Source organism: Pseudomonas sp. FW305-96 (assembly GCF_058783825.1).
This window is the reverse complement of record NZ_JBYSYW010000001.1, coordinates 1-55,959: the sequence shown is the minus strand read 5'-3', so window position 1 is coordinate 55,959 and position 55,959 is coordinate 1. Positions and strand designations below refer to the sequence as shown.

52 protein-coding genes and 3 tRNA genes (1 of these 55 only partly in view) are annotated in these 55,959 nt (G+C 63.7%); 26 read left to right on the top strand and 29 right to left on the bottom strand.

From position 1 onward, the window contains the following. From AC3WL2_RS00275 to AC3WL2_RS00240, 8 genes are all read left to right on the top strand, one after another. On the top strand, positions 1-10,403 hold the 3' portion of the coding sequence (locus AC3WL2_RS00275; RefSeq protein ID WP_102683346.1) for a peroxidase family protein. It extends 424 nt beyond the left edge of the window; 10,403 of the gene's 10,827 nt are visible here — the last part of the coding sequence; its start codon lies off the left edge, out of view; the stop codon is at positions 10,401-10,403. 465 nt (positions 10,404-10,868) lie between these two features. Continuing rightward, positions 10,869-11,030, top strand: a complete 162-nt coding sequence (locus AC3WL2_RS00270; protein ID WP_173862437.1) for a hypothetical protein — start codon at positions 10,869-10,871, stop codon at positions 11,028-11,030. Between the two features lie 153 nt (positions 11,031-11,183). Beyond that, positions 11,184-12,374, top strand: a complete 1,191-nt coding sequence (locus AC3WL2_RS00265; protein ID WP_256582502.1) for a cupin domain-containing protein — start codon at positions 11,184-11,186, stop codon at positions 12,372-12,374. 22 nt (positions 12,375-12,396) lie between these two features. Next, entirely contained in the window at positions 12,397-13,260 is an 864-nt protein-coding gene (locus tag AC3WL2_RS00260) for a DUF3865 domain-containing protein (protein WP_102683343.1), read from the top strand. Continuing rightward, positions 13,257-13,643 carry a GFA family protein gene (locus tag AC3WL2_RS00255; protein WP_102683342.1) on the top strand — a complete coding sequence of 129 codons (387 nt, stop codon included), beginning with the start codon at positions 13,257-13,259 and terminating at the stop codon, positions 13,641-13,643. Before AC3WL2_RS00260 ends, AC3WL2_RS00255 begins: the two co-directional genes overlap by 4 nt. A gap of 41 nt (positions 13,644-13,684) precedes the next feature. Next, complete coding sequence (locus AC3WL2_RS00250; protein WP_102683341.1) at positions 13,685-14,578, top strand: amino acid--tRNA ligase-related protein; 894 nt, start codon at positions 13,685-13,687, stop codon at positions 14,576-14,578. 22 nt (positions 14,579-14,600) lie between these two features. After that, positions 14,601-15,257, top strand: a complete 657-nt coding sequence (locus AC3WL2_RS00245; RefSeq protein WP_102683340.1) for a LysE family translocator — start codon at positions 14,601-14,603, stop codon at positions 15,255-15,257. A 28-nt stretch (positions 15,258-15,285) separates the two neighbouring features. Next, positions 15,286-16,347: an extracellular solute-binding protein gene (locus AC3WL2_RS00240; RefSeq protein ID WP_102683339.1), complete on the top strand. Its 1,062-nt coding sequence runs from the start codon at positions 15,286-15,288 to the stop codon at positions 16,345-16,347. Between the two features lie 48 nt (positions 16,348-16,395). Here AC3WL2_RS00240 and AC3WL2_RS00235 read toward each other — a convergent pair whose 3' ends face one another. From AC3WL2_RS00235 to AC3WL2_RS00225, 3 genes are all read right to left on the bottom strand, one after another. After that, on the bottom strand, positions 16,396-17,154 hold the full coding sequence (locus AC3WL2_RS00235) for an ATPase (protein ID WP_102683338.1): 759 nt from the start codon (positions 17,152-17,154) through the stop codon (positions 16,396-16,398). Continuing rightward, positions 17,126-17,404 (bottom strand): hypothetical protein, encoded by a 279-nt coding sequence (locus AC3WL2_RS00230; protein WP_102683337.1) that lies wholly within the window; start codon positions 17,402-17,404, stop codon positions 17,126-17,128. Before AC3WL2_RS00230 ends, AC3WL2_RS00235 begins: the two co-directional genes overlap by 29 nt. A gap of 222 nt (positions 17,405-17,626) precedes the next feature. Further along, on the bottom strand, positions 17,627-18,091 hold the full coding sequence (locus AC3WL2_RS00225) for a nuclear transport factor 2 family protein (RefSeq protein WP_046856235.1): 465 nt from the start codon (positions 18,089-18,091) through the stop codon (positions 17,627-17,629). A gap of 167 nt (positions 18,092-18,258) precedes the next feature. Here AC3WL2_RS00225 and AC3WL2_RS00220 point away from each other — a divergent pair, with 167 nt between their 5' ends. Then, a complete protein-coding gene (locus AC3WL2_RS00220) occupies positions 18,259-18,450 on the top strand; it encodes a hypothetical protein (RefSeq protein WP_023631521.1) in 192 nt (63 codons plus the stop codon). A gap of 1 nt (position 18,451) precedes the next feature. Here AC3WL2_RS00220 and AC3WL2_RS00215 read toward each other — a convergent pair whose 3' ends face one another. From AC3WL2_RS00215 to nhaR, 3 genes are all read right to left on the bottom strand, one after another. After that, entirely contained in the window at positions 18,452-19,090 is a 639-nt protein-coding gene (locus AC3WL2_RS00215) for a YceH family protein (protein ID WP_102683336.1), read from the bottom strand. A gap of 124 nt (positions 19,091-19,214) precedes the next feature. Next, positions 19,215-20,426 carry a serine/threonine transporter SstT gene (sstT, locus tag AC3WL2_RS00210; protein ID WP_102683335.1) on the bottom strand — a complete coding sequence of 404 codons (1,212 nt, stop codon included), beginning with the start codon at positions 20,424-20,426 and terminating at the stop codon, positions 19,215-19,217. Between the two features lie 72 nt (positions 20,427-20,498). Next, positions 20,499-21,392, bottom strand: a complete 894-nt coding sequence (gene nhaR, locus AC3WL2_RS00205) for a transcriptional activator NhaR (protein ID WP_102683334.1) — start codon at positions 21,390-21,392, stop codon at positions 20,499-20,501. Positions 21,393-21,523: 131 nt separating this feature from the next. Between nhaR and AC3WL2_RS00200 the strand changes: the two genes are divergently transcribed. Both AC3WL2_RS00200 and AC3WL2_RS00195 read left to right on the top strand, forming a co-directional pair. Further along, positions 21,524-21,763, top strand: coding sequence for a hypothetical protein (locus AC3WL2_RS00200; protein WP_102683333.1), 240 nt, complete (start codon positions 21,524-21,526; stop codon positions 21,761-21,763). A 15-nt stretch (positions 21,764-21,778) separates the two neighbouring features. Then, the gene (locus tag AC3WL2_RS00195; protein WP_102683332.1) at positions 21,779-22,531 is read left to right on the top strand and encodes a TerC family protein; all 753 of its coding nucleotides are present in this window, start codon (positions 21,779-21,781) and stop codon (positions 22,529-22,531) included. 96 nt (positions 22,532-22,627) lie between these two features. Here AC3WL2_RS00195 and AC3WL2_RS00190 read toward each other — a convergent pair whose 3' ends face one another. Continuing rightward, entirely contained in the window at positions 22,628-22,807 is a 180-nt protein-coding gene (locus AC3WL2_RS00190; RefSeq protein ID WP_081941225.1) for a hypothetical protein, read from the bottom strand. A gap of 204 nt (positions 22,808-23,011) precedes the next feature. Between AC3WL2_RS00190 and AC3WL2_RS00185 the strand changes: the two genes are divergently transcribed. Continuing rightward, on the top strand, positions 23,012-23,704 hold the full coding sequence (locus tag AC3WL2_RS00185; RefSeq protein ID WP_173862439.1) for a peptidase C39 family protein: 693 nt from the start codon (positions 23,012-23,014) through the stop codon (positions 23,702-23,704). On the opposite strand, the gene AC3WL2_RS00180 is transcribed toward AC3WL2_RS00185, so the two are convergent. Then, a complete protein-coding gene (locus AC3WL2_RS00180) occupies positions 23,688-24,983 on the bottom strand; it encodes an NAD(P)/FAD-dependent oxidoreductase (protein WP_102683330.1) in 1,296 nt (431 codons plus the stop codon). The two genes, AC3WL2_RS00185 and AC3WL2_RS00180, sit on opposite strands and share 17 nt — an antisense overlap. Before the next feature lie 202 nt (positions 24,984-25,185). Between AC3WL2_RS00180 and AC3WL2_RS00175 the strand changes: the two genes are divergently transcribed. Continuing rightward, a tRNA-Val gene (locus AC3WL2_RS00175) sits at positions 25,186-25,262 on the top strand. A gap of 92 nt (positions 25,263-25,354) precedes the next feature. Here AC3WL2_RS00175 and AC3WL2_RS00170 read toward each other — a convergent pair. Continuing rightward, the gene (locus AC3WL2_RS00170) at positions 25,355-27,376 is read right to left on the bottom strand and encodes a hypothetical protein (protein WP_102683329.1); all 2,022 of its coding nucleotides are present in this window, start codon (positions 27,374-27,376) and stop codon (positions 25,355-25,357) included. A gap of 193 nt (positions 27,377-27,569) precedes the next feature. On the opposite strand from AC3WL2_RS00170, the gene AC3WL2_RS00165 reads away from it, so the two are divergent. Then, entirely contained in the window at positions 27,570-28,139 is a 570-nt protein-coding gene (locus tag AC3WL2_RS00165) for an SPOR domain-containing protein (RefSeq protein WP_102683328.1), read from the top strand. 40 nt (positions 28,140-28,179) lie between these two features. Here the strand turns inward: AC3WL2_RS00165 and AC3WL2_RS00160 are convergent, their stop codons facing one another. Continuing rightward, positions 28,180-29,220: a helix-turn-helix domain-containing protein gene (locus AC3WL2_RS00160; RefSeq protein ID WP_102683327.1), complete on the bottom strand. Its 1,041-nt coding sequence runs from the start codon at positions 29,218-29,220 to the stop codon at positions 28,180-28,182. Positions 29,221-29,355: 135 nt separating this feature from the next. Here AC3WL2_RS00160 and AC3WL2_RS00155 point away from each other — a divergent pair, with 135 nt between their 5' ends. Beyond that, positions 29,356-30,177: a class I SAM-dependent methyltransferase gene (locus AC3WL2_RS00155; protein WP_102683365.1), complete on the top strand. Its 822-nt coding sequence runs from the start codon at positions 29,356-29,358 to the stop codon at positions 30,175-30,177. Positions 30,178-30,234: 57 nt separating this feature from the next. Here AC3WL2_RS00155 and AC3WL2_RS00150 read toward each other — a convergent pair whose 3' ends face one another. The 4 genes from AC3WL2_RS00150 to AC3WL2_RS00135 form a co-directional block, all read right to left on the bottom strand. Then, positions 30,235-31,002: an SDR family oxidoreductase gene (locus AC3WL2_RS00150; protein WP_046856224.1), complete on the bottom strand. Its 768-nt coding sequence runs from the start codon at positions 31,000-31,002 to the stop codon at positions 30,235-30,237. A gap of 26 nt (positions 31,003-31,028) precedes the next feature. Next, positions 31,029-32,096, bottom strand: a complete 1,068-nt coding sequence (locus AC3WL2_RS00145) for a phosphotransferase family protein (protein ID WP_102683326.1) — start codon at positions 32,094-32,096, stop codon at positions 31,029-31,031. 197 nt (positions 32,097-32,293) lie between these two features. After that, a complete protein-coding gene (locus AC3WL2_RS00140) occupies positions 32,294-32,611 on the bottom strand; it encodes an SCP2 sterol-binding domain-containing protein (RefSeq protein ID WP_023630010.1) in 318 nt (105 codons plus the stop codon). Between the two features lie 54 nt (positions 32,612-32,665). Further along, positions 32,666-33,379, bottom strand: a complete 714-nt coding sequence (locus tag AC3WL2_RS00135; protein WP_102683325.1) for a histidine phosphatase family protein — start codon at positions 33,377-33,379, stop codon at positions 32,666-32,668. Positions 33,380-33,578: 199 nt separating this feature from the next. Between AC3WL2_RS00135 and sohB the strand changes: the two genes are divergently transcribed. From sohB to AC3WL2_RS00120, 3 genes are all read left to right on the top strand, one after another. Next, positions 33,579-34,595: a protease SohB gene (sohB, locus tag AC3WL2_RS00130; protein ID WP_102683324.1), complete on the top strand. Its 1,017-nt coding sequence runs from the start codon at positions 33,579-33,581 to the stop codon at positions 34,593-34,595. A 144-nt stretch (positions 34,596-34,739) separates the two neighbouring features. Then, a tRNA-Cys gene (locus AC3WL2_RS00125) sits at positions 34,740-34,813 on the top strand. Between the two features lie 361 nt (positions 34,814-35,174). Beyond that, the gene (locus AC3WL2_RS00120) at positions 35,175-36,137 is read left to right on the top strand and encodes a DUF6242 domain-containing protein (protein WP_102683323.1); all 963 of its coding nucleotides are present in this window, start codon (positions 35,175-35,177) and stop codon (positions 36,135-36,137) included. A 297-nt stretch (positions 36,138-36,434) separates the two neighbouring features. Here the strand turns inward: AC3WL2_RS00120 and AC3WL2_RS00115 are convergent, their stop codons facing one another. Continuing rightward, complete coding sequence (locus AC3WL2_RS00115; protein WP_207238316.1) at positions 36,435-37,328, bottom strand: LysR family transcriptional regulator; 894 nt, start codon at positions 37,326-37,328, stop codon at positions 36,435-36,437. Between the two features lie 111 nt (positions 37,329-37,439). Between AC3WL2_RS00115 and AC3WL2_RS00110 the strand changes: the two genes are divergently transcribed. Both AC3WL2_RS00110 and AC3WL2_RS00105 read left to right on the top strand, forming a co-directional pair. Continuing rightward, positions 37,440-38,090, top strand: coding sequence for a DsbA family protein (locus AC3WL2_RS00110; protein WP_102683321.1), 651 nt, complete (start codon positions 37,440-37,442; stop codon positions 38,088-38,090). After that, positions 38,087-38,479, top strand: a complete 393-nt coding sequence (locus tag AC3WL2_RS00105; protein ID WP_102683320.1) for a nuclear transport factor 2 family protein — start codon at positions 38,087-38,089, stop codon at positions 38,477-38,479. The genes AC3WL2_RS00110 and AC3WL2_RS00105 overlap by 4 nt, the downstream gene beginning before the upstream one ends. A 66-nt stretch (positions 38,480-38,545) precedes the next feature. On the opposite strand, the gene AC3WL2_RS00100 is transcribed toward AC3WL2_RS00105, so the two are convergent. The 4 genes from AC3WL2_RS00100 to AC3WL2_RS00085 form a co-directional block, all read right to left on the bottom strand. Beyond that, on the bottom strand, positions 38,546-39,355 hold the full coding sequence (locus AC3WL2_RS00100) for an META and DUF4377 domain-containing protein (RefSeq protein ID WP_102683319.1): 810 nt from the start codon (positions 39,353-39,355) through the stop codon (positions 38,546-38,548). Between the two features lie 266 nt (positions 39,356-39,621). Further along, positions 39,622-40,287, bottom strand: a complete 666-nt coding sequence (locus AC3WL2_RS00095) for an SOS response-associated peptidase (protein WP_102683318.1) — start codon at positions 40,285-40,287, stop codon at positions 39,622-39,624. A 284-nt stretch (positions 40,288-40,571) separates the two neighbouring features. Then, on the bottom strand, positions 40,572-41,000 hold the full coding sequence (locus tag AC3WL2_RS00090) for a hypothetical protein (RefSeq protein WP_102683317.1): 429 nt from the start codon (positions 40,998-41,000) through the stop codon (positions 40,572-40,574). A 141-nt stretch (positions 41,001-41,141) separates the two neighbouring features. Next, positions 41,142-41,816, bottom strand: a complete 675-nt coding sequence (locus AC3WL2_RS00085; RefSeq protein WP_102683316.1) for a polysaccharide lyase family 7 protein — start codon at positions 41,814-41,816, stop codon at positions 41,142-41,144. Between the two features lie 241 nt (positions 41,817-42,057). Between AC3WL2_RS00085 and AC3WL2_RS00080 the strand changes: the two genes are divergently transcribed. Further along, entirely contained in the window at positions 42,058-42,246 is a 189-nt protein-coding gene (locus tag AC3WL2_RS00080) for a hypothetical protein (RefSeq protein ID WP_046857840.1), read from the top strand. Between the two features lie 15 nt (positions 42,247-42,261). On the opposite strand, the gene AC3WL2_RS00075 is transcribed toward AC3WL2_RS00080, so the two are convergent. From AC3WL2_RS00075 to AC3WL2_RS00065, 3 genes are all read right to left on the bottom strand, one after another. After that, on the bottom strand, positions 42,262-42,675 hold the full coding sequence (locus AC3WL2_RS00075) for a DoxX family protein (RefSeq protein WP_102683315.1): 414 nt from the start codon (positions 42,673-42,675) through the stop codon (positions 42,262-42,264). A 105-nt stretch (positions 42,676-42,780) separates the two neighbouring features. Then, a tRNA-Leu gene (locus AC3WL2_RS00070) sits at positions 42,781-42,865 on the bottom strand. A gap of 93 nt (positions 42,866-42,958) precedes the next feature. Continuing rightward, complete coding sequence (locus AC3WL2_RS00065) at positions 42,959-43,171, bottom strand: hypothetical protein (RefSeq protein WP_102683314.1); 213 nt, start codon at positions 43,169-43,171, stop codon at positions 42,959-42,961. A gap of 101 nt (positions 43,172-43,272) precedes the next feature. On the opposite strand from AC3WL2_RS00065, the gene AC3WL2_RS00060 reads away from it, so the two are divergent. From AC3WL2_RS00060 to AC3WL2_RS00045, 4 genes are all read left to right on the top strand, one after another. Beyond that, positions 43,273-43,557: a hypothetical protein gene (locus tag AC3WL2_RS00060; RefSeq protein ID WP_173862438.1), complete on the top strand. Its 285-nt coding sequence runs from the start codon at positions 43,273-43,275 to the stop codon at positions 43,555-43,557. 80 nt (positions 43,558-43,637) lie between these two features. Further along, entirely contained in the window at positions 43,638-44,798 is a 1,161-nt protein-coding gene (locus AC3WL2_RS00055; RefSeq protein ID WP_102683313.1) for a two-component system sensor histidine kinase NtrB, read from the top strand. Positions 44,799-44,804: 6 nt separating this feature from the next. Next, positions 44,805-46,250: an ATPase domain-containing protein gene (locus AC3WL2_RS00050; protein WP_102683312.1), complete on the top strand. Its 1,446-nt coding sequence runs from the start codon at positions 44,805-44,807 to the stop codon at positions 46,248-46,250. A 4-nt stretch (positions 46,251-46,254) separates the two neighbouring features. Beyond that, positions 46,255-46,614 (top strand): response regulator, encoded by a 360-nt coding sequence (locus tag AC3WL2_RS00045; RefSeq protein ID WP_102683311.1) that lies wholly within the window; start codon positions 46,255-46,257, stop codon positions 46,612-46,614. A 77-nt stretch (positions 46,615-46,691) separates the two neighbouring features. Here the strand turns inward: AC3WL2_RS00045 and csrA are convergent, their stop codons facing one another. The 7 genes from csrA to AC3WL2_RS00010 form a co-directional block, all read right to left on the bottom strand. Further along, positions 46,692-46,886 carry a carbon storage regulator CsrA gene (csrA, locus tag AC3WL2_RS00040; RefSeq protein WP_023628788.1) on the bottom strand — a complete coding sequence of 65 codons (195 nt, stop codon included), beginning with the start codon at positions 46,884-46,886 and terminating at the stop codon, positions 46,692-46,694. A gap of 251 nt (positions 46,887-47,137) precedes the next feature. Continuing rightward, entirely contained in the window at positions 47,138-48,160 is a 1,023-nt protein-coding gene (locus tag AC3WL2_RS00035; protein ID WP_102683310.1) for a DNA topoisomerase IB, read from the bottom strand. Positions 48,161-48,218: 58 nt separating this feature from the next. Beyond that, complete coding sequence (gene modC / locus AC3WL2_RS00030) at positions 48,219-49,310, bottom strand: molybdenum ABC transporter ATP-binding protein (protein WP_102683309.1); 1,092 nt, start codon at positions 49,308-49,310, stop codon at positions 48,219-48,221. 1 nt (position 49,311) lies between these two features. Then, entirely contained in the window at positions 49,312-49,992 is a 681-nt protein-coding gene (gene modB, locus AC3WL2_RS00025) for a molybdate ABC transporter permease subunit (RefSeq protein WP_102683308.1), read from the bottom strand. Next, positions 49,992-50,750 (bottom strand): molybdate ABC transporter substrate-binding protein, encoded by a 759-nt coding sequence (gene modA, locus AC3WL2_RS00020; protein WP_046856203.1) that lies wholly within the window; start codon positions 50,748-50,750, stop codon positions 49,992-49,994. The genes modB and modA overlap by 1 nt, the downstream gene beginning before the upstream one ends. 214 nt (positions 50,751-50,964) lie before the next feature. After that, positions 50,965-52,251 carry a Zn-dependent hydrolase gene (locus AC3WL2_RS00015; protein ID WP_102683307.1) on the bottom strand — a complete coding sequence of 429 codons (1,287 nt, stop codon included), beginning with the start codon at positions 52,249-52,251 and terminating at the stop codon, positions 50,965-50,967. A gap of 67 nt (positions 52,252-52,318) precedes the next feature. Next, positions 52,319-53,809 (bottom strand): NCS1 family nucleobase:cation symporter-1, encoded by a 1,491-nt coding sequence (locus tag AC3WL2_RS00010; protein WP_102683363.1) that lies wholly within the window; start codon positions 53,807-53,809, stop codon positions 52,319-52,321. 614 nt (positions 53,810-54,423) lie between these two features. On the opposite strand from AC3WL2_RS00010, the gene hydA reads away from it, so the two are divergent. Next, positions 54,424-55,863 carry a dihydropyrimidinase gene (gene hydA / locus AC3WL2_RS00005; RefSeq protein WP_102683306.1) on the top strand — a complete coding sequence of 480 codons (1,440 nt, stop codon included), beginning with the start codon at positions 54,424-54,426 and terminating at the stop codon, positions 55,861-55,863. Positions 55,864-55,959: the final 96 nt, after the last annotated feature.

Below are 55,959 nucleotides of genomic sequence, written 5' to 3'. Positions count from 1 at the left end.
CTGGCCTGACCGCCGGCTTCAACGCCTGGATGACCTTCTTCGGCCAGTTCTTCGACCACGGCCTGGACCTGGTCACCAAGAGCAGCAGCCAGATGGTGTTCATCCCGCTGCAACCGGACGACCCGCTGTACGTGGCCAACAGCCCGACCAACTTCATGGTGCTGCCGCGCGCCGTGCGCACGGTCGGTGCCGATGGCGTGCTGGGTACCGCCGACGATGGCCAGCCCAATACCACCTCGCCCTTTGTCGACCAGAGTCAAACCTATAGTTCGCACCCCTCGCACCAGGTGTTCCTGCGCGAGTACGCCCTCGACGCGAGCGGCCATCCGGTGGCGACCGGGCGTTTGATCACCAATCGCGACCTGGGCGCCGATGGCAAGTTCGGCACCAGCGACGATGGCAATGCCGAGAACGGCGGCATGGCTACCTGGGCCGTGGTCAAGGCCCAGGCCCGCGACATCCTCGGCATCAACCTGACCGACGCCGACGTGCATCGGGTGCCGCTGCTGGCCACCGACGCCTACGGCAACTTCCTGCGCGGGCCCAACGGCATGCCGCAGGTGGTGATCCGCGTGGGCAATGGTGCCGACGGCATTGCCGGGACCGCCGACGACATCACCCAGCTGGTCGAAGGCAACCGCGCCGCGCCCATCAGCCTGGCCAATGCCGTGAGCACCGGTCACGGCTTCCTCGACGACATCGCCCACAACGCCGAGCCGGTGCTGGTCGGCGGGGTATTGCAGGCCGATGCCGATACTACCGTGGGCAATGCCCAGCCCATGGGCCCGGGTGGCAACAACCTGAGCTACGACAACGAGCTGCTTGACGCCCACTACATCGCCGGTGACGGCCGGGTCAACGAGAACATCGGCCTGACCGCCGTGCACCACGTGTTCCACTCCGAGCACAACCGCCTGGTCCAGCAGACCAAGGACACTGTGCTTGCCTCTGGCGACCTGGCGTTTCTCAACGAGTGGCTGGCCATCGACGTGGTCGCACTGCCCGCTACGCCCGCCGAGGTGGCCGCGTTGGTGTGGAACGGCGAGCGCCTGTTCCAGGCCGCCAAGTTCGGTACCGAGATGCAGTACCAGCATCTGGTGTTCGAGGAGTTCGCCCGTACCATCCAGCCGCAGATCGACGAGTTCCTCGCGCCCAACGGCTACGACACCTCGATCAACCCGGCGATTCTCGCCGAGTTCGCCCATGTGGTGTACCGCTTCGGCCACTCGATGCTGACCGAGACCGTCGACCGCTTCGATCCGGCGTTCAACCCGATTCTCAGCGACCCGGACAACCCGGACCAGCAACTGGGCCTGATCGCCGCCTTCCTCAACCCGCTGGCGTTCGCCGGCAGTGGTGCCACCGCTGATGAAGCGGCCGGGGCGATCATCCGCGGCGTGACCCGCCAGCTCGGCAACGAGATCGACGAGTTCGTCACCGAGGCACTGCGCAACAACCTGCTCGGCCTTCCCCTGGACCTACCGGCACTGAACCTGGCGCGTGGTCGTGATACCGGTATCCCCTCGCTCAACGAGGCGCGGCGCGAGTTCTACGCGATGACCGGCGACAGCCAGCTCAAGCCCTATATCAGTTGGGTCGACTTTGCCGACCACCTCAAGCACCCGGCGTCGCTGGTCAACTTCATCGCCGCCTATGGCACTCACGCCTCGATCACCTCGGCGACCACCCTGGTCGACAAGCGCGCCGCAGCGCTGGCCCTGGTGCTGGGCGGCAGCGGCGCGCCTTCCGACCGGCTGGACTTCCTCAACGGTACCGGTGCCTGGGCCAACGTGACCAAGGCAGGCAAGGACGGCGTGCTGGGCACCGCGGACGACCTGACCGGGGTGACGGTGACCGGGGTCGACGCCATCGACTTCTGGGTCGGCGGCCTGGCCGAACAGAAGATGCCTTTCGGCGGCATGCTCGGCTCGTCCTTCAACTTCGTCTTCGAGACCCAGCTGGAGGCCCTGCAGAACGGCGACCGCTTCTACTACCTGGCGCGCACCGCCGGGCTGAACTTCGGCGCGGAGCTGGAAAACAACTCGTTCGCCAAGCTGATCATGGCCAACTCGGATGTCACCCACCTGTCCAACACCGTGTTCCTGACGCCGACCTTCACCCTCGAGGTCAACCAGGCCAACCAGTTCACCGGGCTGGGCGGCAACGGTCGCGCCGACCCCACCGGAGGAATCGAGATCAACGGCGTGGAGGTCGTGCCGCTGGTCATTCGCGACAACCCCGACACCGTGGGGCCGGATGGCAACTACCTGCACTACACCGGCGAGGACCATGTGGTGCTCGGCGGCACTGCGGGCGACGACATCATCATCTCCGGCGAAGGTGATGACACGCTGTATGGCGACGGCGGCAACGACTACCTCGAAGGTGGCGCCGGCAACGATGCCGTGCTCGGTGGCGCAGGCGACGACATCATCACCGATGCGTTCGGCGACAACCGCCTGGAGGGCAACGCTGGCAACGACGTGATCGTGGCCGGCAGCATGCTCGCCGCCGGCAACCTGATCCTGGGGGGCGATGGCCAGGACTTCATCATCACCACCGAAGACATCAGCACCACCTTCGGCGGCCAGGGAGACGACTTCATCCTTGGCGCCAAGACCAACCTGCCGCCCACCGGCAACGAGGGCGACGACTGGATCGAGAAGGGCACCCAAGACGGCGCGCCGGGCGATAACTTTGCGCCGCTGCTCACCGATGAAGTGGTGGGCAACGACATCTTTGTCGGTGGCGGCGGCTTCGATGAAATGATCGGTGAGGGCGGCGACGATATCTTCGTCGGCAGCGATGCCCAGGACAAGATGGACGGCATGTCCGGCTTCGACTGGGTCACCTACAAGAACGACCAGGTCGGCGTCACCGCCGACCTGAGCCTGGCCGCGCTGGCGCAGCCCCATGGCAACGCGCCGAACCAGAACACCGGGGTGTTCAACCCGGTCGGCGCCTCGCCGGCGTCGATTCTCGACCGCTTCGCCGAGGTCGAGGGCCTGTCCGGTTCGCGCTTCGCCGACGTGCTCAAGGGCGATGACGTCGATGCGGTGACCATCCTCAACCATGGCGGCACGACGGGCAGTGCTCTGAGCAATGTTGCGCTGATCCGCGGGTTGGCGCAGTTCCTCGCCGACGCCGGGCTGCCGACTACCGGCTTTGCCACCGGCAACATTCTGCTGGGCGGCAATGGCAGCGACTTGATCGAAGGCCGTGGCGGTGACGACCTGATCGACGGCGACAAATGGCTCAACGTGCGCATCGCGGTGTATGCCCCGGACGACGTCAACCACACCGGCCCCGAGATCGCCAGCTTCGACAGCATGGTCGAGATGATCCCGTTCATGCTCGATCGCACCTACAACCCGGGCCAGCTCAAGGCCATCCGCGAGATTCTGCCCGGCACCTCGACCGGCGGCGCCGCCTTCGACACCGCGGTCTTCTCCGGGGTGCAGACCGAGTATGTGGTGACCCAGGATACCCGTGGCACCGCCGACCTGGCAGATGATGTGTGGACCGTGGCCGACACCGTGGCCGGGCGAGACGGCACCGATACCCTGCTGCATATCGAGCGCCTGCAGTTCGCCGATGCCCAGCGCGTGCTGGTGCCGGGGCTGAACGCGCAGCCGACCGGCAGCCCGAGCCTCAGCGACGGCAACGGTGGTGCGATCACCGTCGGCGATATCCTCAGCGTGAGCATGGCTGGCGTGCGTGACGGCGACAATGTCACGGCGGGCAACCCGCTGGGCACCCTGGCCAATGCCTCGGTGTCCTACTACTGGCAGTTCGAGGCCGATCCCGGCAGCGGCGTGTTCCAGGACATCATCCTGCTGCCGGCCGGCGACCTGGCGTTCCAGAGCGCCGATGGCACCGCGTTCAAGGTGTCGCCGGACCTGGCCGGGCTGTCGCTGCGGGTCAAGGCGATCTACCAGGACGGACATGGCACCACCGAGGTGCTGTTCAGCGCGCCCACCAGCGTGGTCGAGGCCGGCGCTCCCGTTGTGCCGACCACGCCGACGCCGGTGGTCGATGCCAGCGCGGGGGGCGATGGCCTGCACATGGTCCGCTCCGACCTCAACTTCATCCTGGCCCAGATCAAGATCGCCGAGGCGGACGCCGCCGGGCAGGACATCCTCTCGTTGATCCCCAACATCCGCGCGCCCCTGGGCCTGCGTGCGGTCGATGGCTCGAACAACAACCTGATGAACCTCAATGGCCACGACCACACTGGCTATGGCGCCGCCGACCATGTCTTCCCGCGCCTGACCGACCCCGTGTTCAACGCTGCCGAGGGCGCGCCCGCCGGGTTCTTCGGTCCGGGTTCGCCGGCCATTCCCGGCTCGTCCTACCAGCAGACCAGCGGCTACGTGTTCGACTCGCAGCCACGCACCATCAGCAACCTGATCGTCGACCAGACCTCGAACAACCCGGCGGCCTACGCCAGCGCCTACGACCCCGGCGCCAACGGCGTGCTGGACTTCGGCACCCCCGGCAACGACGACCAGCTCAAGGACGGTGTGCGGGTGGTCGCCAGCCCGGGCATGGACGGCCAGTTCGGCACCAGCGACGACCATGATGTCTTCCTGTTCGAGAACACCTCGGCGGATGCCGGGCTGTCGGCGCCGTTCAACGCCTGGATGACCTTCTTCGGCCAGTTCTTCGACCACGGCCTGGACCTGGTCACCAAGGGCGGTTCAGGGACCATCTTCATCCCCCTGCAGCCGGACGATCCGTTGTACGTGCCAGGCGGCGCCGCCAACTTCATGGTGCTGACCCGAGCCACCAACCTGCCAGGGCCGGACGGTATCCTCGGCAACGCCGATGACATCCATGAGCACAGCAACACCACCACACCGTTCGTGGACCAGAACCAGACCTACAGCTCGCACCCCTCGCACCAGGTGTTCCTGCGCGGCTACCAGCTCACCGCCAGTGGCCCAATCGCCACCGGCCGGCTGATCACCAATCGTGACCTGGGCGCCGACGGCAAGTTCGGTACCGGCGATGACAGCGAGATCGGTGGCATGGCCACCTGGAAGGTGGTCAAGGCCCAGGCCAACGATGTTCTCGGCCTCCGCCTGACCGACGCCGACGTCGACAATGTGCCGCTGTTGGCCACCGACGCCTATGGCAACTTCATCAAAGGGCCGCATGGCTATCCGATGGTGGTGATGAAGGGCGCCGACGGCCTGGGCGGCACTGCTGACGACGTGCTGGTCGAAGGCAACCCGCTGGCGCCGATCGACCTGACCAACGCCGTGCGCACCGGCCACCAGTTCCTTGCCGATATCGCCCACAATGCCGTGCCAGTGCTCACCGGTGGAGTGCTGGCCCCCGACGCCGACGCTGCCACCGGCAACGCCGTCCCGGTCAACCCGCATACCGGCGCCAACCTGGCCTACGACAACGAACTGCTGGACGCGCACTACATCGCCGGGGATGGCCGGGTCAACGAGAACATCGGTCTGACCGCCGTGCATGCGATCTTCCACGCCGAGCACAACCGACTGGTGGCGCAGACCCAGGACACCGTGCTCGACTCGGGCGACCTGGCCTTCCTCAACGAGTGGCTGCTAACCCCGGTCAGCACCTTGCCAGTCAACCAGGCCGAGATCGATGCGCTGGTGTGGAACGGCGAGCGGTTGTTCCAGGCGGCCAAGTTCGGCACCGAGATGCAGTACCAGCACCTGGTGTTCGAGGAGTTCGCCCGCACAATCCAGCCGCGCGTCGACCTGTTCTTCGCCCCGACCCAGGTCTACGACGTCGACCTCGATGCCTCGATCGTCGCCGAGTTCGCGCACACCGTGTACCGCTTCGGTCACTCGATGCTGACCGAAACAGTCGACCGTTTCGACATCGACTTCAAGGTCATCGGTGACCCGGCCAGCGCCAACCCTGAGCAGCAGATAGGCCTGATCGCGGCGTTCCTCAACCCGTTGGCGTATGCCGCCAGCGGTGTGACACCGGAGGAGGCGACCAGCGCCATCGTACGTGGGGTGACCCGCCAGGCCGGCAACGAGATCGACGAGTTCGTCACCGAGGCGCTGCGCAACAACCTGCTCGGCCTGCCACTGGACCTGCCCGCGATCAACATCGTCCGGGGCCGCGATGTCGGCATCCCCTCGCTCAACGCCGTGCGCCGCGACATCTTCGGGCAGACCGGCGACACCCAGCTCAAACCCTATACCAGCTGGGTCGACCTGGTGCAGCACTTGAAGCATCCGGAATCGCTGATCAACTTCATCGCGGCCTATGGCACCCACGGCAGCATCACTTCGGCCCATACCCTGGACGACAAGCGTGCCGCGGCGCTGGCCCTGGTGCTCGGCGGCGCCGGCGCGCCGAGCGACCGCCTGGACTTCCTCAACGGCAGCGGTACCTGGGCCAACGTGACCCTGGCGGGCAAGGATGGGGTGATGGGCACCGCCGATGACCTCAAGGGTGTGACGGTGACCGGCGTCGATGCCATCGACCTGTGGATCGGCGGCCTGGCCGAGGCCAAGACGCCGTTCGGCGGCATGCTCGGCAGTACCTTCAACTTCGTGTTCGAGAACCAGCTGGAGAAACTGCAGGACGGCGACCGCTTCTACTACCTGGAGCGCACCGCCGGCTTGTCGATGAACGCGGAGCTTGAGAGCAACTCGTTCGCCAAGCTGATCATGGCCAACACCTCGGCCACCCACCTGCCGGGGCTGGTGTTCTCCGACCCTGGTTTCTACCTGGAACTGGACCGCGGCAAGCAGTACAACGATGGCTTGGGCAACGCCGACCCGCTGGGGGAAAACGGCCAGCAGGTGGTGTTCCGCGACAGCCCGCTGACCGATGGTCCCGACAGCAACTACATCCGCTATGCCGGTGACCAGCACATTGTGCTGGGTGGCACCCAGGGCGACGACATCCTCGTCTCCAGCGAAGGCGATGACACGGTCTGGGGCGATGGCGGCAACGACCGTATCGAAGGGGGCTATGGCAACGACCAGCTGCGCGGTGGCGCTGGCGACGACATCATCAGCGACATGGGCGGCGACGATAACATCCAAGGCGGCGACGGCAACGATGTGCTGCATGGCGGCAATGGCGTCAACCTGATCATCGGCGGCTTCGGCAACGACTTCATCGTCACCGGCGAGGATGCCTCCGAAGCCATCGGCGGCCAGGGCAACGACTTCATCCTCGGCAGCAAGGCCAACGAGCAGGACATGGGCAACGAAGGCGACGACTGGATCGAGAAGGGCACCTCGGACGGCGCCCCCGGCGACAACTTCGACCCCCTCGGCAACGATCCGGTGATCGGCAACGACGTGTTCGTTGGCGGCAACGAGAACGACAAGTTCAACGGCGAGGGCGGCGACGACATCATGGTCGGCAGCCTCGGCTTCGGCGACCGCTATATCGGCGGCTCGGGCTATGACTGGGCAACCTTCAAGGGCCTGGCCCAAGGCGTGAGCATCGACTACAGCGACCGCTTCTTCGATGTGCCGCCGGTTCCGGGCTCGGGGGCTTCGGCGCTGGTGCGCTTCGACATCATGGAAGGCCTGTCGGGCTCGGCGCATGGCGACTTCCTGCGCGGCGACAACGAGGACGCCACCTCGCTGCCGACTGCCGGGGCCACCGGCAGCGTGCTCACCAACATCAGCCTGATCAACGGCCTTGCCGGGCTGCTGCCCGCCGGCGCGACCTTCTACGATGGCGGCAACATCATCCTCGGCGGCAGTGGCAGCGACCTGATCGAAGGGCGTGGCGGCGACGACATCCTCGATGGCGACAAGTGGCTGAACGTGCGCATCAGCGTGCGCGCCAACAACGACGGCAGCGGGGCGGAAATCGCTTCGTTCGACAGCATGGAGCCGATGGTGCCGCTGATGCTCAAGGGCACCTACAACCCCGGACAGCTGGTGATCGTGCGGGAGATCCTCAGCGGTACCGACCAGTACGATACCGCGCTGTTCTCCGGCATCGCCACCGACTACCGCATCGTCGTCGAGGGCAACACCGTGATCGTCACCGACACGGTGGTCGGACGCGACGGCGTCGATCGCCTGACCGGTATCGAGCGCCTGCAGTTCGCCGACGGTGCCCAGGCCTCGGGCGTGGGTAGCGCCGTCAACAACGGCCCGACCGGTCACCTGGCAATTGTCGACGATGCCAGCGGTCTGCGCGACGACACGCCGGTCGCGGGCCAACTGCTGCGGGTCAGCAACCTGGCGGTGCACGATGCCGACAACCAGGGCGCGGCCAACCCGAGCGGTGCGCTGAACGGGCCGGTGGCTTACTACTGGCAGGTCGAGAGCATCCCCGGCACGGGCGTGTATGAGGACATCACCTTCGTCGCCGCCGGCGAAGCGTCGCGGGCGACCGGCAGCACCTATCGAGTGGCGGACGATGTCGCCGGCCTCAACATCCGTGTGCGGGCGGTGTACCAGGACGCCAAGGGCACCTTGGAAATCGTCGACTCCTCGACCAACAGCGCGCCCAGCAGCGGGCCCGCCGTGGCCGGGCTGCTGGTGCAGAACCAGGTGCTGAGCGCCAACCCGGCGACCATCGTCGACGCCGACGGCATCGGCGGCGCGCCGTTCACCTTCCAGTGGCAGATGAACAACGGTGGGGGTTGGGTGGATATCGCCGGAGCCACCGCCAGCACCTTCACCCTCGGCCAGCCCCAGGTCGGCCAGCATGTGCGGGTGCAGGTGGGCTACGTGGACACCTTCGGCGTGGCCGAGCGCGCCGCCAGCGACATCCTCGGCCCGGTGGCCAACGTCAACGACGCGCCGACCGGCGCGGTGCTGATCAGCGACACCACGCCGGACCAGGGGCAACTGCTGACTGCGTCGACCGCCGGCATCGCCGACCTCGACGGGCTGGGGGCCTTCAGCTTCCAGTGGCAGCAGGGCGTGGCTGGCAACTTCGTCAACATCGCCGGCGCCACCGCAGCCAGCTACACCCCGGGCTTCGCCCAGGGCAACCAGCAACTGCGGGTGATCGTGCGCTACACCGACGGCTTCGGCGCCCAGGAGACGGTGACCTCCGCGGCGACCAACGCGGTGCGCCTGCTGAGTGGCGTCACGCTGGTGGGTACCAATGCGGCGAACACGCTCACCGGTGGCGTCGGCAACGATGTGCTGCGTGGCCTGGGCGGCAACGACACGCTCAATGGCCTGGGGGCCGTCGACCAGCTGTTCGGCGGGGTGGGCAACGACATCCTCAACGGCGGCGACGACGATGACTTCCTGTTCGGTGAGGACGGCAACGACACCCTCAACGGTGGCCTTGGCGCGGATGCCATGGACGGCGGCCTCGGCAACGACACCTTCGTGGTCGACAATGCCGGCGACAGTGTCATCGAGGTGGCCGGTGGCGGCACCGACCTGGTGCAGACCAGCCTGCTCAGCTACCAACTGGGCGCCAATGTCGAGAACCTCACCTACACCAGTAGCGGCAACTTTACCGGCACCGGCAACGCACTGGCCAACACCCTCACGGGTGCTGCCGGCAACGACCGGCTCGATGGCGGGGCAGGTGGTGACCGAATGGTAGGCGGTGCCGGCAACGACACCTACATTGTCGACTCAGCCTCGGATGTGGTGGTCGAGGCAGGCGGTGGTGGCACCGACACCGTGCTGACCGCGCTGGCCAGCTACAGCCTGGGTGCCAACGTCGAGAACCTGACCTTCACCGGCGTCGGCAATTTCGTCGGCACCGGCAACGGGCTGAACAACGTCATCACCGGCGGTGTCGGCAACGATACGCTCACGGGCGACGGTGGTAACGACACCCTCATCGGCAACGCGGGCAACGACACGCTCAATGGCGATGCCGGCAACGACCAGTTGATCGGTGGCCTTGGCGCGGACAGCCTCAACGGTGCTGGTGGTGATGACAGCCTCGACGGCGGTGACGGCAGCGACACGCTCAATGGCGGCGTCGGCAACGATACGCTGCAGGCCGGGGCCGGCAACGACAACCTCGACGGTGGTGTCGGCATCGATGTGCTGGCCGGTGGCGATGGCGACGACACGGTACTGGGTGGGGGCGGCAACGATGTGGTGCAGGGTGGCAACGGCAATGACTTCGTCGATGGCGGTGCCGGTGACGACATCGTCAGTGGCGGGGCTGGCAACGACACGCTGGTCGCCAACGACGGCAACGATATCTTCCAGTTCGCGGCGGGCTTCGGCACCGATCAGGTGTTCGGTTTCGACGCCGCCCCGGCAGGCGGCCAGGACCGGCTGGATATCACGGCACTGAGCATTACCGCGGCGACCTTTGCCGTCAGTGTCAGCATTGCCGATGTGGGTGCCGATACGCTGGTGAGTTTCGGTGGGCCTGACTCCATCCGCCTGGTTGGGGTGGGGGATGCGACCAGCGTGACGGCGGCGGACTTTATCCTGACGTCCTGAAGATGGTGTGTCACATCACAGGCATGCCTGCTCCTGCAAGACCAGCCATGCCCGTGACAGCAGGCGCGTTTCAGGGTTTATACGAAAAGTGCCCGAGCGGCTTTGCGTACAAACCCTGGAACAGACCTGCAACGCTCATCTTCGACACCTGCCGATGCCCTGTCGACTTTTATCTTTTTTTGACTTTTTTCAATGCTGAATCAATGTGTTGAGCACTTTAAAACAAGTCGAAACACTTTCCGCTCTGGTAATTTCCTACGCAAAAGGTAGTTTTTCTCCGACGCCGCCGAACCCCACTTCGACAGCGTGTTTGAAACCACTGTCTGTACCAGCAAGTACAAAAACAAATGGCCTGAGCAAGTTGGCGTGGTGGAACTGGATGCAACTTCCAAGTTTTGCCGGGGCCAGTGTTGTACCTGTGCGTGCGGGCAACCTTAGTTTGCCAATCATCAAGAAGGAACATGCATGATGACTTTCGAAATGGACATGATGAAAGCTGGTGTACGCCCTGATGCCCTGAAAGCCGGTGTTCGTCCGGATGCGCTCAAGGCCGGGGAGCGGCCGGATGCCATGAAGGCTGGTGTTCGGCCAGACGCGATGAAGGCAGGCGTGCGTCCTGACGCCTGATTGCTGCCAGAGCCGGCCACCGGGAACCGCCGGTGACCGGCTTATGCAACCGTAACGTTGTTATTCATTGGCGCAAGGGAATGTCTGTCTATGTTTGACGTAAAGTTGTGGGATGGTTTTGACCAGAAGACCGCAAACGGGCGGGCGCCTTACTTGTTTGAATCGGTCCTGCCATTGAGTGAAGGCTTTGCCGGGCCGCAAACAGTAGAGCAAGCGTTTTATGCCCTGGCCGAGCAGACTTTGCGCGAAAGTACCGACTGCCGTATTCGGGTCTATGATGGCGAAGCACGCCGGGATGAACTTATCGACCAGGCCCATGAGCAGCCTCGCCTCGACAACGAGTCGCTGGTCGCCTTCATGCAGCGCCTCACCGGCAAGCAACGCTTCAGCCTGGTGATCAACAACCTTGAACAAATCAGCCCGCAACTGGCGGCAGACTTCGGTCGCTTCATCCGCTCGTTCTTCGAGTTCCGCGGCATGCCGATTGGCGGCGTGGAACAGGCCGCATTCTGTGGCAACTATGCCGGCACGGCCTTCGGTATCCATGAAGGCTTCGAGCATGCCTTCCTTTGCCACCTCGGCCCCGGGGTGAAGGACTTCTATTGCTGGACCCGTGAAGAATACCTGGCCCTCGCCGGAGGGCGTGCACCGACCTTTGCCGATGCCGGCGCCTACGAGGCGTTGCTCAAGACCGGCAAGCTGTTCGTGCTCAAGCCTGGTGACGTGTTGTATCTGCCTGCCTCGGTCTATCACATTGGCCGGCAGGACCAGTATTCCGTGTCGGTGGCGCTGCCGTTCTATACCTATCCGCTGACCCGGTTTCTCGCTCGCCGGGTGATCCCCGACCTCAGTGAGCAAAGCCTGCCGTTCGATCAGGAAGGCATTTCGGCACTGCTGCCATTCGGCAGTCGCAACCCGCTGCTGTTACCGCTCGGGCAACTGCTCGACGATACATTGCGGCGCTGGAGCGACGGTGCGCTGCCGGAGTACCTCGGCTATCACTGGCATCGCCTGGTCAGCAATGGTGGTTGGGAGCTGCCGCGGGCCATCTCGGCGCAGGTGCGCGAGGAACGCGCATTGCACGAGCCGCTGGCGCTCACGATAGGGCAGCATGTTCGGTTGCGCGAACCGTTCCGCATCAGTCAGCAGGCGGCGTTAGGTTGTGCTGTTGGACAGCGGCGGGTCTTCGCTGCCGCGCGCAGCGTGGTGCTGGACGACCCTGACGGCAGCCATGGGGCATGGCTGGAGCAACTGAACAACCATGATGCCCTGCAGGTGCTTACCGAGCAGCAGCGTGTGGTCGGCCAGGTGCTCTCGCGCACCGGCTGCCTGGAAGCGTTCTGAACATGAACAAGGAGCGTTGAGCATGTACCGAGACTTTCCCAGCCTGGTGGATGATGACCTCGACCAGGCAAGCGCCACCCGCCAGGTGTTCGAGCAAGCGATTGGCCAAGGCCATGCAGTCATCACCGGGCAAAGCCTTATCAGCGAACATTTCGACCCATTGATTGCCCGTGTCTACCAGCAGATCTGGCAGCGGGTCGGCCCGTTGCAACTGAGTGCGGACGAGGCGCGCCTGTACATCGGCGAACTGTCGGTGTTCGCCCGCTACAATTCGACCTTGCTGTTGCGGGCGGCCGACACGGTGCGCGGCTTCTGTCCGGAGCTGGCCCAGGAACTGACGCGCAACTACCTGGAGGAGGGCGGCGAGCGCGGCAAGCTGCCGGCACACTATGTGGTGTTCAGTGGGGCGTTGATCGCCGACCTTGGTCTGCGTGTCAACGGCTGGATGCCCAGGGCGGCCTCCACCCGCAGCCTGGTTTCGTTGATCGACGTGCTGGCGTGGTCGCACTGCCCCTCGACCATCCTTGGCATGTACTACGCCACCGAGGCGGTGGCTATCGCCGAGACCCGCCTGCTGCAGGCCATCACCGACCGGCTCGGGGTAGTGCTGGGGCGTGGCTGCGGCGACGATCTCCCCCGGTTGCACGATTATTACCGCATGCACCTGGATGAAGAGCATGCCGCAGCCAACGGCAAGGTGGCGGTGGAGCAGGGGCATCAGGACGGCATTGCCCATTTCATTCGCCAGGCTCCGCTGTTCGGCTTCCTCCAGCCGCAGGTGATCGACGGCTTCCTGCAGATGCTCAACCCCTTCGTCGACCAGTGGGTGGAACTCAGTGCCATGGTCGACGCGGCACGCGATGGCAAGGAGCCGGTAGCCCGATGAAAACCACCGTCTACAAAGGCGGCTGCCTGTGCGGCCGCATCCGCTTCATCGCCACTGGCGTGCCGCGTTTTCCGCATACCTGTTCGTGCAGCATGTGCCAACGCCACTCGGGCAGCTTGACGCTGTGCTGGGTGGAGTACGACAAGGACGCCGTGGAGTGGGTGGGAGAGGGTGGCATGCCGGCCCTGTACCGCTCTTCGGAGCACTCGAGCCGGGCGTTCTGCCCCACGTGCGGCAGCAGCATCGGCGCCATCGACGACGCGCCCACCGTGGGCCTGTTGCTGGGCTGCTTTGACGCCAAGGGCGACAAGGCGCTGCGCCCGACCTCCCACTCGTTCACATCGTCCCGTCCACGCTGGTGGAAGATCGACCCCCAACCCTGAGCTGACTGCGGGCCGTGCGCGGCCCGCCACAAGGAGTGTGCATGTCCCCCGACACCCATCCGGTGCTCTACAAGGCGCTGATGCTGCGGCGTATCCGCCAGATGCTCGACAGCGCAGGCTACCTCGAGATCATGACCCCCATCCTGCGGCGTTATCCCGGTGATGCCGACCGTCCTCGCCTGCAGTTGAGCGATGGTCGCTGGCTGCGGGAATCCTCGGCCTTTGCCTTGCGTTGCAACCTGCAATACGCGCCGGCGGTCTACGAACTGGCGGCGTGCTTCCGGCCGGATGCGCTGGATGCCACCCACCTGCCCGAGTTCACCATGCTCGATCTCTATCGCCAGGATGCCAGCCTTGGTGAAATGCTGGACCTGGCTTGCCGGCTGGTGCAAGCCTTCTATCCGGGGCCGATCCAGGTGCTCTCGTTCGCCAGCCACCTGCGTGATGACCTGGGTATCGACCTGTTCGCCGATCCGGCGGCCGGGGATGCGCTGGTGCGAACTTTCCGCCAGCTGTATGACGAGCCGGATATCTCGCCGCTGTGGTTGATCGACCGCTACATCACCGAGCAGATCGAGCCTTTGTCGCGTGGCTGCTGCATGGTGGTGACCGACTTCCCGCTGTTGCCGGAGGTGCGTGCCAGGCGGCGTGACGGCGCTGGCGCGATCGTCGAGCGTTTCGAGATACTCATCGATTGCGTGGAAGTGGTCCATGGCTATACCGACGAGGACGACCCGGACCGCTTCGAGGCCCAGGCCCGTCACCTGGCCAGTTTCGGCCCTGAGGACGCGATCATGTGCGCCTTGATGCGCGACGGCAGCGTACCGTCACGCAGCGCCGGTTTCGGTGTCGGGATCGAGCGCTTGTGTCGCATGGGGTTGGGGCTGGACAGTGTCGAGCCGCTGCGTACCTCACTACCTTTCACCGCGCCCTAGGGCTGTTCAGCGAGGACTTGCGATGCCGCCGCTCGAACAACTGTTACCCATGGCGCTGCTTGCCGCGCTGATCCTGGTGGTGCCGGGGCCTACCAATACCTTGCTGTTCTCGGCTGGCCTGCAGGTCGGCCTGCGCCGCGCCTTGCCCCTGGTCGGTGCGGAGGCGGCAGGCTATGGCCTGTCGATACTGGCCTGGGGCAGTGTCCTGCTGGTGGTTGCGGCAGACCGGCCCTGGCTGCTGAGTGGCATGAAATGGCTGTGCGCGCTGTACCTGCTGTGGCTGGCGATCAAGCTATGGCGATGTGGCGCGGCGCGCCTGGTGGCGGAGCGACGCAGCGCGGGGCGTCTCGAGGTGTTCCTGGCGACCTTGCTCAACCCCAAGGCCTTTCTGTTCGCCAGTAGCGTCTTTCCGCTGTCGGCGTTCCAGTCGGTGCAGCAGTTTGCCTGGTTCATGGGGGTGTTCCTGCTGGTGCTGGTCCCGATCGGCAGCCTGTGGACCTGTATCGGCCACCTGCTGACCTTGCGCAGCGCCTGGTCTATGCATGCTGGCACTTTCCTGCGCACAGCCTCGGTGATGCTGATGCTGTTTTCTGCCTCGATCGCCTACTCCACGCTGGACGGGACGGACGAGCGCGCCGAGCAGGTGGCGCTGGGCCGCATCCTGCTGCCCATGGCCTGACCCATGAACCCCGCTAAGGAAGCTCACCATGTTCAACACACTGTGCACTGGCCTGCTGGCTGGTGTGTGCAACCTGCTGCTGACCGGACTGGCCAGTGCTGCCGGTAGCCTGACGCTGTACAACTGGGAGAGTTACACCAGCCCTGAGTTGTTGGCCAGGTTCGAGCAGACCCACGGCATCAAGGTGCGGCTGATCGAGTACCGCACCAGTGAAGCGGCGCTGGCCGAGTTGCGCGAGGGCAAGATAGAGGCGGACCTGGCGGTGGTCGCCAGCAACTTTCTGCCCGCCTGGCGCGAGGCGCGCCTGCTGCGGCCAAGCGAGGCGGCTAGCCTGGCCAACTTCCGGCATGTTCAGGCCGCCTGGGCCGATCCGCCATTCGACCCACGGCGCGAGCATTCTCTGCCATGGGCCTGGGGTGTGGTGGGTGTGACGGTGCATGCCGACCGCTACAGCGGCGATATCGATACCTGGTCGGTGGTCCTGGACCCACCGACGGCCTTGGTCGGCACCATCAATATCGGCGCCGACCTCAACGAAGTGATCTACGCCGCGGTGCGCCTGCATGGCGGGCGCATGTGCGAGGCCGATCCCGTGCTGATGGCCAAGGTGCGGACGACCTTGCTCAAGGCGAGGCCGGCCTGGAAGGCGCTGGACTACGGCAGCGTGGCAATGATGGCCAGCGGGCATTTCCAGGCAAGCATCGACTGGAACGGCGCGGCCCTGCGCCAGCGCCTGGCCAATGCCCACATCCATTTTGGCCTGCCGCGCGAGGGGACACAGGTGTTCAGCGACAGCCTGGTACTGCTGGCGCAGGCGCGCAATGCGGAGAACGCGCGGTTGTTCATGGACTTTGTGCTCGAGCCGCGCAATGCCGCGCTCAATTCGACGTTTCACGGCTATGCCACAGGCATCGAAGGCGCCGATGCTTTTCTGCCCGAGCACCTGAAGACAGCGCCCGAACTGAATATCCCTCAGGCGGTGCTGGACAACGCCGAGTTCACCTTGGCCTGCCCGCCTGCGGTACAGGCGCGCTACGCCAGCCTGTGGGAAGAGTTGCAGCGCTGGCCGGCAAGCGCTGCGCTGCGGTGAGATCAGCGTACTGCTCGACGAAACAATCCGCCTTGCCCGCCAACATCACTATACGTCCGCCGGTTGCTCCACTTCATCCACGTAGGCCTCGAAGAACCAGTCGGGTATATCTTCATTGCGGTACTCCAGTTGCACGCCATCGGTGATTTCTGCCAGCCACACCGCGCTCTGCCCGGAGTTGTCGAACACATAGGCACGATGGCTGGCGGCGATGGCCTCCGGGAGCAGGTCGAGGGAGCGCTCGTAACGGCTGCGCACCAGATCGTCCCTGACGGGATGGCCGCCAGCCCGCACGCGAATGGCGACCCGCTCGATATTGATCCGCGGGTTTTCGGTCGAGACGAAATAGAGGTAGGTGCGATAGCCCTGGGCTTGTGCCAGGCGCATGAATTCGATCTTGCTTGGGTGCGACATGACGCTTTCGAAGGTGAAACTCTGCTTCGCCTCCAGCAGACGCTGGCGGATGAAGTCGGCGATTACCGAGGCGAAGTACGAGTTCACTGGCACTGCACGGTAGTCGATCCGGTTGTCGAGCAGTTGCAGCTGCCGGGCGTGCATGGCCAGTTGCCGGGATGCAATCAGATGATGATCGAGATGGAAGGTCAGCAGTTCGGCCAGAGTGGCCTGGATACCGAACGGGACGAGGTCGATGAAGCCGCTGTCCTTTGCCTCTTGCTCGAGTTCGTCGGCATTGACGAAAAAGCGTGTCAGCGCCGCAGGCAGGCTGGCCTTGATGGTGCTCTTGCCCGAGCCGTTGGGGCCCGCAAAAACACGCAGCCTAGGCACGCCCGCCGGCCGTCTGGTCATCGACCCTGCGCACACTGATCATTTCGCCGACACGGACCTTGCGCCGGGGGCTGGCCTTGGCCAGAACGGTTCGGGCACCATCGGCCGCGACGCGCACCAGTTCACCGTCATCGACACACAGCACGCCGCGCTGGCTGGCCTGCAGGGCACGCAGGTAGGCCGAATGCGTGGCCTCGCTGGCGTGCAGGGGAATCTGTTGTTCAAGGGTATCGAGGTCCCGTTCGGAGACCTTCTTCGCTTTTGCTGCCATCGCTGGACACCTCCGCGCAATGCGAAACCGCTTGCGCACATGGGAGGCATCATAGCGTCGACGCTGTAAAAAGGCATCAAGGAGGGTCATAGGGCTGTCCTGAAGTGGATTCGCCGCAAAGTCTGGCACAGCGCTGTGCTCACTGTTTCCCCAGACCGCGTAGTCTGTTTCCCAAACCTGAAACGGGGCCGTGGAGCGGCCCCGCTGATCCGGTGTCGGTCTTCAGAAGCCGAAGTCGCTCAGGCCCGGGTGATCGTCCGGACGGCGCCCCAGTGGCCAGCGGAACTTGCGCTCGGCTTCGCTGATGGGTTGTTCGTTGATGCTGGCGTGGCGATTGCGCATCAGGCCGTCCTCGGCGAACTCCCAGTTCTCGTTGCCGTAGGCGCGGTACCACTGGCCGCTGTCGTCGCGGTACTCATAGGCGTAGCGCACGGCAATGCGGTTGTCGGTGAAGGCCCAGAGCTCCTTGATCAGGCGGTATTCAAGCTCGCGGTTCCACTTGCGGGTGAGGAAGGCCTGGGCCTCTTCGCGGCTGCTGCAGAACTCGGCGCGATTGCGCCAGTGGGTGTCGGTGGTGTAGGCCAGGGCCACCTTGGCGGCGTCGCGGCTGTTCCAGCCGTCTTCGGCAAGGCGGACTTTCTCGATGGCGGTTTCACGGGTGAACGGGGGCAGTGGTGGGCGGGACATCGTGGTCAATCCTCAAGGTCGGTGAGCTTGGTTTGCAGAACCGAGAGTAGTCCGGTCGGCTGGCGGGGAGAATCGGTGCCCTGGGCACTTCATAATTGCTCTTGGAGGAACAATCCTCGCCTGGCACGCCTGTCTATAGTTACCCCAGACATTCGCTGGAGCCCGCCATGACCCTGATCAGCCGCGAACCCTGGTGGCTCGTCCCGCCCAAGCCCGGGCAGACCGAGCAGGACCTGCACTGGGGCTACCTGGAAATCTACGCCGACGGCCGTACTGTATTCGTCGACCAGCGACCCAGTGAGCGGGAGCTGGCCGAACGCAAGAGTTGCCGTAACTTCCCCGACGCCGAAAAGCCCTGAGTCAGCCTTCGAGCTGGGCCAGGCGCGCCTCCAGCGCCGCCACCCGTGCTTCCAGCGCCTCGATGCGCTCGTCCGCCGCGCTGGCGCGCGTGCCGCCTTCCTGCTGGCGGGCAGCGAGGATCGCCTCGATCTCGGCCGGGTCGCCCAGGGCGTGGGTGTAGCGGTCTTCGCGCTGGCCGGCCTGGCGTGGCAGGTGCAAGGCCAGGCCCCGCGAGACCAGGCGCTCGAGCTGGTGCTGGACCTGATCGACATCCTCGAATTCATGCAGGCGGTTGCTGCGGGTCAGCAGTTCGCTGAGGGTCTGTGGGCCTCGCAGGAACATCAAGCCCATCAGCACAAGCTGCGCCGGCACCAGCTCCAGGCCCTTGTCCACCCGCTGTTCCCAACGGTCGGCGCGGCTGCCCATCTGCAGGCGGGCCATTTCCTGGTTCTCCAGGGCGCGCAGGGCCTGACCGACCTGGCCGGGGGAGAGGTTCATCACCGGTTCACGGCTGGTCTTCTGGTTGCAGGCCAGGACCAGGGCATTGAGGGTCAGGGGGTAGGTTTCCGGGCTGGTGGCCTGTTTCTCGATCAGTGAACCGAGCACGCGGATCTCGATGCTGTTGAAACGGCCTTCGCGGGTGGTTTCGTGTTCTGACATGGCCCTGTCTCATTGCGAGGAAAAGGCCACTAGCCTAGGTAAAGCGCCGGGCTTAAGCAATCACCGCTGGCGTCGCCGGCCAAGCCAGCTCCCCTGTGGCATGGGAGCTGGCACGGCTGGGGCTTCAGGTGCTGGGCCGCTCCATGGCCTGGCAGGCCGCGGCGGTGAACAGTACGTCGGTCGAGGAGTTCAGCGCGGTCTCGGCCGAATCCTGCAGCACGCCGATGATGAAGCCGACCGCCACCACCTGCATGGCGATCTCGCTGGGGATGCCGAACAGGCTGCAGGCCAGCGGGATCAGCAGCAGCGAGCCACCGGCCACGCCCGAGGCGCCGCAGGCGCAGACCGCGGCCACCACACTGAGCAGCACCGCGGTCGGCAGGTCGACCGGGATGCCCAGAGTGTGCACGGCGGCCAGGGTGAGCACGGTGATGGTGGTTGCCGCACCGGCCATGTTGATGGTCGCGCCCAGCGGGATCGACACCGAATAGGTGTCCTCGTGCAGGCCGAGTTTCTCCGACAGCGCCAGATTGACCGGGATGTTGGCCGCCGAGCTGCGGGTGAAGAATGCTGTAATGCCGCTCTCGCGCAGGCACAGCAGGGTCAGCGGGTAGGGATTGCGGCGGATCTTCCAGTAAACGATCAACGGGTTCATCACCAGTGCCACGAACAGCATGCAGCCCATCAGCACGGCCAGCAGGTGCAGGTAGCCGAGTAGTGCGTCCAGCCCCGACTGCGCCAGGGTGGCGCTGACCAGGCCGAAGATGCCCAGCGGGGCGAAGCGGATCACCACGCGCACGATCAGGGTCACGCCGTTGGACAGGTCCTCGACCACGGTGCGGGTGGTGTCACCGGCATGGCGCAGGGCCACGCCCAGGCCTATGGCCCAGGTCAGCACGCCGATGAAGTTGGCATTGAGCAGTGCGTTTATCGGGTTGTCGACGGCGCTGAGCAACAGGTTCTGCATTACCTCGGTGATGCCGCCGGGGGCGCTCAGCGTGGCCTCGCCGGTGCTCAGCACCAGGTTCGAGGGGAACAGCATGCTGGCCACCACGGCCACCACCGCGGCGGCGAAGGTGCCCAGCAGGTACAGCCAGAGGATCGGGCGGATGTGGGTTTCCTGGCCATGGCGGTGGTTGGCGATCGAGGCCATCACCAGGATGAACACCAGGATCGGCGCCACGGCCTTCAGGGCGCTGACGAAGACCTTGCCGAGGAACCCCAGGTCGCGGGCCACGGCGGGGGCGAGCAGGGCCAGGGCGATGCCGGCCACCAGGCCGATGCAGATCTGCGTCACCAGGCCGGTGCGGTTGATGAGGCGGAGGATGGGGGTCATGTGCAGCGCAATCCAGTTACGTGAAAGCGCGCGACTTTACCACAGACCGCGCTGGCTCCTGTAGGCGCGGGCCTACCAGTGAAACAACTCCCGCCGCGCGCCTTCGGTGATCGCCAGGATCCCCGGGTGCTTGACCTTGCGCTCCACCGATATGGCGTAGAACGACTCGTTCACCGCCTCGGTCTGGCCGATCAGGTGCACGCCGTACTGGCGGCAGACCTCCTCGGCGATCACGCTGGGGGCCACGAAGATGCCGCTGCCCGATTGGCCGAAGGCCTGCATCAGCGCGCTGTCGTCGAATTCGCCGACGATCCGCGGCTGTACCTGCTGCTCGGCCAGCCAGCGCAACAGGCGGCTGCGCAGCACGGTTTCCTGGCCTGGGATCAACAGCGGCGCGTCGTCCAGGCAGGCGGGGAAGGGGCGATCAAGGCGCTCGGCCAATGCCTGAGTGGCAAAAAAACTCAGGCCGCACTCACCGAGCTTCTGGCTGTAGCCCTTGATGCCCAGGTGGCTGGGCATGGGGCTGTCGGAAATCACCAGGTCCAGGCGCTGGATCGCCAGGTCCGCGAGCAGGCGTTCGAGCTTGTCCTCGCGGCAATTGATGCGCAATACCTCCTCCAGCTCCATGGTCGGTGCCAGCAGGCGATAGACGATGGACTTGGGCACCACATCGGCCACCCCCACGCGAAACAGGATCTGCTCCTGCGGCCCGGCGCGCAGCATGGCCTCCAGCTCGCCGCCGATCTGGAACATCTGCTCGGCGTAGACCAGGGCCTGGCGCCCGGTCTCGGTCAGCTCCAGCTGACGCCCGACGCGCTGGAACAGCTCCAGATTCCAGGTCTGCTCGAACAGGCTGATCTGGCCACTGATGGTCTGCGGCGTCAGGTTGAGCTGTTCGCTGGCGCGGGCGATGCTGCCGGTCTTGGCCACCGCCCAGAAATAGTGGAGCTGGCGATAATTGAGCATGCCTGCCTCGATTCGGAAAAATCGAAGTATACACCCTGAAAATACGAATTTTCCGGATGTTTCAGTCCCTCTAGAATGCCACCCCATCAGGCGCATGACGCGCCGCCCGGCATTCGACAAGCGAGGACCTCATGCTACAACTCAAATCCATTGGCACGCCGCTGGTGCTGGCACTGGCCCTGTTTGCCATGTCCGGCTGCGACCAGGCCGAGAAATCCGCCCAGCAGATGCTTGACCAGGCGGCTGAAACGGCCAAGCAGGCCATCGACAAGACCAATGACGCCGCCCAGCAGGCCTTGAGCGACGCCATCGGTGGCGATGGCGAGAAAGCCAAGGCCGAAGACGACAAGAAAGACACCCAGGACATCTGAGAGCAGGACTGACCAATGGAATATTTGCTGGAACTCGCCGCAAGCCCCACCGCCTGGGTAGCCCTCGCCACCCTGGTGGCCATGGAGGTCGTGCTGGGCATCGACAACCTGATCTTCATCTCCATCCTCACCAACAAGCTGCCCGAGGCCTATCGTTCCAAGGCGCGACGCATCGGTATCAGCATGGCCCTGGTCATGCGCCTGGCGCTGCTCAGCACCGTGGCCTGGATCGTCCAGCTGACCGAGCCTGTGGTCGAGGTGTTCGGCCACACGTTCTCGTGGAAGGACATGATCCTCATTGCCGGTGGCCTGTTCCTGCTGTGGAAGGCGACCAAAGAGATCCATGAAAGTGTCGACCCACATGGCGCCAAGGAAGAGTCCAAGGCCGGCCACGTCGTGACCATCGGCTTCACTGCGGCGATCTTCCAGATCCTGCTGCTGGACATCGTCTTCTCGATCGACAGCATCATCACCGCCGTGGGCATGACCGAGCACCTGCCAATCATGATCATCGCCGTGATCAGTGCCGTGATCGTGATGCTGGTGGCCGCCGACCCGCTGGCCAAGTTCATCAACGACAACCCGACCGTGGTGATGCTGGCCCTGGGCTTCCTGATCATGATCGGCATGACGCTGATCGCCGAAGGCTTCGGTGCCCATGTGCCGAAGGGCTACGTATACGCTGCCATGGCGTTCTCGACCGCGATCGAGATCCTCAACATCATGGCCCGCCGGGCGCGCTTGAAGCGTGAGGCTGCCGAGGGCTGATCTGGCGTGAACCATCGCGGGGCCAGCCCGCCGCCACAGGACATGGATCTTGTGGTGGTGGGCTGGCCCCGCGATGTGTTTCAGGAAAGCTTCAGCTCAATGGGCCCCGGCATGCCGACGCGCACGGCGCACAGGTTGTGGTTTGACCAGGGCCTGAGGGGGCAGGTGATGTGGGTGTGCATGCCGGCGCACGATGCGCAGTACGCCCCAGAGCATGGCGGCCGCGACGCTCAGCCACATGCCGACCAGCATTAGAATCGCCATTGTCAGGCTCATGCGTGCCTCCTTCTCTCTGGCAAGCCAGGCTCGCCATCCAGACACTGCTTTAGTCTAGCCTGTCGGCTGTGACGTTCCATTGACCGAAGGTCTAGTCCTTGGGCCGTTTCGTTCCAAGCCCGCATCGGGCTATACCCGCAGGCGCCGGCGTCCTATGATCGGCTTCTTGGCCGGGCGCTGCCTGCCTGGCCGCGGAACAAGCGAGTGTCCACGTTGCAAAAGCTCTCCAAGTTTCGGGCCCAGGGCCCACGTCGCCTGCTGGCCGCCTGCCTGGTGGCGGCGACCCTGTCCGGCTGCGCCGGCACGCCACCGGCCGCGCTCAAGGGCCTGCCGCAGCGGGTCGAGATCAGCAGCGTTCCCTTCTACGGCGGCAACGCCAACCACAGTGGCTCGATGGCCCTGGCCGCCGTGCTGTCGCAGCAGAACGCACCGATCACGCCGGGCCTGCTCGACAAGTCGTTGGGCCTGCCTGCCGCCGCCGATTCGCTGGAAACCGGCATCCCTCGGGTTGCCCGTGAATACGGCAGGGTCGTCTACCCGCTGGACAAACACCTGGATGCCTTGCTCGCCCAGGTGGCGGCCGGTTACCCGGTGCTGCTGCGTTATCAGGAAGGTTCGGCGTGGTGGAGCGAGCCGCGTTATGCCGTGCTGATCGGCTATGACCGCTACAAGCAGCGGGTATTGCTGCGCTCGGGCATGCACCGGCGCCAGTTGATGGCTTTCGACGATTTCGAGTCGGCGTGGGGCAAGGAGGGGCGTTGGGCGGTGCTGGTGCAATCGCCGCGACAGTTGCCGGCCCAGGTGGATCGCCAGCGCTGGCTGCAGGCAGCGGATGAACTGGCCCGTTCGGGGCAGGAGATCGCGGCGAAGCAGGCTGTCATCAGCCTCGGACGGTGAGGTTGAAATGATCGCGCAGGCTGTAGTACCAGGCACCGATGGCGCTGAACGGCACACGCAGCATCTGGCCACCCGGGAACGGGTAGTGCGGCAGGCCGGCGAACGCGTCGAAGCGCTCGGCCTGGCCGCGCAGGGCCTCGGCCAAGACCTTGCCGGCCAGGTGGGTATAGGTGACGCCGTGGCCCGAGCAACCCTGCGAGTAGTAGATGTTGTCGCCGATGCGGCCAACCTGCGGCAGGCGCGACAGGGTCAGCAGGAAGTTGCCGGTCCAGGCGTAGTCGATCTTGACGTCCTTGAGCTGCGGGAAGGCCTTGAGCATCTTCGGGCGGATGATCGCCTCGATATTTGCCGGGTCACGCGCACCGTACACCACGCCACCGCCGAAGATCAGGCGCTTGTCGCTGGTCAGGCGGTAGTAATCGAGCAGGTAGTTGCAGTCCTCGACGCAGTAGTCCTGCGGCAGCAGGGTGCGGGCCAGTTCTTCGCCCAGCGGCTCGGTGGTGATCACCTGTGTGCCGCAGGGCATCGACTTGGCAGCCAGCTCCGGTACCAGGTTGCCCAGGTAGGCGTTGCCGGCGACGATGATGAATTTGGCGCGCACCTTGCCCTGCGGGGTATGCACCACCGGGTTGGCGCCACGCTCGATGCGCACGGCCGGGGTTTGCTCATAGATGATGCCACCCAGCGACTCGACCGCGGCGGCTTCGCCCAGGGCCAGGTTCAGCGGGTGGATGTGGCCGCCGCTCATGTCGAGCATGCCGCCTATATAGCTGTCGCAGGCCACCACTTCGCGGATGCGCTTCTGGTCCATCAGCTCCAGTTGGTTGTGGCCGAAGCGTTCCCAAAGGCGTTTTTGCGATTCCAGGTGGCCCATCTGCTTGCTGGTCAGCGCGGCGAACACGCCGCCGTCCTTCAGGTCGCACTGGATGTTGTACTTGGCCACGCGCTCACGGATGATGCGCCCGCCCTCGAAGGCCATCTGACCGAGCAGTTGCGCCTGCTTGGGGCCGACGGTGCGCTCGATGACATCGATGTCGCGGCTATAGCTGTTGACGATCTGGCCACCGTTGCGGCCCGAGGCGCCGAAACCGACCTTGGCGGCCTCGACGATGCTCACCTTGAAGCCGTTCTCCAGCAGGAACAGCGCGCTGGACAGGCCGGTGTAGCCGGCACCGATGATGCATACATCGGTTTCCACCTCACCCTGCAGCGCCGGACGTGGCGGCACCGGGTTGGCCGAGGCGGCGTAGTAGGACTGGGGGTAGGGGGTGTTAGCCATGCTCGAGGGACCTCGTGTTTTATATTTTTAACGAATGTACCGATGCTATCAATAATAATAAACACCCGCTAGTCGTCCGGTGAAAATCCTTTACGCCTCCCTGAGTCTTGGCCTTTCTATAAATAGTTTAAGATTCAGTAGCTTAGCGTGAAAAAAACAGTTGACAGGGTATCTGGATCGGGTAGAATGCGCCCCACACGACAGGCACATAGCTCAGTTGGTTAGAGCACCACCTTGACATGGTGGGGGTCGTTGGTTCGAGTCCAATTGTGCCTACCAAATCAGAAAGGGGCGATCCGCAAGGATCGCCCTTTTTGTTTGCGCAATGAAAGATGCTGGCGGTGTTTTTCCTCGGTCGCCCTGGTACGGCCTTAGCGCTTGCTGCTGTGGCGTCGCACCAGCGCACCGTCATCGCACGTATGTGCCAACGGCAGCAGCCAGTCCAGCATCTGCTGGCGTTCATTGGCCTGCAAAGGACTGTCTGCCCCCTCGAACTGAGCGCCCAGGGCCCTTAGCGCATATTCGACCACTGTATTGTTGACGACTGTTTTTGATGTCTCGATGTGGTGGTGAATCGATGCCATCAGCGTGTCGTGATCCTCTGTCGGTTCGAGGCTCAGCGACCGGGCAAGATACCTGGGCAGCCCTCGCTTGTGGCCTGCCATCATGGCGACTGCGCGGTACAGGTTGACGACATCCTGCTTGTCGATGTGCCCTGCCGAGCGGCTTGCATAGTAGCGCTCGAGTCGGTTGATGGCGTGCGGCAGGTCCGTCTGCCAGCTGCCTTGTTCTACCAGTGCCTGTTCGTGCACATCCTTGATCGTCAGCAGATAATCCAGATAGCCTGCGAAGTTGCGAGCCTCCCTGGCGTAGCGCAATCGGCGCCAGCGTGAGCCGAATTCGCACGCCCAGGTCCAGCGCCTGACCTCGGGCAGCAGTTCCTGGTTGAGCCAGTCCAGGGTGTCCTGGCAGGGCCACCAGCCTCTGGCTGACGGTTCGCGCTCGCTGAGGTCGTGGGGCGTCCACAGCAGGTCCAGCCAATCGCTGGAAAACGCGTCGGTCGACGTGCGGGTGGTGATCAGTGCGTGGTATCCGCTGTCGTGACGGTCGGTTGCCTGTGGGTGGAAGGGCTTGAGCATGCTCGGGTGGGCGTCGAACATGTGCCAGGGGCTTGTGCCTGCGGCGTAATCGTGCGCCTCGCAGAAGCGGGCGATGTAGTTCCAGGCACGCTTGCGCAGCGAGCCGATTTTCACCCGGTGCGAGCCACCATGGGCGATAAACGGAAATCCGCTGGCGGACAGGCTGCGCTCCAGTGCCTGCAAGGTGTCGCGCATCACCACGGTGAGCTCGTCGGCGACATCGGCAAGTGCCTGCACCACGGGCTCTTCGAGTATCAGCCGGCTGCTGGGCAGGTCGATCAGGTAACGGTCCTTGTCGCCTGGCATCAGCCCGACGATGAACGGGCGCGACTGGCTGTCCAGTGGCGCGCCGCTGGCAAACAGAAAGCGCTCGAGCAGCCATTCGTGGCTGACGGTGATCGTCACGCCGCGCAGGTCGTGCTGGTGGAAGTCGAAGGCGGCGGTGGCGCGGGACGCGGTAAGGTCCGGCAGGAACACGCTCAGCGAAAACCAAGGCCCGCGGTAGTACCAGTGACGGCCGTGATGGCCGATGCGGGTGAAGGCATCGGGGCTGCAGCCGCTGTCGGGCGCATGCCTGGCGGCGGCCAGGTGGTCGCTCAGCCTGCCAGGGCGTTCTACGAATGCCCTGGCTTTGCGTGCCACGTAGGGGCGCGGGTCGAAGATGGATTTGGCAACCAGCTCGGTGAACCCCACGCGTTCCATCCACAGGTTGCCAAACGTCTCGATATGCGCGCCAGGGAAGAACTTCGACAGCACGTCGGGATGCTGCTGCAGTCTCTGCGTCAGGTCGTGGGCGGTCCACAGCTGCCCTTCGATACCTGCCGCTTTCAGGCGTTGTTTCTCGCCGATCCAGCGACTGGCCAGCGTGCCGATCTCGCGCTGCGCGAGGATCAGGGTGAACGAGCGCGTGAGTGAAGGCCAGGGGCCATTCAGGAAGGCATCGATGGCTCCCGTCAGCTCGGTGCCGGTGAAGTCCTTCCAGGCCTTGCATTCGAAGACGTTCAGCTGGTCGGGGCTCTCCTCGTCCTGGGCGAACAGGTCGATGCCGCCTTGCCGGGTGCCGCTTTTCCCGAGGCGGTGGCAGCCGCCAAGTGGTTGTTCCTTGCTCAGCAGCCACCAGCACAGCTGTTCGAAGGATTGTGCCGGCATCGCGAAATCAAGCACGAAAGTCGTGCGCGGGTAGATGCGCGTGTCGGGGGTGATGCTGGCTTCGGGTTGCAGGTGCGAGGGCCACTCCTGCGGCAGTTCGGGCATGCTTGCAGTGGTGGCTGTGGCGTTTGAAGGTTCCAACCTGAGTCCTTGTATCGCTGTCTGTCCATTGTGGTGCGGCAACATCTTCGGCCAGGTCGATTACCGAAGGCAACAGACAAAGCCTGCGACAGAAGTGCCATGAGGGGATGTTCCGGGCCATGCTAGAATCCGCCCCTTCGAATCTGGAGGTACAGGCGTGCGCAAACTGGCGGTGGTAATGGCGGTGTTGGCCCTGGCGGGCTGTAACAACGAGGTCGAAGGCGTGCACAAGCAGGTGGCCGAACACCTGAACAACCCCAAGACGGCCAAGTTCGCCAACGTGCGCTTCGACACCCAGGGTTCCATCTGTGGCCAGGTGCGCGGCAAGGATGACGCCGGTCAGTACGAGCCTTATCGCAGCTACGTGGCGATCAAGCACGACGGTCAGTACGAGATCCTCATCGACGAGACCGGCAACAACCTGCGTATCCGTGAAGTCTGCGGTGGCGCCGACCTGCAGCGCCGCGCCGAGGCGCTTGCCGACCAGCCGGCACCGGAAGGCTGGGACGTGGAGGTGATCCAGGGGCCGAACATGGGCGCCCTGACTGACATGACCGCACGCCTGATCGAAAAGGGCATCCCGTCCTGGGTCGAATACCGCGACGGCAAGCCGGTGGTGCTGATGGGGCCGTTCCCGGCCAAGGTCGAGGCCGATGCGCGCAAGGCCGAAGTGATGGCCAAGCTGGGCACCGATTCGATCGTCATCCAGCACGGCGTCCAGCGCTGACGTTCACCCGTACCTGCCAGGCTTGGACGCTGGGCAGGTATCAGATTGAACGCGGGCTTGCCTCGCGTTCGGTGCCGATGTCCTCGAACACGCTGATCAGATGCTCCGGCTGCCCGTCGGCGCGGCGCTCCAGCGAGGTACGTGCCCGCACCCAGAGGTAGTGCCCGTCCTTGTGGCGCACACGCTTCTGCACTTCGTATCGCTCGATCTCGCCGGCCAGCATACGCCGCAGCAGTGCCAGGTTGTCCGGCAGATCGTCGGGATGGGTGAGCTGCTGGAACGTCGTGCCGTACAGCTCGTCCTCACGGTAACCCAGCAATTCGCAGAGGCTGCCGTTGACCCGCTGCCAACTGCCATCCGGGTCGATGTAGGCCAGCGCGCCCCAGGCCAGTTCGAAGATGGTGCGAAAGCGCGCCTCGCTCTGGCGCAATTCCTCTTCGGCCACCTTGCGCTCGGTGTTGTCCATGCTGATGCCGACCATCTTTACCGGGCGCCCGGCACTGTCGCTCAGCACCGTGGCGCGCGAGGCGATCCAGCGTTGGTCGCCGTCGGGGCGGGTGATGCGAAAGTCGCACTCGCAACCGGTGCCGTCAGCCACGGCCTGGGCATACATGTCCTGCATGTGGCTGGCGTCCTCGGGATGGATGTGCTCCCAGAAGTCCTCATTGCGCCGTAGTGGCCAGCCATATACCGCCTCGACGTTGGGCGAGTAGGTCACTTCGTCGGTGACCAGGTTCCATTCCCAGGTGACGATGCGCGCACCTTCCTGGGCCAGCTTCATGCGCGTCTCGCTCTCCATTATCTCGGCGGTGTAGCGGCGGCGCACGTCGGTCATCGGCAGCTCGACCACCTCGGCCTGCTGCACGCTGTGCAGGGCCTCTTCGCCATAGCGCAGCCAGATCCAGTTGACCTTGAGCAGGTCGGCCAGCTTGCGCAGATTGGCGTAGTCGATCTCGCCGCCGCGGGTCCACTTGTGCACCGCCGTGCGCGAGATCCCCAAGGCCGTGCCCACCGCCTGCAGGGTCAGCTTGTGGTGTTCGAGCAGTTCCTTGAGGCGAAAGGCGAAGCTGTTTTCCATCATGGGTGCTGGATCCTTGGGCGTGGGCGAGGCAGCCAGTATACCTGAGCTGTCAACTTGAGGTTGACAGCTCGGTTGCCGCGCCCGGCGGCGCCGGTTAACGTGGCGCCTGACTTGTAAAGGACAGGGATGCACCGCATGAGCCGATCATTGGAACTCAACCGCGCCAGTTGGAATGAACGGGCGCCGCTGCACGCCGCTTCAAAGGACTACGAGGTCGGACGCTTTGTCGCCGAAGCCAGCCACCTGTCCGAAGTGGTGCGTTTCGACCTGCCACGCCTGGGCGATATCCATGGCCTGCGCACGGTGCACCTGCAATGCCATATCGGTACCGACACCTTGTCGCTGGCGCGCCTGGGTGCGGATATCTGTGGCCTGGACTTCTCCGCCGCCTCGCTGGCCCAGGCGCGTGACCTGGCCGAACGTTGCGGCGCTGGCATTGCCTATGTCGAGGCGGACGTCTACCAGGCGGCTCAGGTACTGCCGGCCGCTGGTTTCGATCTGGTCTACACCGGTATCGGCGCGTTGTGCTGGCTGCCGAGCATCGAGCGCTGGGCGCAGGCGGTGGCGGCATTGCTCAAGCCGGGCGGACGCCTGTTCCTGCGCGATGGCCACCCGATGCTGATGGCGGTCAACGAAGACCATGAGGACCGTTTGCAACTGGAGTATCCGTACTTCGAGTGCGAGGCACCGACCGTGTGGATCAGCGACCAGACCTACGTCGATACCGACCAGGCCCTGACGCAGACCGAAACCCATGAATGGAACCATGGCCTTGGCGAGGTGATCACCGCGCTGTTGCGCAATGGCCTGCGCATCACCGCCCTGGAGGAGCACCAGAGCATCCCCTGGGAGGCGTTGCCTGGGCAGATGGCGTTGGGCGATGACGGCGAGTGGCGCCTGGTCGAGGCACCCTGGCGGCTGCCGCTGAGCTATACGTTGCAGGCGATGAAGGTCTAGGCAGCGGGCTTGGGGGAGCTGACCCGCTCCCACAAGCCAGTCAGGCCAGGGGCACCGTCAGGACAGGAATCCGCCATCCACATTGAGCGCGGTGCCGGTGGTATAGCTGGAGGCGTCGCTGGCCAGGTACAGCACCGCCCCGGCCATTTCGCTCGGGTCGGCCACGCGCTTGAGCGGGATCTGCTGCAACGCGGCATTGCGGATACTGTCGTTCTTCACCAGCGCCGAGGCGAACTTGGTGTCGGTCAGGCCGGGCAGCAGGGCGTTGCAGCGGATACCGAACTGCGCGCACTCCTTGGCAAACACCTTGGTCATGTTGATCACGGCCGCCTTGGTCACCGAATAGATGCCCTGGAACAGCCCCGGTGAAACTCCGTTGATCGAGGCCACATTGATGATGCTGCCACCGCCGTGCTCGCGCATCAGCTTGCCGGCTTCCACCGACATGAAGAAGTAACCGCGGATATTGACGTCGACGGTCTTCTGGAATGCGCCCAGGTCAGTGTCCAGCACGTTGCAGAACTGCGGGTTGGTGGCGGCGTTGTTGACCAGGATGTCGAGGCGCCCGAACTGTTCGCGGATGCCGGCGAACACCTGCTGGATCTGCTCCATCTCGCCGATATGGCAGGCCACCGCGGTGGCCTTGCCGCCGGCGGCTACGATCGCCTCGGCGACCTGCTGGCAGCCGTCAAGTTTGCGGCTGGAGACGATCACATGGGCGCCCTGCTGGGCCAGCAGGTGGGCGATGGCTTCACCGATGCCACGGCTGGCACCGGAAACGAAGGCGATCTTGCCGTCGAGGTCGAACAGGTGGGTCTTGGACATTCGGGTATTCCTTGTTGTGGGCCGGGTTACAGGCTGGATTTGCCGATCAGTTGCAGGCTCATGTGCTCCAGCAGCTTGTTCATGTGGATGAACTGGGCGAAGCGTTTGTCCTGGGTCTGGCCGTGGAAGAAGCGGTAGTAGATCTGCTGGACAATGCCGGCCAGGCGGAACAGGCCGTAGCAATAATAGAAGTCGAAATTGTCGATGCGAATGCCGGCGCGCTCGGCGTAGTAGTCGACAAACTGCTGGCGGGTCAGCATGCCCGGCGCATTGCTCGGCTGGCGACGCATCAGCTGTACTGGCGCAGGGTCGCCGGCCTCGATCCAGTAGGCCAGGCTGTTGCCCAGGTCCATCAGCGGATCGCCGATGGTGGCCATTTCCCAGTCCAGCACGCCGATGATGCGCATCGGGTTGGTGCTGTCGAGGATGACATTGTCGAAGCGGTAGTCGTTATGCACGATGCCTGGGCGCGGGTGGTCGGCGGGCATCTTCTCGCGCAGCCAGGCGATCACCTGCTCCCAGCGCGGTGCGTCGGGGGTCAGGGCTTTTTCATAGCGGCTGGCCCAGCCTTCGATCTGGCGCTGCACATAACCTTCCGGTTTGCCCAGGTCGGCCAGGCCGCACGCCTGGTAGTCCACCTGGTGCAGCTCGACCAGGCGATCGATGAAGCTTTTGCACAGCGCTTCGGTGCGGCCGGCGTCCAGGTCGAGCTCGGCGGGGATGTCCGAGCGCAGGATGATGCCGTTGACCCGCTCCATGACGTAGAACTCGCCGCCGATCAGGGCTTCATCGGTGCAGTGCACGAAGGCCTTGGGGCAATAGGGGAAACCGGCGTTGAGCTGGTTGAGGATACGGAACTCGCGGCCCATGTCGTGGGCCGACTTGGCTTTGTGGCCGAACGGTGGGCGGCGCAGGACGAATTCCTTGCCCGGGTAGGCCACCAGGTAGGTCAGGTTCGAGGCGCCACCGGGAAACTGGCTGATGGTCGGGCTGCCCTGCAGGCCAGGTATATGACCCTTGAGGTACGGATCGATGACGGCCGCGTCGAGTTCTTCGCCGGGGCGTACCTGGGTGGACTGGTCGGTGAGCGTCATGCGATTTCCTTATGATCGATAGCAAGGACTATTGGCTAATCTAATTTCCTGTCGAAGCTGGTACAAGCGTGCCAGACGCTTATTGGCCTGGGTGTTGCCGGCCGATCAATGGCCCTGATGGACCGGCTTTGCGCGGGCGAAAAAAAACCGAAGCGCATCAGGCTTCGGTCTTTTTCATTCGCGATCTACCGCGCCAATCAGGCCGGGAACAGCTCGCTGAGCTTCATCGACAGCATCATGTCGCCTTCGACGCGCAGCTTGCCGCCCATGAAGGCCTGCATGCCGTCGGTGTCACCGCTGACGATGCCCTTGAGGGTTTCGCTGTCCATTACCAGGGTGCAGTTGGCGTCGGCGTTCTCGCCTTCCTGGATCTCGCAGGTACCGTCCTTGACCAGCAGGGCGTAGTGCTTGTCTTCGTCGGTGATGTTGAAGCCGAACACCAGGTCCAGGCCGGCGGCAGCTGCAGGGTTGAATTTTGCCTTCATCGCCTCGACGGCTTTAGCTACATCGCTCATGGTGTATTCCTTGTTAAGTGATATTCGCGTCCGCAAGGACACAACAGACCGGGCTCATCGGTAGGTGACGAGCTCCGGCAACCGCAACAGCCGCACATGGGCTTGGCTGTTGAAGGAAGCCAGGGTGACGTCGCGGCCACGGAACTTCAGGTGGCTGAGCGACGTGTTGATGATCTGCCAGTTCAGGGTGAATGCCTGAGCCGGCGTGATTCCGCTTACCAGGTGGAGCAGGGCGGCGATGGTGCCGCCGGAAGTGAACAGGGCGATGTTGTCGCCGCTGGCGGCGCTGTCGAGCAGGCGCTCCAGGCCATCGCCGACCCGGCCGCTGAAAGACTGCCAGGTTTCCAGGCGATCGTCGTGGTCGTGGTCGCCGTCGTGCCAGCGCTGCACCATCAGGGCGAACAGACGCTGGAACTCGCTGCGGTGCTGGGCACCGTTGCGCAGTACATGCAGGGCTTCAGGCTCTTCAGGCAGCAGGCGCGGGAGCAGGGCGCGGATCACGCCATCGGCGTCGAACTCGTTGAAGGCCGCATCGGTCTCAATGGCCGGCACCGGGTTGCCCTGGGCATGCAGCACGTCCAGGGCCAGGCGGGCGGTGTCCTGCTGGCGGCGCAAGGTGCCGGCCACGCAGCGGTCCAGGCGCAGCCCCAGTTGGGCCAGGTGTTCACCCAGTGCCTGGCTCTGACGCTCGCCCACAGGCGACAGGACGTCGTAGTCGGCGGCACCAAAGGAGGCTTGGCCATGTCGGATCAGGTAGAGATTGCCCACGTTGAAGTCCGGCCCGGTTGGAGGTTGCTGCGAGGTTAGGTTGCCCCAGGCGGGCTGTCAACGAAAAAACATACAAGCGTTTGAAAAGGTCGTTTGAACTGTGTTGCCAGCATTTTCACCCGCTGGCAGCGGCTCTGGCGCCCCGGTATGCTTGCATCCAGTTCGCGTCCTTGCGGCGCTGGTTTATCAAGGAGTCAATGTGGAGTTTCTTGCCGAATACGCAAGCTTTCTCGCCAAAACCGCCACCCTGGTGATCGCCATCCTGGTGGTGCTGTCGGCCATCGCCGGCCTGCGTGGCAAAGGGCGGCGCAAGCCGGGCGGGCAACTGCAGGTCACCCGCCTCAACGAGTTCTACAAGGAACTGCGCGAGCGCCTGGAGTCGGGCCTGCTCGACAAGGCCCAGCTCAAGGCCGTGCGCAAGCAGCAGGCCAAGGCGGAAAAACAGCAGAAGAAAAAGCCTGAGGACAAGCGCCGGGTGTTCGTCCTTGATTTCGACGGCGACATCAAGGCCTCGGCCACCGAGAGCCTGCGCAACGAGATCACCGCGCTGCTGACCCTCGCCACCCCGCGTGACGAGGTGGTGCTGCGCCTGGAGAGCGGCGGTGGCCTGGTGCACAGCTATGGCCTGGCGGCCTCGCAACTGGCGCGTATCCGCGAAGCGGGCATCCCGCTGACCATCTGCATCGACAAGGTCGCCGCCAGCGGCGGCTACATGATGGCCTGTATCGGCGAGAAGATCGTCAGCGCACCGTTTGCCGTGCTCGGTTCGATTGGCGTGGTGGCGCAGATGCCCAACCTCAATCGCCTGTTGAAGAAGCATGACATCGATTTCGAAGTGCTCACCGCCGGCGAATACAAGCGCACCCTGACCGTGTTCGGCGAGAACACCGAGAAGGGTCGGGAGAAGTTTCAGGAAGACCTGGACATCACCCACCAGCTGTTCAAGGATTTCGTCGCCCGCTACCGCCCGCAGCTTCATATAGACGAAGTGGCGACCGGCGAGGTCTGGCTCGGCATCGCTGCGCTCAATCGCCAACTGGTCGACGAACTGGGCACCAGCGACGAGTACCTGAGCCGCAGCGCACGCGAGGCCAACGTGTTCCATCTGCGTTTCGCCGAGCGCAAGAGCCTGCAGGAGCGCATCGGCATGGCCGCCAGCGGGGCGGTGGAGAATACCCTGGTAGGCTTGTGGAGCAAACTCGGGCGTCTGCGCTAACACCTTGAACCCCTTGAAGATTTTTTTCTTCAAGGGGGTTGCAAGGTGCATCGAATGCCGACATAATGGCGTCCATCGAAACGCAGCTGGCTTGAAAAAGCTCAGCGGTTTCAAGGAGATAGCGAAAGCTGACTCCGACTTTGAGGCCGAGTAGCAAAGTGGTTATGCTCCGGATTGCAAATCCGTCTACGCCGGTTCGATTCCGACCTCGGCCTCCACCATTCGAAACCCCGCAGATCTAGGTCTGCGGGGTTTTTCTTTGTGCGCAGGAAACTACCGAAGTCCCAAAACAAATTACGCGCAGTCCCAAAACTGGATCACTTGGAAGGCTTGGCGATCGCTCCGACTCGACGATACAAGCGCTCAACCGAAGTTCGCTGAATAAAAACTTCAGAATACTGGTTGAATATACAGTGCTTATGTGACATAGTTTCCTACATCAGCGACAGGTCTGAGGTTGTTGAAACCTCGTCACCCCTGATCTCGCCAGAAGACCTCGAGTCTCGAACCATCGCCCATGAGCGCCATACGCCCAATACAGAGGCCTGAACTTAAATCAGCTCAGTAACGGAGTTTAAAATGGATAACGCAAACTCGGCGTCTCAAACCTTGCAAGATCTTTGGACTCAAGTAGAGCCGGTGGAGAACACCGGCATGCTTAGGCGCGTGGTTTTTGCGCAAGGCAAGTTTTATGCGGCTGGTGGCAACGGTCTTCCCACAACCACTCAGCTTGTCACTGGAGACGCAACTGGTACAGCGTGGACCAAGCTCAAGGGCGCCGTCACCTCTGATAGCGGAAAGGTCCTCAACGAGCTGTACTGGAACGGTCTTGGGACAACGCTTCAAGGCCTTTCTCAATCCGGCAATGTGGTCCACGGCAGCATTGCACGCCCTTTAAGGGATTGGACAGACCTTACGGCAGCTGCTCGCGCGTATGTAGACTTGCATGGCATTGTGTATTATCAGCCAATTTACGGCGACATCGCGACCTGGATACTGGTTGGGTCTAACGGTAAAGTCTTTTCCCGTTATGAGGATTGGTCAGGCACGGTGGAGCGCACTACGACCTTCACTTCTAGCGAGACTGTGTACTGCGTCAACGTCATTGGCGTTTTTGTATTGATTGCGGGATCGAATGGGAAGCTGCTTAGCGCTGTGAAGATGCCAACGGGTAATCCGCAATCATTCGCGACCAGAACCAGCACCTTCGGCACTAGCACCATCCTTTCCATGAAGCTTTGCAACGAGAAAATGTTTATCGTTGGTGCGGATGGCAAGATGGCATATTCATCCGATGGGCTTAGCTGGACTGCTGTTGAAGATACCAGTTTCGGTGGAACCATCATCCGCGACATTGCTTACGGTAATGGCAAGTATGTAGCTGTCGGCGACGGCGGCAAGACAGCCGTTTCCGAGGATGGGATCGGCTGGGTTCAGCAAGCCAACACTTTCGCAGGAACCGATATCCGGAGCGTCGCCTACGGTAACGGCAATTTTGTAGCTGTTGGTGCAGCCGGCAAGATTGCTTACTGGACTCCATGATCTTCTATCTCCTTGCGTAATAGAGCCCAGCCGTCGCGCTGGGCTTTTTCATTTCTGATTCAGGCTCGCCACAGCCAGTGTGGCGATTGCGCCTACGCGACGGTAAACGCGCTCGGTGATCCCTTTTTTTGAGTGCCCTGCTGTATGCAATTGCCTTAGGCTCTGTACGAAATGTTATCTGCACTTCCCCATACTGCGTTGAAACGGGGCTCGGAATGCTCATGTACTCCAGTACACTGCGCTTCCTCCCGCCGTTTCGCCTTGTCTGCCTTCGCGCAGACACACTCCGTACAGACCCTAAGCCAGGCGGCTTGCCAGAAGCTCGATAAACGCCCGCACCTTGACCGGTCGAAAGCGAGCCGTTGGAAAGACCGCATGGATCTCGCCTCGGGGCAGCGACCACTGCGGCAGCACTTCGATCAGCCGGCCTGCTTGCAGGTCTGGTTCAGCCATATAGTCCGGAAGGACCGATAGCCCGGCCCCGAGTAGCGTGGCTTCGCGCACTGCCAAGGTGGCGTTAAGCGACAGGCTGGCTCTCATCTCCACCGTTTCGCGCTGCGTGGCGTCCTTGGCAAATACCCATCGGGTCGGTTCTCGCAGCGCCAGGTTCGCCACGATTGGCAACTCGGCCAGATCCGCCGGGGCCTGCAGTTTGTCCACTCGCGCTTGCCACTGAGGGCCGGCCACCAATCGTTGCGCAAACTCGCCGATTCGCCGGGCCTGCAGATATTGCTCGGTTATCCAGCCAACGCGAATGGAAAGGTCCAGATCGTTGGCGCCCAGATCCAGGGTCTGGTCGCTGAAGTGTGCTTCGACCTTGCACTGCGGATATCGCTGCGAGAATGCGGTGATGGCCGGCACCACGACACCAATGCCGTAATCGAAAGGGGCGGTCAGGCGTAGGGTGCCCGTCGGCTCGCTGGCGGCTTCGGACAATTCCTCGAAAGCCTCTTCAGCCTCTTTGAGGATCAATGCACAGCGGTGATAGAACTGTTGGCCCGCCTCGGTGGTGCGGACTTTCCGCGTGCTGCGAACCAGCAGTGTGGTGCGACAGTCGCTTTCCAGTCGCGCCACCTGCTGGCTGACCACGGCCTTGGTGATGCCGAGGCGCTCTGCTGCTGCGGTGAAGGAGCCGGTTTCGACCACCGCGGTGAAGTACGCAAGCCTGTTCAGGCTGGAAGCGCCGGTCATTGATATGTCCTTAATGTATGCCAATAACATACAGTTCGTTTATTTTGTACGTGTTTAAATGTCAATGCTTGATCTATAAGATTCGAGGCATTCCATTCAAGGCGATCCACTATGAGCAAGGCTCTGGTTTACCTCTTCGATCCACTCTGTGGCTGGTGCTACGGTGCAGGTGGACCGCTGCCCCGCGTTCTCCAATCCACGGGCCTTGCGTTGCGCCTGATACCGACGGGGCTGTTTTCCGGCAGCGGTGCTCGCGCCATGGATGATGACTTTGCGGCCTACGCCTGGAGCAACGACCAGCGTATCGAGCGCCTGACCGGGCAGGTCTTCAGTGAACGCTATCGTGACCAGGTGCTCGCCGACCGTCTTCAGGGGTTCGACAGTGGTCCGTCTACCCTGGCGCTCAGCGCAGTGAACCTGACTTCGCCAGAGCACGAGTTCGAAGCGCTCAAGGCGATTCAGGCAGCGCGCTACGTCGATGGCCTGGACGTGACTCGACTGGAGACGTTGACAGCAGTGATGGCGGACCTGGGGCTGGATGCCGCCGCGCAGCGGCTGACGCGTCCGGATTTGGCCTTGCTGCAGGCCAACGATGATCGTGTGGGGCAGGGGCGCGCCTTGTTGCGTCGCGTGGGCGGTCAAGGCGTGCCGACATTCGTTCTGCAACAAGCGGACGACGCCATGCAGTTGTTACCTGCCAGCGCTATCTTTTCAGATCCTCAGGCCTTCATTCGCGAGCTGAACGTGGGGGTAAAACCATGAGCAGGAGCAACCTGGACATCATCCGAGCCTCGTACGAAGGCTCTGCCGAACAAAATGGCCGGAATCTGCTGGCGGCGCTGGCTGCGGACGTGACCTGGACCGAGGCGGCTGGCTTCCCTTATGCCGGTACCTATGTCGGCCCGCAGGCGATCATGGAGGGTGTGTTCCATCGCCTGGCCACCGAATGGGATGGCTACCAGGCCAAGGTGCATACCTATGTGGCCGAGGACGACCGGGTTGCCGCCTTTGGCGTCTACTCGGGCACCTATCGCAAGACCGGGAAAGCGATGACTGCTACCTTTGCCCATCTGTACCGGCTGAACAACGGCAAGATCGTCAGCATGGAGCAATACGTCGACAGTGCGCAGGTCAACGCGGCGCTTACCTGAGCCGTTTCACGATCGCCGTCGGTTCCAGGCGCAGGCCGCTGCAGGGCGGCCTGCGCCGACTGGCATTTACTTGCCCGAAGCGTCCTGCTCGACCACCAGGTCCAGCACATAGACTTGCGACGGGGCGTCGGCTGGCGGGTTCTTCCATTCGTACTGCTTTACCCGCACCACGGTCCGCACGCCGTCATGGTGCTCGTAGCCCTCGATGGACTGGTACAGCGGGTGCCAGTTGTCCTGGGTCGGCAGTTGCAGACCAGCGTCGTCATAACGGCGCTCGCGCACCTGCAGGCACTGGTAGTTGGGGATCAGCGGATGGCTGCACTTGACCGTGTTGGCGGCAACTTCCAGGAACTTGGTCTCACCCTTGCTGCCGTAGCGGGTTTCTGGAGTGGCTTCGCCCTGAAACTTCAGCACCGAGCCGTCCTGGGTGGTCAATTGCAGCACGGGTGCGTGGGTTTCGCCGCTGAAGGCCGCGCGCAGATCACCTTTCAACAGGCGTCCGATCTCGGCATCCAGGTCCATCAGGCGCTTGTCGCAGGCCATCATGGTCGAAGCCAGTTGCTGCACCTTCAGGACACCGTTCTGATAGCTGTAGCCACCGAACTGGTTGTTGCAGCCACCGCTGATGTTCAGGCGCTGGTCACCGAAATTCAGGCGCAACTTGCGCTCGATGCCTGAGGCCAGGGCTGCGTTGGGCTTGCCGGCTGCATCGCTGGCCGATGCCAGGTTCCAGTAGTAGGCCGAGAGCAGAGGCTGGGCTGCGGCAGACGCGGTGGTGGCCGGCATGGAAGGCGATCCTTCATGGGAGGTGGAAGCCGGGGTGCAGGCCTGAAGCAGGGCGGCACAGACGGCGACGAGGAGAATATTCTGTTTCATGGTTCGCTCTTTCAGCCTTGAAAAATAAGGGCGGCATCCCCGCAGGTGGGGTGCGCGCGCCGGTAAGCCGGTTTTGTCGAGGATGTATCGGGTTGTCCGGCGACAACTCGAGGTGACCTCTGCAGCTACCGATGGCAATCGGACAGCATTGATCCCGTTCGGTTTCATGGAATGGGTGATGGGTAAGTGTTACGAAATTTTGCACACTACGCTGGCGGTTTCCGAGCGGATGGTTGTCTTGCTCCCTGAACCCGCGGGTAAGTCGTTCATGGTAGCGGCTGGATGAGCTCGGCGCCCTGGTTGCGTGCATTACCCACTGCCATGCCGACCCGATACCACTCGAAGCGCTCGGCCGGCTCGCCCAGGCCTAGGGCCATCTGCTCGGCAGCTTCGCTGGGCAGGCCGGGCGCCATCCACGCCACGGCCAGCTGCGCTGACAGCACCACTGGCCTGCGGTCGTGGACATCGACCATGCCGCCTTGAGCGTCGGCAGTGATGATGACGAAGCCGTCGCGTTCATTGTCGGAAAATTGTCCGATGGCCGCGCAGAGGGCAGGGTGGCCATCGCGGCGGCGGATGAAATACGGCTGTTTCTTCGCCGCGCCCTCATCGACCCATTCGAACCAGCCATCCACGGGCACGACGGCGCGGTGGGGCCAGATCGAGCGAAAGTAGGGCCCATGGGCGACCTTCTCGGCCCTGGCATTGATCGGCGTGACAGGGTCAGTGGCCCAATGTGGGCGCCAGCCCCATTTCACCAGGTCGGCCCTGCTGCAGGCAGCCTCCCGGTGCAGTACCGCCACGGGCGTGCCGGGGGCGACGTTGTAGCGCAGCAATGCCCGGTCACCCACGGCGTTACGCCAGGCATCCGGCATGCTGAGCGTTTCTACGAATTCATGGATTCCACGGTACTGGCTGAGCCTTCCGCACATCGTAAGCCTCTCCTGCGTACGCAGGTGAAGCATAGACCGCGCGAGGGCTTGTGCTGTGCGCAAAGAAAGGCCCGCTGGGGAGGGCGGGCCAAGTGTTTCACGGATGAGTCGTCAACTTGCCACAGCAGACGTGAAAATGTTGTCAACGACCCAGGCGTGTGCAGGAAGTAAAGCCCAGAAAAAAGAAAACCCGCCAGATCGGCGGGTTGAACAGAACGTATCGAAGCCAGGCCAGTCTGCCTTGTAGAATGTCAGAATTTCGTGAATGTCATTCTGGCAGGCGCTCAGTAACCGTTACTGAATTTTTCATTGACCATGCGGCGTTTGACCGCGTAGTGCTTTTGGTCGATGGCATTCAACAGTAACTGGCTGTCGAGTTCCTCCATCTCGTTTCTTTTCAGGCGTGCGACATGCGCCCGGGTAGCCTGATAATTGATCGACTCTGCTGCGTTGTAGCCACTGAATGGGTCCCATAGAACAGACACTGGCCAGAGCAACAGGTTGACCGTACCAGGAACATACGCTTGTCCGTAGAACGATCCGCCACCCGGTAACAGCCCTAATAGCATTGCGGCCGTGGGGCTCTTTTCTTCGGCTGCCAGGTTGTTGGCACGGTAATGGTCGAGTTCGGCCTGCTGAATGGAGTTCAGGCCGGAGGCGCAGCCGCTGGTCAGCATGAGGAGTGCGGCAATGAGTAGGGGGCGGTAATGCATTGTGTATCCTTTCTTGCGAGGCAGTTACTCGCGCAAGGTAGGACGCGAGGTGATCACATGCTGCGCTGATGCTGGCCATATTGCTGTCATCCTATTTGCTCAAAGACGTCCGAAATGGCGATTTCAGTGCAGCCGTGCCCCTCAGCCATGCAGGACTTCCAGTTGGCTGATCACGCATGTCGAGCCGTCCGAGGCCGGGGTGGTCGAGCTGAAATCCAACTGGTTGTAAACCCCGCCGTGGAAGTTGAACGTATGGCCATTCCAGCTTGACGTCATGTTCAGCATTGCGCTGCTGCCGGTGCGGCCGGCGCAAACGGCCGACACCGTGGCGGCGCCCGCCGCAGTGACCTCGATGGTAATGTCGAAAGGCACGCCCAGCGGCACCTCGGCCAGGATGGTGCTACTGGTCGGTATCCCCTGGTTGAAGTCCTGGCGAAAACCAAGGGTGACCTTGCCTTTGTTCCAGAACACCTTGATGACCGGGCTGTCGTCATCTTTCACATGCATCTGCGCGATCACCACCTTCTGTGCCGAGTTGACCCGCTCCAGCACCATGCGTTGGTGATTGACATGCCGGCCGGCGCTGGCCAGTGCCCAGTAGACCGCTTCCTTCCACTCACAGCGGGTGCGGTGGGTGCTCTTGCTCGCCGCCCCTTTGGTTGGGGCGGTCATGCGCACGGCACCATCGTCCAGGCGGCTGACAACCTGGGGCAGGGTGGCGAGGGCCTGGGCGCCGGTCAATTCCAGCGCCACTGGGTTGCTGGACGACTTTGCCACTGGGGTGGTGATGATCAGGTTATCGATGTTCACGGTCATGATGGATACCTCCTTGATGATAAAGATCCTGCACCGCATGCGAGCCCTGAAAGGGCGCTCGGTTCATCGGACAAGGGAGGTCCAGGCAAAAAAAGCCCGCCAGGGCGGCGGGCAAAGAGCGTTTTTGAAGGGAGAGCCTGCACTGTGCGCCTGGTCGGTTAAGCCGGGGTTAAGCGCCATGAGGATTGACCCTGTGCGTCGATGCGCCTATATAGGCCTGCCGTTGTTACCGGAGCCTGTGATGCACGACGAAGACGATCTGCACGAACCTGAGCACGACCATCTGCTCGACCCTGAATTCCACGAGGGCTACGACCCCGAGGCGGATGCATACGGGGCCCTTGACGAAGTCGAGGAGGACGAAGAGTCGCTCGACGACTTCGATGACGAAGAGGACCACCCGGCCTGGCACGACGACTGCGACGACTGATGTCGACGCGGGTGCTCAGCGGCGGTCGAGGGAGAACCGCCCGGCACCGCTGACGGCCAGCAGCAGCAAGCCGCCAATGATGCTGAGGTTCTTCAGGAACTGGGTCATGTTGGCGCTGCGCTCGGGTTCGACCATGTTCCAGAACGGATGCCCGATCAGCGCGGTACCCAGCACAAACAGGGCGAACAGCAAGGCCAGGGGGCGGGTGTAGAACCCCAGGATCAACAGGATGCCGACCAGCAGTTCCATGATCACGGCGATGGCCGCAGCCAGCATCGGGGCGGGGGCGCCCAGGGAGGTCATGTAGCCGACCGTGCCTTCGAACCCGGTCAGCTTGCTCCAGCCGGAGAGCACGAACAGGATCATCAACAGGATGCGGGCGAGCAGCAGAATGAAGTCGCGTTGACCATCGAGCAGGCTATAGCGCATGGCGGCGCTCCAGTGAACAGGGACAGGTTCCACTCTAGCAGCTGCGCGGCGGATTTCCGGCGGGTACGAAAAAGGCGCCGCAAGGGCGCCTTCATCGACAGAAGATGGTGCGAGTGGCGGGACTCGAACCCGCAAGGCTCACGCCGACAGATTTTAAGTCTGCTGTGTATACCAATTCCACCACACTCGCACGATTGGCTGGCGCGCCGCAGGGCAGCCTGGACCAGACAATCAGGCGCGCTTTATAACCTATCGTTATAGATGCGTCAACCTGCCTAGGCGTTCAGGGGGCGATGGCACGCGCGATATCGCGCATCTCGCGGGCACTATGGCGCAGGTCATCAACGTGCCCGCCCATGGTGTGCGCATCTGCCTGATGAATCGAATGACGCAGGTAACGGACATGGCCGTCCAGCGCTTGGCTCAGTTCATCGAGTTCGCTGGCGCTGCGCATCAGGTCGTCCTGCAGCCCTTGCATGCGAACGTTGGAGGTCATGATGGTTCCTGTGGGATCCGGGGCGCGGGCACTATAGTTCAATTGACAGGATGCCGCCATTGCGCCACTGTCGCGCATTGGATCCAACCAGGCCTGTCGCCATGTCATCGCTTCCCCCTGGCCCGGACGCAACGCGGCGTGTTCGCCCAAAGTTGTTCTGGCGCCTGTTGTTCCTTCTGGTCTGCCTACTGGCGGCGTTTCTTTACGCAGGCTTCATCAGCCTGGGTGGTTACCTGCTGATGCTCGGCTTCGACCAGGAGGCTGCGCAGCCCAGGCGCTTGCTCGCCTTTGCAGGCGCAGCGCTGATCCTGCTGGTGGGGGTATGGCTGCTCAAGGTGGCAATGCCGCGCAGGCTGGTGCCGACCGTGGTGGAGCGCGAGCGCTGACGATCGTCGCATAAGGTGCAGTGCATGCTGGACTTTTGACTACGCTCAATATGTCCTTTCGCGGTGCTTGTGGAGCTCACATGGTTTCGACAGACCGCCCCACCCATTCGGTGATGCCCGAGGCACGCTACGAGCAGTTGGTCCAGGCGGTGGTGGACTACGCCATCTATATGCTCGACCCAACCGGCCATGTGGTGTCCTGGAACGCCGGCGCGCAGCGGATCAAGGGCTACGTTGCCGACGAGGTGATCGGCCGGCATTTCTCGCTGTTCTTCAACGCCCAGGATTGTGCCGACGGCCGCCCGCAACGCTTGCTGCGCCAGGCACTGGAAGAAGGCAAGGCGCAGGACGAAGGCTGGCGCGTGCGCAAGGACGGCACGCAGTTCTGGGCGCTCGCCGCGCTGGATGTGATTCGCGACGCGCAAGGCGAGGTCATCGGCCTGGCCAAGGTCACCCGCGACATCACCGATCGTCGCGAGTCGGCCCAGCAGCTCGATGCCATGCGTGCGCAATTGTTCCAGGCGCAAAAGCTCGAGGCCCTGGGGCAACTCACCGGAGGCCTGGCCCATGACTTCAACAACCTGCTGACCATCATCCTCAGCTCGGCCCGGCTGGCCAGCAGCAGCCAGGATCCGGCACGTGTGAGGCGCTTGCTCGAGCATATCCTCGATGCTGGCCAGCGCGGCACCCAGCTGACCCAGCAACTTTTGAGCTTTGCCCGGCATCGGCAACTGAGCATCACGCGCATCGTGCCTGCCGAGGCGATCGATATCATTTGCGGGCTGGCGGAGCACGCATTGCCCCGGGAAATCGAATTGCTACCCCAGGTACAGCCTGACTTGCCGCTGATCGAGGTGGACGCCGGGCAGTTGCAGATGGTCTTGCTGAACCTGGTGTTCAATGCCCGCGACGCCATTGTCGCCACCGGGCAGATCCGTCTGGTGGTCGAATGCGTGCAGTTGTCCGGCGAAGTGGATGGGCTGTGCGGGCGCTTCGTGCGCTTTGATGTACGTGATGACGGCCAGGGCATTGACCCGCAGGTGCTGCCACGGATCTTCGAGCCGTTCTTCACCACCAAGGCCTTCGGCAAGGGCACTGGCCTTGGCCTGAGTCAGGCCTATGGTTTCGCCCGGCAGAGCAATGGTGCGATCGAGGTGTCCAGCCGGCTTGGCGAGGGCACCTGCATGAGCCTGTACCTACCAGCCCGGACGGGCCCCGATTCGCTTTCGACCGACGGATAGACAGCCATGGTAGAGCAACTAAAGCGACTGGCCACGGGCATCGCGGGGCTCGATGCGCTGCTCAAAGGGGGGTTGGTGGTTGGCGCCTCCTATATCGTTCAAGGGCATCCCGGTTCGGGCAAGACCATCCTGGCCAACCAGCTGGCGTGCAACCATGTGCGTGAAGGTGGTCGGGTACTGGTGGCGACGTTGCTCAGCGAGTCCCATGAACGGCTGTTCCAGTACCTGTCGACCCTGAGCTTCTTCGACCCGGCGCTGGTGGGCGACACCATTCAGTTCGTCAGCGCATTCGACACCCTGGAGCAGGAGGGCCTGGATGCGGTGGTCAGGCTGTTGCGACAGGAAATTGCCCGGCAGCAGGCCACCTTGCTGATCGTCGACGGGCTGCTCAACGCCCGCTCCAGGGCGGAAACCAGCCTCGACACCAAGAAATTCGTTTCCGAGCTGCAGGGGCATGCGGCATTCGCCGGCTGCACACTGTTGTTGCTGACCAGTGCGCGATTGGATGAAGGCAGCCCCGAGCACACCATGGTTGATGGCGTGATCGAGCTCGGCGAACACCTGGTCGGCAGCACGGCGGTGCGCCATGTCCAGTTGCGCAAGACGCGTGGCAGTGGCGCGTTGTCCGGGCGCCACGAATGCCTGATCACGGAGGCCGGGTTGCAGGTCTACCCGCGCCTGGAGTCGCTGTACAGTCGCCCCAGCCAGGCAGGAGCGCAAACCCTGAGCAGGGTCGCCACGGGTGTTGCCGACCTCGATGCCATGCTCGGTGGCGGGTTGGCCGAGGCGTCGGTGACCCTGCTGATGGGGCCATCGGGCGTAGGCAAGACAGCGCTGGGCATCGCGTTCCTGGCCGCTTCGACCCAGGCTGCTCCGGGTCTGCATTTCGGTTTCTACGAGACGCCTGCGCGGTTGCGGTTGAAGGCCTGTGCGCTGGGCTTCGACCTGCAGGCACTTGAGCGTGAAGGTAGCGTGCAACTGAGCTGGCAATCGACCAGCGAAGGCTTGCTGGATCAACTTGGCGCCCAGCTGTTGGCACAGGTCGAGGCGCTCGCTGCCAGGCGCGTGGTAATCGACAGCCTTGGAGCCTTCGGCCGCCTGGCGCTGGAGCCTGCCCGCCTGAATGCCTTCTTCCGCGCACTGACGGGTGAGCTGCGCGCCCGTGGCGTGACGGTGCTGCTGACCTGGGAGATGCGTGACATCTTCGGCGCGGAGATCACCGCGCCGGCCCCCGACCTGTCGAGCATCGTCGACAACCTGATACTGATGCGCTTCGCCGAGCTCGACGCGCAACTGCACCGCGCACTGTCGGTGATCAAGGTGCGTGACAGCGACCACGACCCTGCTTTGCAGGCGCTGAATCTGGGGCCTCATGGCATCAGCCTGGCGCGGGCGTTCGACGGTGCCAGTGGCGTGCTCAGTGGCTCGGCGACACCGCCTGGAGATCGTTGATGGGATGAACAGCATCCTGATCGTCGACGACGAGTACCTGATTGCCGATATCCTCGGTTTTGCCCTGGAGGACGAAGGCTACCTGGTTGAAAAGGCGAGCAACGGGCGCAAGGCCCTGGAGGCTTTGAAGGAAAAGCGCGTGGACCTGGTGATCACCGACTACATGATGCCGGTGCTCAATGGCGAAGAACTGCTGCAAGCCATACGTGAAGAGCTGCAACTGGCGGACCTGCCGGTCATTCTCATGAGCGGCGCCCAGGCCAGCCAGGGTCGGGCCTGCCCCGGGAGGTTCGCGGCGGTGTTCGACAAGCCATTCGACATGGACCGGATGATCGCCACGGTGCGCGAATTGCTGGGCACCTGAGGTTCAGGAGAGGCTCCCCGCATGGGCGGGCAATCGATCAGGCGCATCCGTGCGGCATGATGCAGTTGGCTTGCGGGTTACTCGTCGTTGCTTTTTTCGGGCGCCGGGCTGCCCGCCTGGATCCGCTTGTAGATCTCTTCACGGTGCACCTGGACATCTTTCGGTGCATCGATACCGATCCTCACTTGCATCCCCTTGACGCCCAGAATGGTGACTTTGATGTCATCGTCGATGACGATGCTTTCGCCAACCTTGCGGGTGAGTATCAGCATGTAGTTCTCCTTGGTGATGTAGAAAACCGCCGAGCCAGGTGCTCTGCGGTGGGAGCCTGTCCCTCTTCCTTCTCATTAAAGACGCTTTCGGCGGATAGTAATTCCCCGACAGACAAATTCTGTTGTCGATCTTTAGTTGCAGGTGCCGGTAGGGCTGCAAGGCCACTCCACGGCAAGGTGCTCGGTGGCAAGGATAGGGTGCTTGGCGCCATATGGGAAATTTCTCTGCTCGATGAAGTAAATAGTGTCCGTCAATGATCGTCTTGGCGCTCCAGCATCTGCAGGAAACGTAGCAGTGCCACTTCCTCGGTTTCCAATCCCTTGCGCGGACGGACACGGGGCAATGCCGAAAGACGGCCGAGGTGGAAGTGCTCAAGGACGGCTGGATGGATGTAGCAGCGTCGGCACACAGCAGGAGTGTTGCCCAGGCGCGTCGCCACCTGGCGGACGATGGCGGCGACCTGCCGGCGCGCCTCGCTGTCGGGCTCCCAGGCCTGTGGCCTGAGCAGGCTCAGGGCCAGGCTGCTGCCGGCCCAGGTGCGGTAGTCCTTGGCGGTGAAGTCGGCGCCGGTCAGCTGCTGGAGGAACTGGTTGACCTCGGTCGAGCCGATACCATGGCGCTGTCCTTGTTCGTCCAGGTACTGGAACAAAGCCTGGCCGGGCAGTTCCATGCAGCGCTTGACCAGGCCGGCCAGGCGTCGGTCGGTCAGGGTGACGTTGTGTTCGACACCGCGTTTGCCGCGGAACTGGAAGCGGATACGGCTGCCCTTGACCTGCACATGGCGGGTGTCGAGGGTGGTCAGCCCGTAGGAGCGGTTGTCGCGCAGGTACTGGCGGTTGCCGATGCGGATCAGCGTGGTGTCGAGCAGGCTGATCACCAGCGCCATGACCTTCTCCCGACCCAGTCCGGGGGAGGCCAGGTGCGTGTCCAGTTGCTTGCGCAGCTTCGGCAGCACCTCGGCGAAGGCCAGCATGCGCGCGTACTTGTGCTGGTCGCGCAGCTCGCGCCATTGCGTATGGTAGCGGTACTGCTTGCGCCCCCGGGCGTCGCGCCCGGTGGCCTGCAAGTGCCCTTGCGGGTCGGCGCAGATCCACACGTCGGTGTAGGCCGGCGGGATCACCAGGGCGGCGATGCGTGCCAGGGTCTCTTTATCGCGTACCCGCTGGTTGCCGGCGTCGAAATAGTGGAAGCGGTCGCGCCAGCGCCGGCGGGTCAGGCCGGGCTGGCTGTCATCGACATAATGCAGGGCGGCAGGCAACGGGCAGTCGGGCATCGGCGCAGTCCATCGAGGGCACTCATGCTGCAATGGACAGCATCCGCCGCGTCATTGCTCAGCCCAACAGTGCCACCGACTTGATCTGCGCCCACAGCAACTGGCCCGCGCGCACGTCGAGCTGGTCCGCCGAATAGCGCGTGATGCGTGCCAGCAGCGCACTGCCGGCGGCATCCAGGCTGACCAGCACATGGGCCGGGTTGTCCGCCGGGCGGCATTCGCGGACCCGCACCGGCAGGCGGTTGAGAATGCTCGACGCGCCGTCGGCGGCCAATGTCAGGCTGACGTCCCGGGCCTGGACCTTCAGGCGCAGGCTGCTGCCCACCTGCAAGGCTGGGTGGGCGATACGCAGCAATTGCCCCTCCGTGCCGGACAGGCGCAGGTCGAACAGCTCATAATGCGGGTCGTGGCCCACCACCACGCCTTCGAGCACCACCCCGGCATCCTCGCCCTGGGCCAATGGCAGGTCGAGGCGGGCCAGGGTCTGGCCGATCGGCCCGCTGGCCACTGCCTTGCCCTGTTCGAGCAACACCAGGTGGTCGGCCAGGCGCGCCACTTCGTCCTGGGCATGGCTGACATAGATCAGCGGGATATCCAGTTCGTCGTGCAGGCGCTCCAGGTACGGGAGGATTTCACGCTTGCGCGCGCTGTCGAGGGCAGCCAGTGGCTCGTCCATCAGCAACAGTCGCGGGCTGCTGAGCAAGGCTCGGGCGATGCCGACGCGTTGTGCCTCGCCGCCGGACAGTGTCGCCGGCTTGCGCGCCAGCAGGTGGCCGATGCCCAGCAGCTGGCAGGCCTGTTCCTGGCTGATCTTGCGGGCCTGCGGTGCGATACGGCGCCAGCCGAACTCGAGGTTGCCTTGCACCGATAGGTGTGGGAACAGGCTGGCCTCCTGGAACACGTAGCCGACCGGGCGCCGGTGCGGGGGGATGAAGTGCCCGCGGGCGCTGTCTTCCCACACCTCGCCATTGATTTCGATGTAGGCGCTGGCGGCCCGCTCCAGGCCGGCCAGGCAGCGCAGGCACGACGTCTTGCCTGAGCCGGAGTGACCGAACAGGGCGCTGATGCCGCGACCGGGCAGGTCAAGGTCGACGTCCAGGGTGAAATCGTCACGCGCCAGTTTCAGGCGCGCCTGTATCGATGCGCTCATTTCAGCTCCAGCCTGCCTTGCCACGGCGGCCGGCATAGAGCATCAGCAGCACCAGGAACGAGAACACCAGCATGGCCCCGGCCAGCCAGTGGGCCTGGCTATATTCCATGGCCTCGACGTGATCGAAGATCTGCACCGAGACCACACGGGTCTTGTCGGGAATGTTGCCACCGATCATCAGCACCACGCCGAACTCGCCGACGGTATGGGCGAAGCCGAGGATGCTGGCTGTGATGAAACCGGGGCGAGCCAGGGGCAGTACCACGTGGACGAAGGTGTCCCAGGGGCTGGCGCGCAGTGTCGCTGCCACCTCCAGCGGGCGCTGGCCGATAGCGCCGAAGGCGTTCTGTAATGGCTGCACCACGAAGGGCATCGAGTACACCACCGAGCCGATCACCAGCCCGGTGAAGCTGAACACCACGCTGCCCAGGCCCAGAGCCTGTGTGGCCTGGCCGATCCAGCCATGGGGGCCGAGGGCCAGCAGCAGGTAGAAGCCGATTACCGTTGGCGGCAGCACCAGGGGCAGGGCCACTACCGCGCCGATCGGCCCGCGCAACCAGGAACGGGTGCGCGCCAGCCACCAGGCGATGGGCGTGCCCAGCACCAGGAGGATGGCGGTGGTCAGGCTGGCCAGCTTGATGGTCAGCCAGATGGCGCCCAGGTCACTGGCGTCGAGAGGCATCAGAGCTCATAGCCGTAGGACTTGATCACCGCGGCGGCTTTCGGGCCCTTGAGGTAATCGACCAGGGCCTTGGCGGCCGGGTTGTCCTTGCCTTTGTTGAGGATCACCGCATCCTGGCGGATCGGGTCATGCAGCTCGGCGGGCACGATCCAGGCGGAGCCTTCGCTGACCTTGCCATCCTTGTAGATCTGCGACAGCGCGACGAAGCCCAGCTCGGCGTTGCCGGTGGAAACGAACTGGAAGGCTTGGGTGATGTTCTGGCCCTCGACGATCTTCGCCTTGGTGGCTTCGGTCAGCTTCAGCTTGTCCAGCACCTGGGTGGCGGCCAGGCCATAGGGCGCGGCCTTGGGGTTGGCGATGGACAGGTGCTTGTACTCGTTCTTCTTCAGCACATCACCCTTGGCGTCGACATAGCCTGGCTTGGCCGACCACAGCGCCAGGGTGCCGATGGCGTAGGTGAAGCGCGAGCCTGCAACGATTTCCTTTTCCTGTTCCAGCTTGGCCGGAGTGCTGTCGTCGGCGGCGAGGAACACTTCGAATGGCGCGCCGTTCTTGATCTGAGCGTAGAACTGGCCGGTGGCGCCGTAGGCAGCGACCAGCTTGTGGCCGGTGTCCTTCTCGAAATCCTTGGCGATGGCCTGGATGGGCGCTGTGAAGTTGGCCGCGACAGCGACCTGGACTTCATCGGCCCAGGCACTGTTGAGGCAGATCAGGCTGGCGAGGGTGCTGGCGGCCAGATAGGACAAGCGAATACGCATGAAGACGGCTCCTGAGGGATTATCGTTATGGTGCGGAATATATAGCGATAAGCCGTCTGTCGGGAAGGGGTTGGTGTGATTTGCCGTCGGTGGTGGCCTTGTTGTGGAGCTGCGTGGCAGCGGCGCCCGGCCGCTCCCACGCAGATGATGCTTGAACGCTATTCCCTGCGTGACAGCGCAGCGCAATGGGTGGGCGATCTCCAGAAGATCATCGCTACGCCGCCAACCGCCCGCTGGCAATCGCCTCCGACGCCGCCAGCATCGCCCGCAGCAGCACCGCGCAGCCGGCCGCGAGGTCCTCGGGGGCGGCGTTCTCGATTTCGTTGTGACTGATCCCGCCCTCGCACGGCACGAAGATCATCCCCGCCGGGCCCAGTTCGGCAAGGAAAATCGCGTCGTGCCCGGCGCCGCTGACGATGTCCATGTGCGCCAGGCCCAGGTTGCGCGCCGAATCACGCACCGCCTCGACGCAGCCTTTGTCGAAGTACAGGGCCGGGAAGTCGGCGGTGGGCACCAGCTCGTACTCCAGCCCGTGCTTGGCCGTGGTGGCCTCGATCACCTGGCGCACCTCGGCGATCATCGACTCCAGTCGCTGGCCTTCCAGGTGACGGAAGTCCAGGGTCATGCGCACTTCGCCGGGGATCACGTTGCGCGAGCCGGGGTAGGCCTGCAGGCAACCGACGGTGCCGCAGGCATGTGGCTGGTGGGCGAGGGCGGTGCGGTTGACCGCCTCGACCACGGCGGCGGCACCGACCAGGGCGTCCTTGCGCAGGTGCATCGGCGTGGGGCCGGCGTGGGCCTCGACGCCGCGCAGGGTCAGGTCGAACCACTTCTGGCCGAGGGCGCCGAGCACCACGCCGATGGTCTTGTGCTGGTCCTCGAGGATCGGGCCCTGCTCGATATGCGCCTCGAAGTAGGCGCCGACCGGGTGGCCGGACACGGCGCGGCTGCCGGCGTAGCCGATGGCGTTCAATGCCTCGCCGACGCTCACGCCCTGGGCATCGCGCTTGGCCAGGGTGTGCTCGAGGGTGAACTTGTTGGCGAACACCCCCGAACCCATCATGCACGGGGCGAAGCGTGAGCCTTCCTCGTTGGTCCACACCACCACCTCCAGCGGCGCTTCGGTTTCCACGCCGAGATCATTGAGGGTGCGGATCACCTCCAGCCCGGCCATCACGCCGAAGCAGCCATCGAACTTGCCGCCGGTGGGCTGGGTGTCGATATGGCTGCCGGTCATCACGGGTGGCAGCTTGGCGTTGCGCCCTGGGCGGCGGGCGAAGATGTTGCCTACGGCGTCGATGCTCACCGTGCAACCGGCTGCTTCGCACCACTGCACGAACAGATCGCGAGCCTGGCGATCGAGATCGGTCAGCGCCAGGCGGCATACGCCGCCCTTTGGCGTGGCGCCGAGGCGGGCCAGGTCCATCAGCGATTGCCACAGGCGGTTACTGTCTATGTGGTGTTGGCTGGATTGCAGGATTTCCTTGGCGGGGGTGGTCATGGGGTGTCTCCTCAGGCTGTTATTTTTACCATCACGTGGGAGCGGGCTTGCCCCGCGATGCGGCGCATCAGGGCATCGGCTTGGCCAGCCGCGCCGGGCCGCGCACCGCGATGCCGCCGAGGGCGTAGTAGAGCCCGCCGCCGAGCAGCGAACCGGTGAACCAGCCGTAGTCGTAGAACCAGCTGAAACTGCTGTTGCCGATGGCTATCACAGTCAGCGTCACCGGCACGCCGAAGGCAATGAACCCGGCCCAGTTCCATGCCGGGTACACGTCGTCGCGGTACAGTCCGGCGAGGTCCAGTTGCTGGCGGCGGACCAGGAAGTAGTCCACCACCATGATCCCGGCGATTGGCCCTAGCAGGCTGGAATAGCCCAGCAGCCAGTTGGAGTACACGCTCTCCAGGCTCAGGTCGGAGACGATCCAGCCGAGCTTCTTGAGCAGCTCGTGGCCCATCAGCGCCAGGCCGATGAAGCCGGTCAGCCAGACGGCACGGCTGCGCCCGATCAGGCGCGGGGCGATGTTCTGGAAGTCGTTGGTGGGCGAGACGATGTTGGCCGCGGTGTTGGTCGACAGCGTTGCGACGATGATCAGCGCCATGGCCAGGGCCACCCAGCCGGGGCTCTGGATATGGCCGATCAGGCTCACCGGGTCGGACACCGTCTGACCCACCAACGAGGCGGAGGCAGCGGTCATGATCACGCCCAGCGAAGCGAACAGGAACATGGTCAGCGGCAGGCCGAAGATCTGCCCGAGAATCTGGTCCTTCTGGCTTTTCGCGTAACGGCTGAAATCGGGGATGTTCAGCGACAGCGTGGCCCAGAAACCGACCATGGCGGTGAGCCCGGCGCAGAAGTAGCCGACCACGCTGGCGCCCTCGGGGCGTTTGGGCGGCTGCGCCAGCAACTCGCTCATCGACATGTGCGGCAGCGCCCAGAACAACAGGCCCACACCGACCGCCACCAGCAACGGCGCCGACAGCGTCTCCAGCCATTTGATCGACTCGGCGCCGCGCAGCACCACCCACAGGTTCAGCGACCAGAACAGCATGAAACCGATCACCTCGCCCGTGCCTCCCAGTGCCTTCCACTCGGGGAACAACGAACCCAGGAACAGGTGGATGGCCAGACCGCCGAACATCGTCTGGATACCGAACCAGCCGCAGGCCACCACGGCGCGGATCAGGCACGGCACGTTGGAACCAAAGATACCGAACGAGGCGCGCAGCAGCACCGGGAACGGGATGCCGTATTTGGTCCCGGGGAAGGCGTTGAGGGTCAGCGGGATAAGCACGATGAGGTTGGCCAGCAGGATCGCCAGCAGCGCCTCGCCCACGCTCAAGCCGAAGTAGGCGGTGAGCACGCCGCCAAGGGTGTAGGTAGGCACGCAGATGGACATGCCCACCCATAACGCAGTGATGTGCCACTTGTTCCAGGTGCGCTGGTGCACCTTGGTCGGTGCGATGTCGTGGTTGTAGCGGGGGCTGTCGAGGACGTCGCTGCCGGCGTCGAGCTCGTACAGGCCATGCTGCTCGACCACTTGCGATCTGCTCTGTTGCATGGGGTTCTCCAGGTCTTTTTTCTTGTAGTTGTCGCTCATCGGGCTGACGCGATGGCCGGAGTACACACACCACCAGTACTGCACCTCCGGCCCGGCCAGGCGGTTGTGGCCTGCGTTTTCAACAAACGTGCCGGGAAAGCCCGCGCCTTCCCGGCAGGCCGCCGCCGACCGGAGGTAACTCACTGACCTGCAAAGGCATTCATCAAGGCGGCAGGCGAAGCGGGAGCTCCTGGGCATGCCGTCTGTCTGGCCGGTCCAGCACCCGCGTGGTTCAAACGGGTGCAACCTGGAAAAACACCGGCGCGGCCTGCGCCATCCAGCCAGTAAACAAACACCTGATTTTGCGTAGAAAATCTTGACCAATTTGGCTTCCTGTCAAGTGCGTCAAAATGGTGAAGGGGTGTCACTTTTTGGTGAGCTTGAAAATAAATTGTTAAAAATCAATTAGTTATTGTTTTTTATGGATGCATATATTTTTTCTTGATGAATATCCGATCAGATACTAGCCTCGATTCTTGTCAGGCCTGACAGGATTGATGAAATCACCTCCAGCGCCCGGCCAGCACAATTCCAAGAACCGGCCAGAAGACCGGTCAGCCTGCGAGGAAAACGGCATGTCCCTGTTGATCCGTGGCGCCACCGTGGTTACCCATGAAGAGAGCTACCCCGCCGATGTCCTGTGTGCCGATGGCCTGATCCGCGCCATCGGCAAAGACCTCGAAGCCCCCACCGACTGTGAGATCCTCGACGGCAGTGGCCAGTACCTGATGCCCGGTGGCATCGACCCGCACACCCACATGCAGCTGCCGTTCATGGGCACGGTGGCCAGCGAGGACTTCTTCAGCGGCACTGCCGCGGGTCTGGCCGGGGGCACCACCTCGATCATCGACTTCGTCATCCCCAACCCGCAGCAGTCGCTGCTCGAGGCTTTCCATACCTGGCGCGGCTGGGCGCAGAAGAGTGCCAGCGACTATGGCTTCCACGTCGCCATCACCTGGTGGAGCGAGCAGGTCGCCGAGGAGATGGGTGAACTGGTCGCCCAGCATGGAGTGAACAGCTTCAAGCACTTCATGGCCTACAAGAATGCGATCATGGCCGCCGACGACACCCTGGTGGCCAGCTTCGAACGCTGCCTGCAACTGGGCGCGGTACCCACGGTGCACGCCGAAAACGGCGAGCTGGTCTATCACCTGCAGCAAAAGTTGCTCGCCCAGGGCCTGACCGGCCCCGAGGCACATCCGCTGTCGCGTCCGTCCCAGGTCGAAGGGGAGGCCGCCAGCCGCGCCATCCGCATCGCCGAAACCCTGGGTACGCCGCTGTATCTGGTGCATGTCTCCAGCCGTGAGGCGCTGGACGAGATCACCTATGCCCGGGCCAAGGGCCAGCCGGTGTACGGCGAAGTACTGCCGGGGCATCTGCTGCTCGACGACAGCGTTTACCGTGATCCGGACTGGGCCACCGCCGCCGGCTACGTGATGAGCCCGCCGTTCCGCCCGCGCGAGCATCAGGAGGCGCTGTGGGGTGGCCTGCAGTCGGGCAACCTGCACACCACGGCCACTGATCATTGCTGCTTCTGCGCCGAGCAGAAGGCCATGGGCCGCAACGACTTCAGCCGGATCCCCAACGGCACCGCCGGCATCGAAGACCGCATGGCGGTGCTGTGGGACGCCGGGGTGAACAGCGGGCGCCTGTCGATGCATGAGTTCGTCGCGCTGACCTCCACCAACACCGCGAAGATCTTCAACCTGTTCCCGCGCAAGGGCGCGATCCGTGTCGGCGCCGATGCCGACCTGGTGCTGTGGGACCCGCAGGGCACCCGTACCATCAGCGCCCAGACCCACCACCAGCGGGTCGATTTCAACATCTTCGAAGGCCGCACCGTGCGCGGCGTCCCCAGCCACACCATCAGCCAGGGCAAGGTGCTCTGGGCCGATGGCGACCTGCGTGCCGAGCCGGGCGCGGGGCGTTATGTGGAGCGCCCGGCCTATCCCTCGGTGTACGAGGTGCTGGAACGGCGTGCCGAACGGCAGAAACCGACGCCGGTTCAGCGCTGAAGCAGCTGGGGCTGCTGCGCAGCCCTATCGCCGGCAAGCCGGCTCCCACAGACAGCGCGTCGTGGCTGCTGAATGCACAACCTGTGGGAGCCGGCT

Coding starts and splice junctions, on each gene's coding strand:
- AC3WL2_RS00220 (WP_023631521.1), top strand. CDS start 18,259: ATGACCCTGATCAGCCGCGAACCCTGGTGGCTCGTCCCGCCCAAGCCC.
- AC3WL2_RS00250 (WP_102683341.1), top strand. CDS start 13,685: ATGTCCCCCGACACCCATCCGGTGCTCTACAAGGCGCTGATGCTGCGG.
- AC3WL2_RS00010 (WP_102683363.1), bottom strand. CDS start 53,809: ATGCAACAGAGCAGATCGCAAGTGGTCGAGCAGCATGGCCTGTACGAG.
- AC3WL2_RS00095 (WP_102683318.1), bottom strand. CDS start 40,287: ATGTGCGGAAGGCTCAGCCAGTACCGTGGAATCCATGAATTCGTAGAA.
- AC3WL2_RS00045 (WP_102683311.1), top strand. CDS start 46,255: ATGAACAGCATCCTGATCGTCGACGACGAGTACCTGATTGCCGATATC.
- AC3WL2_RS00115 (WP_207238316.1), bottom strand. CDS start 37,328: ATGACCGGCGCTTCCAGCCTGAACAGGCTTGCGTACTTCACCGCGGTG.
- AC3WL2_RS00225 (WP_046856235.1), bottom strand. CDS start 18,091: ATGTCCCGCCCACCACTGCCCCCGTTCACCCGTGAAACCGCCATCGAG.
- AC3WL2_RS00270 (WP_173862437.1), top strand. CDS start 10,869: ATGATGACTTTCGAAATGGACATGATGAAAGCTGGTGTACGCCCTGAT.
- AC3WL2_RS00085 (WP_102683316.1), bottom strand. CDS start 41,816: ATGACCGTGAACATCGATAACCTGATCATCACCACCCCAGTGGCAAAG.
- csrA (WP_023628788.1), bottom strand. CDS start 46,886: ATGCTGATACTCACCCGCAAGGTTGGCGAAAGCATCGTCATCGACGAT.
- AC3WL2_RS00105 (WP_102683320.1), top strand. CDS start 38,087: ATGAGCAGGAGCAACCTGGACATCATCCGAGCCTCGTACGAAGGCTCT.
- modC (WP_102683309.1), bottom strand. CDS start 49,310: ATGAGCGCATCGATACAGGCGCGCCTGAAACTGGCGCGTGACGATTTC.
- AC3WL2_RS00200 (WP_102683333.1), top strand. CDS start 21,524: ATGCTACAACTCAAATCCATTGGCACGCCGCTGGTGCTGGCACTGGCC.
- AC3WL2_RS00110 (WP_102683321.1), top strand. CDS start 37,440: ATGAGCAAGGCTCTGGTTTACCTCTTCGATCCACTCTGTGGCTGGTGC.
- hydA (WP_102683306.1), top strand. CDS start 54,424: ATGTCCCTGTTGATCCGTGGCGCCACCGTGGTTACCCATGAAGAGAGC.
- AC3WL2_RS00050 (WP_102683312.1), top strand. CDS start 44,805: ATGGTAGAGCAACTAAAGCGACTGGCCACGGGCATCGCGGGGCTCGAT.
- AC3WL2_RS00015 (WP_102683307.1), bottom strand. CDS start 52,251: ATGACCACCCCCGCCAAGGAAATCCTGCAATCCAGCCAACACCACATA.
- AC3WL2_RS00260 (WP_102683343.1), top strand. CDS start 12,397: ATGTACCGAGACTTTCCCAGCCTGGTGGATGATGACCTCGACCAGGCA.
- AC3WL2_RS00155 (WP_102683365.1), top strand. CDS start 29,356: ATGAGCCGATCATTGGAACTCAACCGCGCCAGTTGGAATGAACGGGCG.
- AC3WL2_RS00060 (WP_173862438.1), top strand. CDS start 43,273: ATGTCATCGCTTCCCCCTGGCCCGGACGCAACGCGGCGTGTTCGCCCA.
- AC3WL2_RS00255 (WP_102683342.1), top strand. CDS start 13,257: ATGAAAACCACCGTCTACAAAGGCGGCTGCCTGTGCGGCCGCATCCGC.
- modA (WP_046856203.1), bottom strand. CDS start 50,750: ATGCGTATTCGCTTGTCCTATCTGGCCGCCAGCACCCTCGCCAGCCTG.
- AC3WL2_RS00075 (WP_102683315.1), bottom strand. CDS start 42,675: ATGCGCTATAGCCTGCTCGATGGTCAACGCGACTTCATTCTGCTGCTC.
- AC3WL2_RS00080 (WP_046857840.1), top strand. CDS start 42,058: ATGCACGACGAAGACGATCTGCACGAACCTGAGCACGACCATCTGCTC.
- AC3WL2_RS00170 (WP_102683329.1), bottom strand. CDS start 27,376: ATGCCCGAACTGCCGCAGGAGTGGCCCTCGCACCTGCAACCCGAAGCC.
- AC3WL2_RS00160 (WP_102683327.1), bottom strand. CDS start 29,220: ATGATGGAAAACAGCTTCGCCTTTCGCCTCAAGGAACTGCTCGAACAC.
- AC3WL2_RS00090 (WP_102683317.1), bottom strand. CDS start 41,000: ATGCATTACCGCCCCCTACTCATTGCCGCACTCCTCATGCTGACCAGC.
- AC3WL2_RS00100 (WP_102683319.1), bottom strand. CDS start 39,355: ATGAAACAGAATATTCTCCTCGTCGCCGTCTGTGCCGCCCTGCTTCAG.
- AC3WL2_RS00195 (WP_102683332.1), top strand. CDS start 21,779: ATGGAATATTTGCTGGAACTCGCCGCAAGCCCCACCGCCTGGGTAGCC.
- AC3WL2_RS00120 (WP_102683323.1), top strand. CDS start 35,175: ATGGATAACGCAAACTCGGCGTCTCAAACCTTGCAAGATCTTTGGACT.
- sstT (WP_102683335.1), bottom strand. CDS start 20,426: ATGACCCCCATCCTCCGCCTCATCAACCGCACCGGCCTGGTGACGCAG.
- AC3WL2_RS00145 (WP_102683326.1), bottom strand. CDS start 32,096: ATGACGCTCACCGACCAGTCCACCCAGGTACGCCCCGGCGAAGAACTC.
- AC3WL2_RS00035 (WP_102683310.1), bottom strand. CDS start 48,160: ATGCCCGACTGCCCGTTGCCTGCCGCCCTGCATTATGTCGATGACAGC.
- nhaR (WP_102683334.1), bottom strand. CDS start 21,392: ATGCTCAATTATCGCCAGCTCCACTATTTCTGGGCGGTGGCCAAGACC.
- AC3WL2_RS00140 (WP_023630010.1), bottom strand. CDS start 32,611: ATGAGCGATGTAGCTAAAGCCGTCGAGGCGATGAAGGCAAAATTCAAC.
- AC3WL2_RS00215 (WP_102683336.1), bottom strand. CDS start 19,090: ATGTCAGAACACGAAACCACCCGCGAAGGCCGTTTCAACAGCATCGAG.
- AC3WL2_RS00230 (WP_102683337.1), bottom strand. CDS start 17,404: ATGGCAGCAAAAGCGAAGAAGGTCTCCGAACGGGACCTCGATACCCTT.
- modB (WP_102683308.1), bottom strand. CDS start 49,992: ATGCCTCTCGACGCCAGTGACCTGGGCGCCATCTGGCTGACCATCAAG.
- AC3WL2_RS00150 (WP_046856224.1), bottom strand. CDS start 31,002: ATGTCCAAGACCCACCTGTTCGACCTCGACGGCAAGATCGCCTTCGTT.
- AC3WL2_RS00180 (WP_102683330.1), bottom strand. CDS start 24,983: ATGGCTAACACCCCCTACCCCCAGTCCTACTACGCCGCCTCGGCCAAC.
- AC3WL2_RS00055 (WP_102683313.1), top strand. CDS start 43,638: ATGGTTTCGACAGACCGCCCCACCCATTCGGTGATGCCCGAGGCACGC.
- AC3WL2_RS00190 (WP_081941225.1), bottom strand. CDS start 22,807: ATGAGCCTGACAATGGCGATTCTAATGCTGGTCGGCATGTGGCTGAGC.
- AC3WL2_RS00245 (WP_102683340.1), top strand. CDS start 14,601: ATGCCGCCGCTCGAACAACTGTTACCCATGGCGCTGCTTGCCGCGCTG.
- AC3WL2_RS00240 (WP_102683339.1), top strand. CDS start 15,286: ATGTTCAACACACTGTGCACTGGCCTGCTGGCTGGTGTGTGCAACCTG.
- AC3WL2_RS00065 (WP_102683314.1), bottom strand. CDS start 43,171: ATGACCTCCAACGTTCGCATGCAAGGGCTGCAGGACGACCTGATGCGC.
- AC3WL2_RS00235 (WP_102683338.1), bottom strand. CDS start 17,154: ATGACCAGACGGCCGGCGGGCGTGCCTAGGCTGCGTGTTTTTGCGGGC.